Origin of the sequence: Wolbachia endosymbiont (group A) of Philonthus cognatus (genome assembly GCF_947251755.1) — a bacterium.
In the GTDB taxonomy this organism is placed as follows: domain Bacteria; phylum Pseudomonadota; class Alphaproteobacteria; order Rickettsiales; family Anaplasmataceae; genus Wolbachia; species Wolbachia pipientis.
Window position 1 is genome coordinate 634,386 of record NZ_OX366388.1, and the last position, 57,671, is coordinate 692,056.

Sequence of the window (57,671 nt, forward strand, 5' to 3'; positions counted from 1 at the left end):
ACAAAAGGTAGCGAAGGTTTTTCTTTAATTTACACAGACTTAACAGAGGCATTTTTTGTGTATCTTAGAGTTGCAATGATGAGTGCACTTTTGCTCTCTTTTCCTGTGTTTGCATGGCAATTCTATATGTTCTTAGCACCTGGGTTATATAAAAGTGAAAGGGCAGTGTTGTTGCCATACTTAATTGCAACACCGGTTTTATTTGTAACGGGAGCTACTGTAGTCTATTACTATATATTTCCTTTAGCCTGGAAGTTTTTTATCAACTTCGAACACAGTGGTAAATCCTTCGATATACCGATAGAGTTTATGCCATCAGTTAGCGAATATTTAGACCTCGTTCTCCAATTTATGTTTGCATTTGGCACTGCATTTCAAATTCCAGTCATACTCACATTAATGGTGAGAGTTGGGCTACTGACTGCACAAAGTTTGTCAAATAAACGTAGAATCGCAATAGTGGTAATTTTTATTATTGCTGCAATCTTAACTCCACCTGATGTATTAAGCCAAGTAGGGCTTGCAATACCTATGCTGATTCTATATGAATTGTCCATTCTGATATGTAGGTATATTGAAAAAAAGAAGACAAAGATTTAAACAAAGAAATCCCTCTTATCTCCTTTATATCACATTTTTAACTTACAACATTCTTATTCAGGACTTAAATATGGAAATGTTTCATAAATTGATTGTAATACTTTGTTAAGTTCAGCCTTACTTTTGATGATCAATAATACTGTATCATCACCTGCTATAGTTCCTATAATTCCTATGTTTTTGCTATTATTTAATGAATAAATAACATATTTCTGATCTAGAAAGTAAGCCAGACTGCTAGCTTGTCCTGGTTGAGTGTGTAGTACTATTAAACCAAAATCCGAAATTTGCATATTAAGTATTAATGGTAATCGATATTGGTTGATGTCAATTACTTTATACATACCAGCAACTTTGGCAATTTTAAGTTCTTTCAATTTTCTTGATAAAGTAGCCTGAGAAATGTTATACCCTCTTTTTTTGAGTAAGGTCTGTAAATCGCTCTGTTCTAAAATTTCATGATTTTGAATAATATTTAAAATATGTTCACCTAGTGTGTTGTCATGCATTATGCATTTTCCTCATATTGAATATGTAATAAGTATATTTGAAATTATATTCATTATTTCTTGACTATTCAATTTTTAATGTCTATATTCACAAGATGAATAAAATATGAATATAAATTAGTAATATGAAAAAATACATTTTAAATGCTATTATAGCGATAAGTATTCTATTAACAGGATGCAAGGAAGATAAACACGATAATATCATTAGATTTGCAATTTCTGCAGATTATCCACCTTTTGAATATTATGAAAATGGTAAATTTACTGGCTTTGACATTGAGCTTGCTCAATTAGTAGCAAAAGAGTTAGGTAAAGAAGCGATATTTAAAGATATGCAGTTTAGTACTATATTTGCAGCATTGCAAAGTAATTCTGTAGATGCTGCTATATCTACTATTGGTAGCACAGAAGAGCGTGAAAAAAATTTTGATTTTTCAAATAGTTATTATACAGGGGAATTTGGTATTCTATATCACAAAAATAAACCCATAGCCGGTATAAACAACTTAACTCACAAGAAGATAGCCGTTCAACTAGGAACTGTCATGGAAATTTGGCTAAAAGAGCATGTTCCTACAACAGCTCAAATTATTGCTATAGACAATAATAATCAAGCTGTAGAAACATTAAAGTCTGGTCATGTTGATAGCGTCCTAATTGATGAATTCCAAGGTAAAGTATTTAGCAAAAAAAATCCTGGTCTATCATGGTCAGCCATCGCTAAGTCAGATAATGGTTATTCTATTGCTGTGAATAAAGGATCTGATTTAAAGGATAAAATAAACGAGGCGTTAAAAAGTTTAGAAAGTAAAGGTGTAATACAAAAGATAGCAGAAAAATGGCTAGGAGATAACTGATGCAAGAATTAATTTCTAATTTCTTGTTTGTTGGAACAGGCCTTGCCTTTACTTTAAAATTATTGATTGGAGGACTGCTTTTAGGTATGAGTCTAGGAGGGTTATTTTCAGTACTCAGATATAATAAGATCTGTATTCCATTAATTAATGGAATTATATCTGTAATACGTGGCACCCCCCTTATATTACAGTTAAGTGTTGTTTATTTTATGACTCCAACCATTGCAGGAACTAAATTAAACATATTTAGTGCTGGCATTATAGCATTTGGTCTAAATAGCTGTGCTTATATTGCTGAGATTTTACGAGCTGGTATTGAAACTATATCAAAAAACCAGTTTGAAGCAGCTAAAACTTTACAAATACCTAGTTTCTATATGTGGAGAGATATTATATTACCACAAGTTATTAAAAATATTCTTCCTGCAATGATAAATGAGATCATTGCACTCCTTAAAGAAACGGCATTAATCTCTACTATTGGTGGTGTTGATATTATGCGCTCTGCGCAAATGCTTGCAGCAGAACAATTTACTTATTTTATACCACTTTGTCTTGCTGGGGCTTATTATTACGCTCTTGTATTACTAATTGAATATATAGGCAAAAAGATTGAACAGAAAGGTATATATGATAAAAATGCATAATGTTTGTAAATTATTTAATAATATTCCAGTACTTAATAATATTAACCTGATTATAGAACAATCTATAGTTGGTCTTGCTGGTCCTTCTGGTAGTGGTAAATCAACATTGTTACGTTGTATACAAAAACTCGAAGTTTTAGATTCTGGTAGCATTGAATGCAATGATAGTACTGGTTTTGTATTTCAGGATTTTCAACTTTTCCCACATATGACTGTCTGGGAAAATCTTACATATGCTCCCAAACTTAAAAACAAAACTCAGGATCAAAGTGATTCACTACTTGAGTCTTTGGGTATTGCCTCTAAAAAAAATGATTACCCTAGTAATCTATCCGGTGGGCAAAAACAGCGGGTTGCGCTTGCCAGAAGCTTAATGATGAATCCAAGGATTCTATTATGCGATGAGCCAACGTCTGGTTTAGATGTAGCAACAATAGTCGACGTTGTGGAACTACTACAATCAGTTAGAGATATGGGTATTACTATGATTATCGCTTCTCACAATTTGGATTTTTTAACAAAAATATCAGATCGGATTATTCTGTTAAAAAACGGAAAAATAATTGTAGATATCAATCCTAAAGAAATTGATGAACCAACAAACTATTTAAAAAATAATTATTAAAAGAGAATCACTCATATCATACTGAGAGCTATAACAGATCTTAGCATCGAAAATTACATAATGTATATTACGGATATGGCATAAAAGTCCTCTTCGGTAGAGACTTTTATATCTTTTGTTAAAGAGGAAGGGGAGGTGCCTCCGTGTGATGAGAAAGAAATCTTTTCTGGTAGTGATTCCCATATTAGACATTTTATTTTTAAAACTATTAAAGTGATACTTTAATAACTTACACAGCCTCTTCTCAATGTATACTTTAAGAAGGTAGCCGCCACGAGTTGCTAAAATACCTATACGGTAAAGATTAGCTCCCTGAATTTTTCTTAGGGTGCAATACACTTCATGTGGTGTTGCTCCTGATTCCAGTAGTTTTTCGATCTTTTCTTGACTAGTGTTTTTAATGATAAGGCCAATGTGGTGGTCAACCTGTTCTTTCATACCTTCAAGACTATATAAATGCTTATCGTAAGTTACCCATAGGTTTCTGATATAGACCATTATTGCCTTAATTTCAGGGTGATCTTGGAACTTTTCAAAAACTTTTCTTATAACATTTTCTCTGATAGGAACTAAGTCCGTAATTTTTGACCTTTTAAAACTGTAAAATTTATCGGTCATTAGCTCCATAAAATATTCTGCCGCTTCTTTTTGTGCTTGGTTGGCATAAATTTTCTTTGCTTTATACGGATTAAAAGGTTCTGAAACATAGGTGCTATGTCCTTTTAATTGGGCAGAGATACCATTCTTAAACTCCTTTACTTCCTTGTTTTTAATAACTTGCAGCAACTCACGAGAAGTAAGGCGAGTTTCATCATCAAAAGTTCTAACTGGAAGCTTGAGCTCAATTGACTTTTCTCGCGCTTTTATTCTTCTTCTAGAGTTGATTTGTACCTTGACATGTTTGCTATTGGTATTAATTACGTGAGAGCTGCCACGCACGTGAAAGTTATGGAATTTACAGTAAAAAGAAGTTTCCTTGCCTTTTTTTGCTTGACTTTCTTTTCTATTAGAAACTATACTCATACGGTAGTAGTACTTTTCGTCGAAAAAAAAATACTACAAAGTTTTTCTCGTTGTGTAAAGTGTAAGTTTACACTTTACACAATTCTCTCTAAAATTAGCAATTTTAACCCATAGTGAGGTTCCTCTACGATAGGTTTACTACAAACCTTATGCTATGTAAAGCATAATTTTACGTTTTACACGAACTTTTCTGAGAGTTAGTGATTTCAATTTAGTAATGTTGACCTTAGTTTTTCGATCTCGTCGATTGGAAGACCGGTGGATTCAGCTATTAAGTCGACAGATATGCCAGCTTTAAGTAGGTTTTCTGCCACTTCAATTTTTCCTTCAATTTTTCCTTCAATTTTTCCTTCGATTCTACTTTGCATGATGCAGGAAAAATTGTCATCCTCACGTTTCTTATCATCATAGTATATAGCACGTTCTTCCTTAGTCCAATTATATCCAACAAGCTCATTATAAGCCCTGCCAATAACCTCATCGCTCCCTACTATTTTTTGTAGATCCTCTTCACTAGTCTCATTTGCATACTTAAAAAAGTAACACCATTTTTCGAATATATTTTCTAATTGATCCTCTTTTGTTTTTGTAAACTTTGGCAATTCAATAAAGACAAATTTAAAATCTTTTAAGTAATGTCTATAGGTTTTTGTATTAAGTATGTGATGAGTGGAAACATGTTCAGACTCCTCAGGAAATAGAACGAAGTCAGTGATAGCAATGAAGATAACTTCTTTTAGGTCCTGATATTTACCACCTACGTCGGCTTGGCTAAAATAAGCTCCAGCAGCATAGTACTGTGCACGTTTTTCGAAGCCAGTAGTTCTGGCGACCTGCATCTCAACAATTGTTTGAATACCTTTAGAATCTCTGCAGAGTACATCGACAATACTCTCCTTTTGAGAGGCAATATCGGGGTTTAGAATAGGATTTAAGAACTTCACGTCCTTTATTTTAGCTTCACCAGTGAGACCTAGAATATCATTGAGAAGGTGAACAAGAATGTCTTTATTCTTCTCAGTACCAAAGATACGCTTGAACGCGTAATTGTTTTTTGGATCTAAAAACTTTGATAAAACCATAAGAAATCCACTTAAAAACCATTAATATTATACACTATTTTCCGCGATCTTTCAACTTAATATTCTCCCTGTATTTACTTGATATGGCACTGTAACCTTTCCGGTTGATCCACTACGGTTTTTTGCAACATTTATCTCTAAGTCGTTATTAGAATCAGCCTTGTAATAATTTTCTCTGTAGAGTAATAACACTAGATCAGCATCTTGTTCAATACTTCCTGATTCGCGTAGGTCTGCCAGTTGTGGTCTTTTATTTTGTCTGTCTTCTACCTTACGACTTATTTGTGATAATGCTACAATAGGAACATTAAAGTCTTTTGCTATATTTTTTAAAGTTCTACTGATTTCTGTTACTTCAAGAGTTCTATTTTCGGTTATTCTTGATCCTCTAAGTAGCTGTAAGTAGTCAATGTATATGCATTTCATTTGATATTTTCTACAAATTGATGAGATTTTTTTCTTTAGGGTATTTAAATCCATATTTCCTGAGTTATCGATAAGAATATTTAAAAAAACTATTTGATTTATTCCTTGATGTAGAAGTTCTGTATCTTGTTTCTTGATAATATTGTTTATTGTCTCATTTACTTCAATACTGATCATTCTATTGATTAACTGATTTGCTGACATTTCAAGTGAGAAAAAGCAGATATATTCTTGATTTTTCAGCAATTTTGCAGCTTGCAGAGCCATATGTAGTGCTATTGAAGTCTTGCCAATTGAAGTACGTGCTGCAAGCACTGTTAATTCTCCTTCTTTTAAGCCACCAGTTATAGTATCAAGCCTAGGTATTCCTGTTGTTATTCCTTCTATTTCATTGTTGTTTGCAAGTAGTTTATCGATGTAGCTTTTATAAGCTTCAAAATAATCAATAATTGGTTTGATGTCTTCATCAACATGTGGCATTTGGTCGACCCTGACCACTCCTTCCTGATCCATTCTCTACCTTGAACCGGAGGCTCCTCAAACTCTAAATCTTGTTTTCGTCGCCTCTCCCCTAATTATATATTATATATATAATAATATATATAATATATAATTTATAGGGGGGTAACCAAAAAAATGAACTTTCTTTGAGCTGAGCGAAGCCACCTAAGGTAGAGAATGGATCAGGAAGGAGTGGTGTATAAAAATATATACAGTCTTTATAGTTTTCTGTATAATTTACTTATGTAACTTGATAAAAAAGGAAGATTAAAATTTATTGAAAAATATATTTATTGATTATCTTCAAAGTCTTTTCGTAAATAGTCTCTCTATGTCCTAATGTAACTATGGTTACTTCATGTTTTACAGTGTTTACATGGTATACAACACGGTAATCGCCAACTCTTAGCCTTCTAAACCCTTTAAGGCTATAGTGTAAAGGTTCACCAAGATTCACAGGATCAACTTTAAGCCGCTCATTTATTGCATTTATAACCCTTAATCTTACTGTTTTCGGAAGATCTGGAAGATCTTTCTCAAGAACATTGTCTAGGAAGATAATAGTGTATTCCAATCTACATCCTCACTTCTGGTCTTTTTTGCACTTTCAATATCATATTGATCAGCAACCACAGATAATAAAAAGTCGTCCATTTCAAGTTCAATTGCTTCTCCGAGTAGTTTCTCTGCTAATTCTTGAGCAGGCTGCTTAGTAAGTTCAGATAACTTAGTAAGATTCTGCAAAATTTCTTTACTGAGAGCTATGTTAGTGCTTAAGTTTGCCATATGTTTTACCGAATTCTACCACTGTAATCATTTTACAACATTTTTCTGAATTTTTCAATAAAGAAAGTTGCTGATATGTAAAAAGAATTTTGTGCACCTGTGTTAATAAACTATTAATAATTTGGCATATACTAGAACTGGTCTTTGTTGATGTTAGGGAGAAATGACACAAAGGTTAATACTAAGCATAGTATTGCAAGATATCATCAAGAATAAGGAAGGTATGCCGGCAGCGGGATACTGGATGTATTTTTATGATAAAAGAAGTCCAACTACTTTACGCCACGCCTACTATAAAAATCAAGAAGGAAACGTTGTACCAGCACCAAATCCGCTTCAGCTTGATGAAAACGGTGCTTTACCTCATAAGTTATACTACTTTGTTGATGTTGATGATCCTGAAGATCGTTACACCGTAGAACTGAAGTGCCGTTACGGTAATGCTGTAGCTCCAGAACTCATCTTTCAGGATTTGCCATATTTTCAAGAGCAGCAGAGAGCTGATCCGGTTACTGCAGTGCTTTCTGATAACTTATTTATTGATGGTCAGTTCAATATTGGTCTGCAAATTGATGATAGAGGGCAGGGGGCTGGTTATGTTTTGCCTAACTTTTCGCAACTGCCAATTGCTGGGCTTTCATGGCAGTTTTTAAGACCTTATGCCGACTCACAGGATAGAACTGATGTAGATAGGATTTTCATCAAAGAAATCAATGAAGCTGAAAAGATCAGTGAAGGCAATCCTCGTTTTTATTTGAACGTTATTTGCGAAAAATTTAGCGAGATAGCACCACCGTTGCAAAAAATTATAGCATTTAAAAGTTCTAATGTGCTGTGGGGCGCCAATACTAGCGTTCAGCTAAAGTTCTATGCTTGGAAGAGTGGTGATGATATACCGGTTACTGTGTCGGTAATTCGCAATTTTGGTTCGAAATCATCAGCAGCGCCACAAGTTATACCAATTGATAAATATACAATTGATTCTGATACTCCAAAAGTTTACTTCACTAGTTTTGCTTTACCTGAAGTGATAATACCTCCAGATATTGGCGATGATCAAAATTTGTTGTTGCAGTTTTCACTGCCGGTAAATCAAGTATTTAGTTTTAAAGCAACGAATTTTTATTGTGCAGAAGTTTCATCGCCGGTATCGGTTATTGATTTTAAATATCCAGTGCAAAACTCTGATTTGGCAAAATCTGATTTATTATTTTCTTCATTTCCAGCAACTAAATATAGCATTGATAACAGTTACAATGGGCTAATTTTTACAATTGGTGGTTTAAAATTTGCAGATAATGTTGGTGAAATAGTTCGCTATCCAAAAGGTGCAAAAGTCAATGAAAAAGAGATAAATTTAATAAAGTGCGATGGTCGTACACTTGATTCAAGAGAGATTAGTCCAATAGGCATTGAATACAAGAGACTATACGAAAAGCTAGATTATGCTCCAGTTACATTTGATATGCTTAAAACTGAAGACGTACCAAATTGGTTTAATGCAATATCAAGTAAGTATATTAAGAAGTTTGTTGCGGATAATAAGGTTAAAGTTAAGTTTGAAGGAAAAGGAGTAGTAAATCCAAAGCCTGAAGGTGATGATATTGGTCATCTGTGGCTAGAAACTACATTTTATGCTAACCAAGCTGTTGATTACAATTTTCAATATGTTGCAGCAGCAAGTAGCATAGATCTTACCGTTTGTTGTCATTCGTTTGATATTACTACTGATTATCTAAACAGAGAGTTTATTGTGTCTAATAAATACCCACAATGGATAAAGTTTGGAGGTTCTGATACTGATTTTCCTGGTTATTTTAAGACTAAGAGTTTATCGAACTTAATTTATAGCTATACGTATGATTCTGTACCATATAAGAAGGGTATTGATGAAGTAACTAAAAAAACTAAAGCAAATTACTCTGTTAAGGAAGGATATTTTTATCTAACAATAAATCTTGATTATCGGGAATCTGAATATCCTTCTGGTCTACGTTCTCTCTTTAATCCAGTTACTTTTAGTAAGAGAGTTTATGATATAGGTTTTCCTATAATTGCATCAACTACTAGTCCGACTTTTCTCCAAAAAGCTTATTATGAGAAGGATAAGTTTCGTGATAGTAATTCGCAAAATTACTTTATGTTTTCACCATGGTTTGTAGAGTCGATGTCTCGAACATGTGGTTCATACCTTATTTCTTCCTTTGAGCCATATGAGATTCGACTTTATGCTTTCCGTGAAGGTGAATCTAGAGCCCCATTGATAAAATCATGGGGTCCTCACACTGTTTACAGACGACCACCAACGGACGAGAGAATGCCAGGAACACCTAACGTACTGTTTGCTGATAGAAATTCAGTGATAACCTATGCTATACAGCATAAAGCTTTGTTTACACAACGGTGTTTATATGTCCTCAAGTTCAAAGAAGTGAAAGCAGGAGATTGGATAGGTCTTAAAACGTACAATAATGTTAAAACTGGTAACAATTTTGATACGTTAATATGGTGGAGTATTGATGGTGAGGGGAAAGCACCAACTGATGTTACTGCTAAGGAATTCAAAGAAATCAAAGTAACAAAAAATACGACTACAGAACAGCTTGCAGACATGATTGCCAGTGATGTTAATGATAAAGGAACAACTATGTTCATTATCCCTAAGATCACTGACAAAACTTACGATTACTACATAAGGTACTAACATGAAATAAATTTAAAAATAGGAGAAAAAACATGATTGAACAAAACAGTAAAATCGATGAAATCGATATTGAAATCAGTGAAAAAAATGCTGAAATCGATCATTTTTATGAAGAAACTTTAGAAAAAACGAAAAATATCATCGATGAGGCGATAGCCAAAGGGTATACGCTTGGTGATGATGATCGTAAAGTTTTAGAGCTGGTAAAGGCTAATGAGAAATTTGCTGAAAAAGTTCTAAGTGGTGAAGACTATCAGGATCTACAAGATTTTTGTGATACGCTCACTGTAAGTAAAGTTCGTTATATTAATGAGCAGATAGCAAAAGGAAAGAACAAAACTTCTTTTGTTAAAAAACTAGCTGATATTGCAAAAGACGATCAATTAGCTCAGGAACTGCGCAATAAGCCACTGTCTAAATTTAAAGAAGAAGTTGGTGGATTGAAACAGGGACTGTATCGAAGTAATAAGGCAACTGCGATACCGACCAATTATCAATACAGCGATGTTCCGAGTGACTTCGAAGCAGAATTTAAACAAGTACAAGATTATTTCAGAACTAGGGGATATTGATGACTATTAAGACAAGTGCAACATATTACAGAACAACATTATTGTCGCAAAGGCTGATTGAAACTGTTTTGTTTTCAAGTCCACTCTTAGCTTATACTGGCCCTGGTGCTAATGATATTCCAAATCGCTATCCTGGACAGGATCATTTTTTAGTCCAGCCTCCTTTTATTCCTACAGCAGGAGGGTTAATCGATGATTTGGAATTTCTTACACATCATGATGACTTGAAAATTCACAAAGTTAAGCAAAAAACTATGAGAATTGACTATAAGAGAGTTTCTGGCTTGGCTGAAATTTTTGTCGATGACGTCAAATTTTTATTTAACCGCGATCAGTTCCCTAGCAATGTACCAACCAGTTTAACATCATTCATGGAGCGCGGTGAGCGCGTTTATCAGGAATTATTAATGCAGGTGATTAGGTCAATAAATGATTATCAATTTAAGACGATAGCATCACGTGGGTTTATCTGCGCTGGCTCTACTGAAGATAGTATGTATGACTGCATAGAAGGAGAGGTACGTACACTTATCGATTATATGATTCGTGTTAATGGTGGTGTACTTAGAACTTCAAGACTTGTAGGTTCAATGCCAAACTCTGCAATTGGAGTTTTGCGTACGAAATCAGGATTAAATTACACGCAAGCGCCGAAAAGCGATATGTTTCTTAGCGACACTAAAAACATGCTATCACCACTGACATTTGATTGTGCTGATATTTATATCGATACGTCAACTTATTTTCATAAGGCAGGTCCGGCATCTAAAGACAAGTTAACAATAAAAGAAATTGTTAAAGAGATGGATGAATATTGTTCTATGACTGTGACTTTTGGTTTTTCTGGGTCAGTAGACATAGAGGTAGATAATCGTTTCAATCCTGTCTTTAAAAAAGGAGATATCATTCAACTAGAGGGCAAAGAGTGGCTAGCACGAGATAGGGATGAAATACCATCAGGAGTGCCAATAGCATTCACTGTAATGAAGGATAGCACGAATGCTACTGTACAGGTGTCACCAGGTATCACCTATGGTGTTGATGTTCCGGAGAAAGAGTATTTAATAGGCGCTAAAGGAAAAGTTGTCGGAAATCACTGTAAAGCATTCTTCTGGTGGCAACCGGCTTCAATATTTAAGATTGGACCAGTGCCTGCACCTTCAACTAACAAATATCTTTACAAGGAAATATCTGCTCCAAATGCTGCTTTTGGACCGACAAGAAATAATGCAATGTCGTTTTTGGTAGACAGCCAATATGTACTCATGAATACCCCATATGAATATGGTGAACTAATGGCTTACATGTATTCAGATTTCTTTCCGTTTTTTGTTGGAACTTTGATATTACCACCGAAATCACCAAAACCAGAAACTTATATTAAGACGATCAAAAATCTTTCTACTGCTGATAAGAAAGACGATAAAAAAGATGATAAGAAGGATGATAAGGAAAAGAAAGATGAATGAGATAAAGACTTATGATGATAGTTTCTCCAATTTACTTGTGGAAATACAAGGAATGCTGGGGATTAACTCGCGCCGTGATGCTTCTGAGCATTACGGTACGCTCGATTTAGTTAAGAGGCTTTTTTGGGAAGCTTTTGATCAGTTGCATGAAAATTACTATTGGCTGGGCTCTGACGTTGTCCGGGAGTTTGAATTAGAGCCCGGTCAAACAGTTGGTGGTGGCTATTTGTTTGATGGTTGTAACAAGAGAAAACCAGCTTTTGATGTCAATCTAACCCACTACAAGAATTTCTATGTCATGGATTTAATAGATCACTATGGTGCATGTAACTTACGCTATACACAGTCGCTACGGATGCCATGGTTACCATCTTACATGTTACTCACACGTGATACTTGTCGTGAAATTAAAATTTTGCCGGCTGTGAAATCATCTAAAAAATATGTAATTTACTTTAAAGAGGCTGGAATTGTGTCTTGTGAGAAAACGGGAATGGACGTGCCAGTTGGTCTTGATGGATTAAAACGAGAATTTTTGAAATATTCTACAGCTTTTAAATTATCAGTACGGCTAAATACTCCGCTGCCACAGGGTTTTAATGAACAGTATCATGAAATAAGAAATAGGCTTTGTGCTGGTCACAGTGTAGGAAGTCAAAGTATTAAGGAAACTATTTGGATAGACAATGAATTCTTTTGAAATTCCACTACTTAGAGACATTAAATATGGTCACTGTATTGATGATTTTACAGTAATGAACTTTTTGGCTAGCCCTGAAGGTTTGCGGCTGCGACCACCACTGTTTCCACTTTTTGACATTCCTTTTGCAATTGGCGATGTCATCGTTGGCTTTTACTACGGTAATGACGATACAATTTATTTAGCTAAGGTGAGTGCTACTTTTTTACTGACAATTTATAAAATTGATCTACCGAAAAGTAAATATAAATCAATATTTACTTTGGCGAGTGTCTCTAGGGACGATCGTCCTTCTATGTGCAATTGTAATAACTATAAATTTTGGTTGATATCGGGCAAACTTTATAAGCTCGTAGATGATACCTTTACTGAAATTGATATCTCAAAAGGCGATATAAAGCCAAAGGATATTGTAGATTTTGAGGTTATGAACTCAACTCTCTACCTGCTAAGTGGCAGCAAAGGAGAAGTGTTCTATACTAGTGATTTTGCTGAATTTAAAAAGTGGGAAGCATTTACCATTATTTCATATGCTGGCAAAGGTGTAGGACTTGGTGTAATCAATAATAATCTCTGTATCTTTACCCAGAATGGAATGGAAGTATGGTACGGACAACCAAGCAGTGATGGATTATTTCCACTTACTAAAAGACGAGAACTAAGTTTTCCCTATAAGCTAATAAGCAAACGTACTTTAGAAAATGATGGCAATTATCTAATTGGTGCATTTCATTTAATCGATGGCAAATTTGTAGTCATTCGTTTTGATGGTCAAGAAATGAAAATACTCGATAATGCTCCTCTTTTCGATTATTTTCGACCAGAGAGAAGCAGTATCGATTTAAGTGACCATGCGGTCAGTAGCATGTTCAGTTATAACAACAATACTTATTATGTATTGTTTTTTAATTTGCCTAATGGTGATTTAAATAACAAATATTATCCGAACGTTGCTTTCTGTCTGCATTTGAATTTAGGTATTTGGACACTGCTTAAAAACCAGAATAGTTTTTCTGCCAATTATCACATCAATGTTAAGCATAAAGTTTATAATCTGCTTGTTAACGATGGTAGCTCTGATATCACAGTTTGCGAGGCTAGCGGATTATTAGAGCCAGATGTTGATAATGTTTTTACTTTTGATGGGATAATAATAACAGATTATTTTCCATCGTATAAGCCTTATGTTACCGAACAGCTAACGTTTTTATACTTCTATGAAAATACGATCAGTGAGCAGCTAAATTCCAAGGAAGGAGGCATGTTTATTGATATGTTTATTTCTTATAAGAGGGATTTTTCTGTTGAGCCGGATTATCGATTAACAATTCTTGGCACTGAACTTGAAGATAGTAGAGAAAAAATCATCAAGCTTAATTATAATCTTTTTGGCATTAATGGTGGAGTTGTACGTTTTAAGTTCGAATTTAAAAGATACAACAGTTACAAGTTTAATTTTTTATTGAAAGGTATTTATGGAAAGGAAAGAATTTAATTTAGATTTATTAGCACCTAAAGGTATTGTGGCGGAGGATAATTACGATACGTATTTTGCAGAAGCAACTAAGCGTTTGAACATTTTGTGGGCAGAATATTTAAAGAGGGGAGAAAATGGAAACAGAGAATCAAAAAAGCACGAAAGGCCTTATACGTGAGGCAATCAATAAAGAGCTGCAAAATATAATTAACTCTGCTGATAAAGAACAGAAAATGAGGCATTTAGAAAATGCTTTAATACTTAAATTAGGCTTAGGACTTTGTGGTGAGATTGATGGTGGTGAGCTGAAGCATCTAGTCTTTGCTCAGTATAAGTTAAAAAGTGATAACAACTTATCAAGAAGCCAAGAAATGGTCGATGGCATTGTTGATGAGTATAGGGGAGACTTTGAAGGTAGTGGAAGATGTTAGGGTTACTTAGTGGTCTTGGTAAAGGAGCGCTCGAGGGTAAATATGAGCAAAGACTTTTGGAGCGGAAACGCTTTGAGGAATTCCAAAAGCAATACATGGAACAGCAACTTAAAGCTCAGGAGCTGCTGCCTGGTGAAAAAGAGTACATTTCAAATGTACCAAGATATCAAAGAGCGATAGATTTAGCTCATGAGAAGCTGAGTGCTGCAGAAGGTGCTTTGCCTGATTCTAGATTTTCCAGACTGCTCCATGGTGATAAAATTAATTCAGTTATGGATCTTTTTAGAGGTAAAGATAAAGTTGATGCTCGCAATGAATTTGCCCGCTACTTAGAAGGTGAACTTTTGCCAGCAATTATGCAGATAGAGGGTTTGCCGATGAATGAATATTCAGTGAAGTCTTTCAAAGAAAAGTTTAACGTCAATAAACTCTCAGCCGAGAGTTGGAAAAAGTTTTTTGGTGAAACAAAGGAAAAACTTGATGCTCGAGCTGGGGATATTCAAAAGAAAATTAGAGGGCTAAATGAGACACAGCTTGGTCAGCTAATGCAAGATCCACAGATACAGGCAACCGTAAAGGAAGAAGCTACGAGAAAACTTGATAGTCAGATTGAAGGCTTAAGTGATGATGAACTTGATGCTTTAATTAAGTTTTCAGGTAATCCTGAGATGATTGATGAACCACCGGAGATAAAGAAAAACTTTTTTCGAGAACTGGGGTTACAGATGATAGCGGATATTCCGGCTGTTGCAATAGGAGCTGCGCTTGGGGCACCTTTAGGACCTATTGGGATGTTTATAGGAGGCAGTCTTGGAGGTTTGGTGGGAGCATATGCTGGAACTGCTGCTGAAAGAGGAATAGCAGGTGATCCAAATGCGCTCTCTAATGCGTTTACTGATACAAAAGAAGATGCAGCTTTGATTCTCGCAGCTCATGGGCTGGGTAATGTTAAAGGTGGAAAAGCAGTAACAGGTCTGTTTAAACAGGGTAGAGAACCTGTACGCAATGTAGTTAGTCGTGGTTTTGATACTGCAATAAAAGACGTACCAGATATTAAAGTAAATGATGTAGGAAAGTTCTTAAAGAGTGCTACTAAGGAAACTAGCAATCCTTTTCAAAGAATTATTGCTAAGGATTTAGCAAAGAAGTTTTCTAGTAAAGGTGGAAATTATACATCCAAAGAATTTGCTGATATATTATCAGGACTCAGAGAATCTTCTCGAAATTTAGCCAAAAAATATAATGTACCAGAAAATCAGATCAGAGATGTTGTAAGCAAACTAGAAGAAAACTTTTTACCGCTGCGTGCCAATGTCAGTAAAACAATGGGGCTACTAAGCGGTGCGAGTAGTGCCTTAGAGAAAGGGAACGTTAGAAAAGTAGCTGAAATATTTGGTGACTTACCTGAAAAGATTGCTATTGACAACGGAGTCTTTACTAAGGACCAAGTAATTAGAGGTTTTTTGTTAGAAAATGCTAACGCTATTAGAAATAAGTTTATAGCACCTGTTGCTTCAGAAAAATTGACAGAGTTTGCTAATAAAACAGGATGGTTCGGTCATTTGTCTGGAGGAGCTATGAAAGAAGTCTTAGCACAAATAGGTCTCAATGGATTTGCAGATGGGAAAATTGCCAAATTATTTGCCCAGTATTCTTTTGGTTCTGCCAAAGATCCAGTAACACGAGAACTACTATCTGCTTTGCAAGGCAAGATTATTGAAGAACAAAGTGGTTTCATTTTAGAAATGCTTAAAAAAGCAGCGATGAGTGGTGGTAAAGTGGCACTTCGTGGGCAAGTAAAAGGAAATGACTAAGCTAGAGTACTTAACAAGACTGCGAAATAGTTGGTTTGATTATTGGAGCCAAAATGTCGAGCAGGCACGGCGGCAGCATAAGTTCGTGATCATGGGGCAGCAATATACTGAAAATGAACAGCGAGAGCTGCTGAATATTGGTGCAGAACCAATAGTTTTCAACGTCACATTTGCGATGGCTGAGAAGATTTTAAACACTGTACGCGGCAAAAGGTATGACTTAGAGCTTAAAGTCAATGGCGAGAGCAAAGATCCGGAGATTATGCAATTAATGCATAATCATATCACGGATCTGATCTTTAGTCAAGATCACTATGTTGAATATAGTAAAGCATTAAAAGAAGCAATAATAGGCGGGTATTCTGCGCTTTATGTTGGTTTTGGTTACAATAATGAAGATATTGAAGATGATGAATTGACCTTTAAAATCAGGGCAATAAACGGTACTGAAAGTTTCTTCTTCGATCCACATAGTAATGAGCCGCATAAGGGTGATGGCCGTTACTGTGGTATTATTCATCGCTTATATAAAACTAGCTTGGAAAAAATGGGTTTTTCCCCTGCTAAAATTGCAAAGCTGGAATTTAAAGATAAAGATACTGTTCCTTATATTGAAGTTACTGATTTGTATTTAAAAAAAGATGGTGGCATAACTTTTTATCGCTTTACGAATGAAGAGATTCTTGAAACTAAGGAATTGTATGGTCACAGACATTTACCACTGGTATTTCATGGTGGCTGCTCTCATTATATTGATAATCATGAGGTAACAAGACCGCTGGGTGTTATGTGTCATTATGCACAGAAAACCTATAATCATTGCATAGCGATGATAAATTACGGTGCCAAATACTTTCATAACCGCTTTTTAATGCCACAAGCAAGTGTTAGCAATGATAAGGCTCAGCGTTTTGCTGATCCTCGTGAACTGTTACTGGAATATGCGCCGGTAGATGGTATGCAGCCTATTGTTATACCGCCAACTGGTTCTGACCCAAACCTCGCAATACTGATGCAACAAGCTTTGAGTCTGTTGTCGCAAATTTGGAGTGACACTACCAACATCGTGAAGGACAGCAAATATTCATCTGCTGCTGCTTTGAGGGATAAGCTCAAAGAAAATGAAGGTAGCGTCACTTCGTACTATTTTGCCCATCAAATTACGCTTAATCAAGTAGGAAATGTCCTGCTTTCCCTTTTGCCGTATCAATTAGCACAAGATGATGAAACTTTAGAAATTTTAATTAATTTTAGTAGACAAACAAATGTGAAAATTAAAATCAGTGAATCTTTAGAAAAACAACGTGAGAAGGATAATGAGCTGATGCTGAATGTCATGCAATATCTTGGTGGTAATGATCAGCAAATAAGTATTGAACTTCTGGCAGAAATGCTCCTAAATCAAGACACAGTGAGCAGTAAGATTTTACGTGATAAAGTGCTGAGTATTGGTCAGCAGCAGCAAGCACAAGCTGCACAGCAAGCACAGCAGCCAACAGAACAGGAGATTAAATTACTTGAGATTCAAACAAAAAAAGAAGCTGCAGAACTGAAAGCCAAAGTTGACTTAATAGCTGAGCAGTTAGCTGTTTTGCGGGAGCAGATGCGTAATGCTCATGAAGAAAAAATGCTAAAGGAGAAGAGCAGCAATGGAGCTTAAAATACGAAAATTTCCATGTCCAAAAAAACTCCCTGAAAATGTTTTAAGCATTGATCTTGGCAAAAGTGTCGGTTTTGCTTATGTGAAGGATAATACACTTTATTGTGGTAGCTATGTCTTAAACGTCGAAAAATGGCGGTTTAATCCACCGACATTACGTCAGATAAGTAGCGAATATAAAGGTATTATTGATGCTTTATTATATGAGAATAAAGGTATAAATTTAGTATTGTTGGAGGATAATAGCTATTTCTTTAAGCAAAGATATATTCGGGGTAGCCACATGTCATATTACAAGAAACTACAGATAATGGCAGAAAGTTTATTTTGTGTACATTGGCAAGGTGAAGTTAAACGCTATTTTGGTGGTTCATTGAAAAAGAAACATTTTGGTACAGCCCGTAAAGAAATTGTTAAGGAACGTATTAAGAAAATGCTTGATGTTTCTGGGATGAACGACCATATGACAGATGGCATAGCTGGGTTGTTTGCTAGTTTAAAAAGGGAGGAATAATGTTTGGAGATTTATTTGATTGGCTTTTTGGTAGTTCTAACGCTAATCGCCAATTTGAAAAGAATATTGGAATACAAGAAGGATTATATAATCGATACAACAAATTCATGGATAGTCTTGGAGGACTTGGAAAGGGAGGTCCAGGAGGATTTATCAATGAAATAGCGTCGCAATATCAAGGTAATCCTTACCAGCAGTTTATTAGCAATCAGATGAATACAGGACTTGGCAACCAATTAAGAGCAAGTGGTCTTGATCAATCAAGCTATGGTTTATCTAAAGTTGCAAGTTTAAACTCTGAACTTGCATCCAAAGGCTTGAATGATTTTATCGGCTCATCTTTAGGAGGACTGCAAAGTCTTATCGGGGTGCATGGTCTTGGTGCACAAATTGGTCAAAATCTAGGTGGTGGTTACACTTCTTACGGAAAATCTTTAAATGATCGTTGGGCAGCTATGAATCAAATGCTGGGTGGACTTGGTCAGGGTATAGGTAGGAATTTAGTTTAGCAACCCTAAAGTTGCTAAACACAATATGCTATTTATGTGAAGGGCATTATATGTAAAACGTTGGAAAATTCAAGACACTTGATTTTTTATGTTATATACAATATAATGTTAATATATTAATGAAGTAAAATAATGTTTTTATTCTTTATTTTCATGGTGGGTTTTTTTTGTGGCTGCTCTGAATCTATGCGGGGTGTAATTTTTTCTCTACTGTCTTTAGCAATTGTTGGAGTAATTTGGGGAGCGTTAGGTATAGGCTTTGTTATCGCGTTTAGTTTGCTTTTACAATCCAGTATATGGATACAGGGTCCAATTTATTTTTTTATACTTGTAGTAGTGATAAAAGAGAATTTATCTTTGTATGGATGGGACTTTTGGAACAAAGAGACCTAGATTTATGCCGCAAAGACTTTGGCTTCTTTGCGTTTCAAGGCATGCTACGAGTATTTAATATCAGATTAAATTTAAAGAGAGAGGATGGCAGTAAAAACTATCTGTGGATGCTCTTTAGCAGCATTAATCGCTTGGTGTTTGAAAAAGCACACAGTCAATGGTGGAATATACCACCAAGGTGTGCCAAGACAACCCTGGGTTTTATATTTCATGTAGCGTTTGCCCTCGGTAATAATCCAAGGGCAAAGTTTATGTACATCACTCATCAGAGGGATTTGATGCGTGAAAAAATCAATGAACTACATATTGTACTTGAGTCTTCATTTTACCGTCAAGTTTTTCCACATTTAAAGAGAGTTGGTCGCAGAAGTACGCGAGTAATTAGAACGAAAGAAGGTGGTTTTGTTAATGGTTTTTCAATATCAGGGCACGTCACAGGTACAGGAGCTGGGGATAGTTCTCTTGATTTTGATGAAGGTCGAAAGTATGGTGGCTGCATTATCCTTGATGATTTACATGATGCAAGCTGCGCTTATAGTCGAGTGTCGCTGATCAGTGCCTGTCAGAAGTTTGAGCAATGCATAACTTCAAGGCGTAATACTGCTGATACGCCGTTTTTAGTGATTGGTCAAAGGATCAGTGTTTATGACATATTTGGTTATTTAGAAAAAAAATCAGAGCGACAGTTTGAGAAGATCATAATCCCTGCAGTACTTGAAGATGGCACGAGTATTGATGAAAACAGACTGCCAATGCAGGAACTTAGGATCAAGGAAAAAGCGGAACCTTATGTTTATCAGTCGCAATATATGCAGGATCTACCAGAGCCAAAATGGCGAATATTTAATGAGAAATATTTTAAGAAGATTGATTTTGCTTATAAAAGAATTGGTGAAAAAGATCTGGTAGCATTTATAGATCTAAATAGCGGTTCAATAAAAACACTAGATAGAACGGCAGTGGGAGTATTTCAGCCGTTTTTTATGAAGAGTGAATTTTCATATGAACCAAAACGGTGCGGAGTATGGGTAGACTTACTGGCAGCAAAGCTCGATCCTGCTACGATTGAACATGATATCCATGAATTTTTGAGAAAGTATGAACAGAGATTACATGCCATAGTAGTGGAAGAACATGGTATAGGTTTTAAAGTTATAGCGGATTTACGAACGCTGTTACCCAGTACTTTAATTTTAGGCTCAAGAAGAACCAGATCAAAGATGGAAGTATTTCAGTCTTGTAGTCAGTTTGTAGAGCAAGGTCACATCTTTCTTGAGAAAGCGGAACAAAATTTTCATTATTTGATATTTGATGAATTTGAAAAAATACATACTGAAACTGAATACACAGATGATATAGCTGATGTTTTAAGTGAATTTATCATCTGGTTTCCTGAAAAAAATCGCCTTGGGATATCTTGCCCTGAAGATATGTATAATCATGCGGTGTTAAAGAACGACGCTGTAAATGCCGTTTCTGTTCGAGCAAAAGCCCCTTTTTCTTGTTTGAATGTGTGTGATTAGTACTGATAAGACTTTTTGTATTTGATTTTTTACATAAAATATGTAATACTTGAGTTAAGTACTTATGGAGATAATTATATGTTTAGTTTAACAGAAGGACGACAGTATTTTTATACGCTGTTATTTTATGATGAAGTTATGAATTTTATTCAAAGTTTTCATAGTAAAATAAAAAGCAAGCAATTTACACAAGATGAACTTAATAAAGTTAAGTGTTTTATCGAAGATTTTACCAGTGATTTTGCCAAAGCTTTTGATAATGAAGCGAAATACGGCGAACCACTTACGCGAGATGAAGTTAAGGGTCTTATCAAGAATTATATCAAGGATTATGTCGAAGATTTTGATAATAAAATAAAAGACGACAAGCTACTTACGCAAGATGAAATTAAAGGTCTTATCAAGGATTGTCTCAAAGATTATGTTGAAAGTTTTGATAATAAAATGGAAGATGGCGAACTACTTACACGAGGTGAAATTAAGGGTTTTATCAAGGATTATGTCAAGGATCTTGTCGAAGATTTTAATAATAAAACGAAGGTAGAAACTAAGCAAGTAACTAACAAAGCAATAATAATTGGTAGTGTTTGTGGTGTTATAGCTGGATTAGCAGTCGGTGTTGGATGTGGTGTTGCTGGTGCTCAATTATCAGTATTAGCTATAGTTGGCATTGCTGTAGCTGCTGCGCTAGCAGTTGGAATCATTGCTGGCGTTATTACATATGCAATATTAGAACCTAGTAATAAACTAGATGAACCAGACTCAAACAAAGTAGCGAGTGCTGCTCAGACAGTATAAAGTATAAGGCAAGGAAGAAGATGGCTTTCCCTTCTTCCTTGCCTTTCACCAAAATACCAATTTTCTTATTTAAGCATATATTAGGGTTATTCACGGCATTGTGAATAACTTGGTTGATAACCCAGTGGAATATATAGTTTACGCGTTATGAGTACTTTGGAGATCTATAATAAATATGATCTCCAAATACTAATATATATATAATTGAGAGCAAAAAAACTGTGGATAACTCTGAAAAAGACCAAAAAAGACATCAAAAAGAGTATGATTGGATTAGAATATTTGTAGAAAAGCTTACCCAATCGATAAATATCTTAATGTTTTAAAAAAAAAGACAAATAAAGGGTCGTGTTGGAGCTAAAGGTTAAAAATTTAAATGCTGTTAAAGTGATAATTTAATACTTAAAGAGATACTTTAACACTTTCTCTTAAGTGCTAATCTGGAGGTTCAACAAGTTGCTGTTTGAAAGGTTGGGAAATAGTTTTATTAGTATCGAAAATTACATAATGTATATTATGGAAAATAAATTACATAATATAAGAAGCAACGCTAAAAATAAAATCACATAATATAGCAAACTATAGCTAACCCAAGAAAGGTTTTCCTACGTCATACCGCCACGATATCTCAGCATAGATTCCGCTAACAAGTAGCGGAATGACGAATTTTTGTTTTTCAAACTGTCGGTAAATCTAAGTCAGTTTAGCTATATGTGTCAAGCACTGGGATGACACCCTCCTGATGGGCCAAAATCACAATGTTCGTACAGTTATGGAATGAATCGCGGTATGACGTGTTGCTTTGATCAGCTATAAAGATGATGCTGCGGAAGTTTTTAGTACTTGCTCGCAACTTTCAACAATTTAATAGCACTGGTGTTTACAACCTCTCCGCCGACACGCTTAGTGACAAAAAACCTCACATAAGGTTTATTCGTATAAGGGTCTCTTAATATTCTCATTCCTCTGTTATCTACAATCTTATAAGCTTGTTTGAAATCTGCCATCGCAATTACTGGTAGCTGATTGTTTGGCGCTGGTGGCATATCGGCAGATTGATATACTGGTATTCCCATTAAGGTATCTGGGGCTTTAAGCGACAAACTTGGTTGCCAGAGATATTGACCTGTTTGAGCTTTTAGTAGCCTAATGTCCTTCAACGTACTCCTGTTCATCAAAAATGACGCATTTTTGGAATAATATTCGTCCAGAGAGTAATACAACATCATTATTGAATCACTATCTAATTTTTCAGTTTTAACTTGCTCTATTTTATTATAACTGTTTCCATTTTCATAAGCTAAAATTCCTTTTGGTTGAAAAGTGCCCTCACCCTTAATGAAGGCTTCGCTTTCTTCCTTACTAAAAGTCTCGGCAATCTTTTCCACCAGCCAACTCTCAACATCGACAAACGCATCATCGAGTAACTTTTGTGATATTTGTGGTTGAGCATATAACTCGTAAGTTGTGACGGAAATCTTTTGGATTTTGGGCGTGTCCGTATCTTTTGCAAAATCATACTTAGACTTATTGCCACCGTCCTCATCATCTACTGTTTCACTGCTCCAACCTGCACCGGCGCGGTCAAAATCTTCTATAATGTAATCCAATGTTTCAGTAGAGATTCTTTGACTGGAGCATATTTGTCGCATTGGGGACGAATCAGTTACGCGCTTGTTTATGCGTTTTACAATATGCGGAGTAACTAGATATCCCCCGATATCACTGTCATCTCCACTGAGGGTTTTGTGTGATAAACCGCTTTCCATTCCCTTGCGGATATAATCAGAAAAATATTTATCGCTTGTGCTAAAATCTGTATTTACTTCTGGGCGTTGAGCTGCAGTTTCGATCAAGTCTAAACGCTCTTTGCAACTATCAATGGCATTATTTACCTTGCATAGCTGCTCAATTGTTGCAGAATCAGCACGCCCTTTGCTTTCAATTTCTTTTAGTTTGCGATCATTTATTAATTTAAATTGCTCCCATGATGAAGCGAGTTCATTGATACGGTGAGCGATATCGGTAAGTGACATAATAGCCTCCTTTGAAAATGAAATAAAAATGGAAATAAGGTAATAGGAATGGCATCCATAGATGTTTCCCACAGTTGTACGAATATTGCAATATGGTACATAGTAAACGATGTCATTCCAGTGCTCCCTTTCTTGTCATCCCAGTGCTTGACACTGGGATGGCTTTGTTGCATCGCTAGCTATGATGGATTAAAGATAAAAAAGATAGGGAATATCAGTAGCTTATTATTCTGGTATTTATAACAAGAACGGTCAGTGAATACCTAAATTTGAGTAAAAGAAATTTCACTACCACTCACTAATCTGGCTAAAATTCAAGAATTTCAATGCTTTAGCTATTTTCAATAGAATTAAATTTATTAATATAAATAACAAATTACTATTCTTAAATTTGATCAGATTGATTGCAAAAAAACAAGATTTTCAATAGGTTGCTTATAATCCTAACTATAGTTAGCCTTTCATAAGTAGCGATGCAACAAAGCCCACTGGGATCCAGCTTCTATGCAACTTAATTAAAAACGTTTGTTTTAGCGTAAGACAACTACCTTTAGCTCATCAGCTCAGTTATAAGCAAAATTTCTGGATTCCAGTTTCAAGCACTGGAATGACATCATCTGTTGTGCAATTTACCTTTAAAAATGAATGTTCGTACAGTTATGTGCTTGGCACTGAAATGGCATCATTTTTTATCTGTTGAAAATGTAAACCGAAAAATAGCGTGGCACTTTGTGCCACGCTTAGTACTGTAAGCTTAATCCAGTAATTGAATTAAGCGAGGTAAAATAAAAGATAATGACACTATATAATGTTCGTTCTTTTATGTCAAGCACTTTTTTGAATTTTTTTGGTGATAATTTTTATCCAGTTATTTTATTATTGTAGTATAATTTCAATGCCAGATACTATCATTATGATCACTATCTAAATTTAAATCGTAATTATCATCAAATTTATATATCCCCTCCATCTCTTCTCTATGCAATTCATGTGAATCACCTAAAGCTTTTTGATTAGAAACGTCAACACAATACTGTAACAGTGCTCTTAATGCTCCAGCACTATCTTGATCTAAATTAAAATTGCTAAAATCAAATTTCTGCATATTCTCCACATGTCCTTCTCTACATAACCTACATATCTTAGCAAAAGCCCTTTCACTTTCTCGACTCCAAGCATTAAGAAAGTAAGGATCTACTACTTTGCTAAATTGTTTCTCTATCTCTTCAAGAGAGCTCTCTGGATTAAGTTCTAATATTACTTTGAAAATCCCACTGCCATGGAATCTATAAAATTTACTAGATAAGCTATCTTTTACAAAATTAACTGCATCATCTATTGTAACACCAGAGCGAGATTCAAATATCATCTCAAATGCTCCATAACAACTATCAAGACCAAAATTAATTATTTTTTCCATAAAATCAATTACCTCTTCTAAGGAAATTTGTGGCTTATTCCTCAAGATAACTTCTAAACTCTTGACAAAATTATGCCCATGCTGATCCATAGCATGGGTTTTCCCATTTATTGTATAATGATATAGCTTCTTATTTTCTATTATATGCTTATTGCACTGGTAGATATGTAGCTTATTCAATTTGCCAGAATATTCCTCTATTTCCTTATCTGGTAATTTTGAGCGGAATTCCTTGATTACTTCGCGTATTATTCTATTGATATTACTCATGCTTATTCCTAATTAATATGTTAGTATTTTTATAAATTAAGTTATTATATTAAAATTCTTTCATGGATTTCAATATTAGCTCCGCACTACTTGTAGTTTTTGTAATGGGTCTGCCAATGACGATATAATCAGCTCCTGAATTTATTGCTTCTTTTGGCGTTGCTGTTCTTTTTTGGTCGTCATGACCTGGATCTATACGAATTCCTGGAGTAATAATTTTAAAGTCTTCACCGCACTCTCGGCGCACTTCTTGAGCTTCTAGTGCAGAACAGACTATTCCATGGAGTCCAATCTTTTTTGCAAGCTTTGCAAGCAAAATTACCTGTGATTTTGCCTCTCTTGCTACTCCAAGCTCGTTTAAATCCTCATTGCTCATACTAGTTAGCACTGTCACTCCAATCAGCTTTATTTTTGTGCCTTGCACTACACTTAGCGCTTCTTCAAGCATTTTTGTCCCACCGCTGATGTGCAGAGTTAACATTTCAACGTTCAGAACTTTTATTACTTCAACTGTTTTGGCTACAGTGTTTGGAATGTCATGCAATTTCAGATCTAAAAAAATTGGTACATTGCATTTTGCAACTTCTTGCACTCCAGAAAGACCTTGAGCAGCAAAAAATTCTAATCCCAGCTTTACCATGCCAACTTTACCATGCAGAGCATTAGCTAGAGAAATAGCCTTATTTAAGTCTTGTGTATCCAGTGCGCATATTATTGGGTTCATTATCTTGCATGATTTATCTTATAATAAGACTCATTGTTGTGTTTTGCAAATACTTTCACTCTGATTGAACTGACTGCGTTCATAAGATTCTGTCAATAGTGAATTTGGCAACTTGGTCGGGGTGGATGAGCGACTGACAAATAATGATTCATATCCAAGATCTTCCAGCGAAGAAGAAGGCGTTTCGTCTGGCAAAAGCCGTGCAATTTCTCCTTGTAACGCAGACTTTAATATTTGAATCGTATCTAATATTGCTTTTCCATCATTATTTCTTATTGGTTCTTCTATATTGTCTGTTACGCATCTTATCAACAGTTGCGCAAAATTCACTTGTTTTTCTTTCTCTTTCAAAAAATCTTCTATTTGACTGTCTCGTTCTAAAAGTGAATTTCTTAAACTTTTTACTTCATTATTACAATCTTTTCTTATCCCATCTAACTCAAAAGATTGATTTTTAATTAAACCATTTGCTTCATCTAACTCTTCAAATTTCTCTTTTAATTCTTTAGATAAATTTTTCTTTTCTTTGTTGACCTCTTTAATTTTACATTGTAGCTTATCTAAGTTTGCATGCAGCCTTTCTTGTTCTTCACGTAATTCCTCTACTTCTTTAGAAAGTTTATTTTTTTCCTTATTCAATGCCTCTACTTTTTCACTAAGTTCATGTTTTTTCTCACGTAGTGCCTTTTGTACTTCACGTAACGTTTCTATTCTATCATTCAACCCCTTATTCTCTAGCTCTAAATGTTTATTATCATCCACTTCCATCTTCAGCTTTGCAATAAATCTACTTCTTTCTTCCAACTGTTTCTTCAAACATGAGATTTCAAGTTTTAATTTCTCTTCCTGCTCATTAAGCTTACCTATTTCCTTTCTTGTTTTGTCCAATTCATTGTCTATTTCAAACGTACGATTCTTTGCTGTTTCTAATTTTTTCTCTAAAGATTTTTTTTCTTCAAGAAGAGATTCTCTCTCAGCTTCTGACTCATTTACTTTCTGATCCAATCTTTTTGCTCTCTTGTCTAAATTTTGCTTCTCTCTAGTTAATTCATGTAATTGATTCTTCACTTCTTTGTTTGCAGCTTCTTCAGCTTCTTTTTCCAGAGTTATTTTATTTTCTAACTCTTGCTCTTTCTGAGCGAATTTATTTCTCTCAACCTCTATTTTTTTATTATTACTAATTATTTTATACGAAAGTGCAAGCACCAAAATAGATAATGTAGCTAAAGCAAGAATTAGAGGAAGAGGCACATTAGAAGTTACAATAAGCGCTAAAGATGTAAGTAACGTAAGAGTAGCTAAGGAACTAGCTACAAAATAAAATGCATTAGCCTCACTAAGCAAATTGCTCATTACTTCCCTCCCACCACGGACAAAACTCCAGCAGTCTTGTATATATTTATTAAAATTCTCTTATCTGTGGAGGAATTATAGTGCTGCACCTACAACAAACTTTCCTTTTTCAGCCTGCTAGCTAAAAAATGACTTAGACCTTGTGTATCGAGTGTACCATTGTACTTATAATGTCTAGTTAGCTATTGATCGGGGTAGAACATATACTGGTATATCCAGAATCACATGAAGCATCATTCAGCTTTTTACATGGCGATCTTATTGGAGTGGATATATAAGGTGGTTTTGGTTTCGGGAACTGTTTATTAACAGACTCATTTTCACCTATTCCTTCAAGTTCTGATAAATGTTCACTGCTTATATCTGAAGAAATGGAATGACTTTGCTCGTCTTCCTGCTCAATTACTGCTTGCAGACGTTTAACTTTTCTTTCCAAATCAGAATTACGTATTCTTAATTTACTGCATTCGTCATCCAAATCTTTTTCGCTACTTTTCAACTGACTGTTATTATCGCGCAACTTTTCATTAAGTTTTTTTAACTCTCTGATCTTATCAAGATTTTTAGTTTTTTCCTCTTCTAATTCCTTGCATAGTTTTTCTTTTTGTTCTAAATCTTTAGCTAGCTGGATCGTTTCTTGCACTTTTTTACTTAACTTTTCTTTCAATCGTATTTCTCTTTTTACTACTTCCCCTAATTCAGATTTTAAACAAGAAGTTTTGTCTTTTTCTAACTGCACTGCTAATTCTCCTACTTTTTTCCTTCTCTTTTCTAAACATGTTTCCAATTCTGTTATTCTTTCTTTTAATAAAAGAGCTAAAATTCCTTCATATTTTAATTCATCTAACTGCCTTTTTAAGGAATCTATTTCTTTTTGAGGTTGAGATAATTCCTCCATTAAAGAATCCACTCTTTCATTCAATCTTACATTTTCATCATGTAACTCAAGGGCACCTATCTTACCCTCTAATTCTCGGATTTGATTACCTTTATTATTTAACTCTTTTGTAGCATCATCTAATTTTTGCTGTGCATCATCTTGTTGTTTCTTTAACTGCTCTATTTCCTTATTTAACCCTGCAATTTCGCTTTCCAAATCTTGCTTTTCTCGAGTTAATTGATCTTTTAATTCCTTCACTTCTTTATTTACAGCTTCTTTAGCTTTTTCTCCCAGAGCTATTTTACTTTCTAACTCTTGTACCCTACTCTCTGATTGTTGTTTTACGCTTTCTAACTCTTGCTCTTTTTCAGCAAATTTATTTTTCTCAACCTCTATTTTCTTATTATTACTAATTATTTTACATGAAAGTGCAAGCACCAAAATAGAAAGTATAGACAAACTCAAAGCAACAGGAAGAGCTACATTAAAGGCTGCAACTGAAGACAAGAACTTAACATAAGGGGCAACAGCAAGTGTCCCAGACGCAAGCAATACCAAAGTAGCAAGAGCACCAGCTATAAGATATGGTGCATTGGCTTTATTATATAAATCCCCCATTATTATTCTCTCACAATCAATAATGACTATGATAGCATAGATATCAAAGGAAGTGAAGCTATAAAAATCAGTATAAGTCTATATTCACTATGTATTTCCCGTCTTCAGTTTCAAGCTCAGACTGCATCCACTCTATCGTTTCCGCATTGCACACTGCCTGCAAATCATCCTGTGCGGATTGATTCAATTTATCCTCTCGTAGATCTGCTTTTATCATCAACTTTTTTATCAGATGCTTAACTGATACATTATTATCTGCCTTTATCTTTCTGATAATGTTTAATATCTGAATAACATTATCTCCCATTTCCTCTGAATATTTATCGTAGATAAGTTCTTCTTTGCTCGGCCAATTACTTTGATTGTGTACAGAATTATAACTATACAACTGGTGGTATATCTCTTCTGTAATGTAAGGCAAGAAAGGTGCAAATAACCGCAAAATAATATTCAGTACATATGCCAAACTTTGCTTTGCACTTAAGTTTGTTTCGCTGTCTACTTTATCTCCATATGCGCGCTTTTTTGCTAGTTCCAAGTAGTTATCACAAAAATCCTTCCAAAAAAATTCTTCTACTGCACTCAAAGCTTCGCAGTATTCAAACTGTAATAGGTTGTTCGTTGCTCTTTCTATAACTTTGTATAACTTAGACAATATCCACTTATCCATTGTCTCGTGAGCAGAATTTATGCTCATCACTTGATGCTTTTCCATGAACATGGAAACGAACTTGCTAGCGTTCCAAAGTTTTGTAACGAGGCGCTTGCCAATTTTGAATGTATTTTCAGAGTAGACTGTATCAACTCCAAGCCTTGAGTTCGCTGCCCAATAGCGCACTACATCAGCTCCATAAGTTTCAAGTATTACATGAGGAGTGATGATGTTACCCTTTGATTTACTCATCTTTTTCTTATCATCTGCTAAACACCAACCGCTGATCATAATGTTTTTCCAAGGTAAAGAATTTGCATGATAATGTGCCTTTAAAATAGTATAAAAAGCCCAAGTTCTTATTATCTCATGGCTCTGGCTGCGCAGATCTGCAGGAAATATCGTATCATAGCGATGATTTGGTAAGCTAAACTCACTGTTTACTGCCAGTGCACTCAGTTGAGGAGTAATTGAACTTGTGGCCCAGGTATCCATTACATCTTGATCTGGGATAATCTCTTCTTTGCTATACCCTTTTGGCAAATCTTTGAGTGGATCAATAGGTAGGGCCTTTATTTCAGCTAGAATAATTTTACCTTCTTCTCCCTTACGTTTAGAATACCACGCTGGAAATGGCACACCAAAATAGCGCTGCCTTGAGATGCACCAGTCCCAATTTAGCCCTTCTATCCACACTTCCATGCGTTTACGCATATTGCTTGGGTGCCAATTGCATTCTTTTACTTTATCTAATACTTGAGCTTTTTGCTCTAAGATCTTGATAAACCATTGATAAGTAGGCAATATCTCAAGTGGTGCACCAGACCTTTCTGCGCACTTAACAGAATGAGAAATGTTAGTGCTTTCTACCAAAAGTCCTTTTTCAGTTAGGATTTCGATTATCCGCTTTCTTGCTGCTGTAACTTTCAATCCATTTATTTCATTTAGTATATCGTCTGTCATCCGAGTAGCTGACACTGGGATCCATATTTCTTCCTTCTGACCATGTACTGAATGAAGGTTCATCCTCCCATCCTGATCGATGATAATTTTCATCGGTAGATTATGCTTTTGCTGCCAATATATGTCGAGTTCATCACCAAACGTACAGCACATAACAAGCCCGGTGCCTTTATCTATTTTAACCTTATCATCTGCTATTATTGGAACTTTCTCCTCTGTTATTGGCACTACCGCTGTTTTTCCGATCAGATGAGTGTAGCGCGTATCCTCTGGATGACAAAAAACTGCAACGCATGCTGGAAGTAGTTCAGGTCGCGTAGTTGCAATATTGATCTGCTCATTTTCTTGAGTAGAGAAAACTATCGTGTTTAAGGATGACTCAAAAACTTTATCTTCTATTTCTGCTTGCGCAATTGCTGTTTTATCAACCGGGTCCCAAAGGATGGGCTGCATTTTTCTATATGCATATCCCTTATTATATAGATCAATAAACGACATCTGTGAAAGCGTCACAGTTTCCTTGCTGATCGTGTGATATTCCAAATCCCAGTCATAACTAATGCCGACCGATTTAAATAGTTCCTTGAATTCTTGCTTTGATTTTTCAATAACCTCATGGCACATCTTTATAAATTTTTCCCTGCCAACTTCTTTTGCGCGGGTTTTATAGGTTTGCTCAACCAATCTTTCAGTGGGAAGCCCATTATCATCAAACCCAATTGGGTAAAACACATCTTTTCCCAGCATGCGCTGAAACCTTGCAATAAAGTCCGTGTGGCAATAGCTAAATATATGGCCAATATGCAATTTACCCGATATTGTCGGTGGAGGTGTGTCTATAGTGAAAGTGTTATCCTTTTCACCATTCCATTTATAAACTTTACTGCCTTCCCATAATATGTTGCATTTGTCTTCAACTTCTTTAAAGCCGTATTTTTCTTTTAACATAAATATTTCTCAATTTTAAACCTTAAGCTAGCAACGTTATACCGCCGCGGTATCTCTAGATCCCGCTAACAAGCAGCGGAATGACGATGGTCGGTAAACCTAAATTACTTTAGCTATAGCACAATTAAGTAAATACGGCAATTTTACGCCAAAATTTTTTGTTTACGAACATAAATTTTCTATGCTATGATAAAAATATTACTTGACCTTAGGTTCTAAGGGTATTATGTAATGTTAATTATATATATTGAGGTTTAATATGTTGAACTCAAATGAAAATCAAAATTCTTCACCTGGAGCAACTTCACCAACTGATATAACATCTGATCAAGAAGGAACTATAAATAAAAACTCTATTGAATCAGGAACAGAGCAGTCGTTACAAGGTTCTTCAGTTGGTAATCAAGATTCTTTAAATGATTATGTTGATGCGAGTAGCACGCCTGTGTCTGAAGGGATTAATGATACAATGCAGGTTGCCGATGATAATGAGGTTACGTCGGGCAATAAAGGTAATCGAAGTGTTGTTTCTAGTGATAGCACGCCGTTAAGTGAAGGTTCTGTTAATGAGCAAGAAGATGTTACTGAGTCAAAAAAAAGAAGAAGATCAGCAAGTAGAAGACTACAACAGAGTAAAGAGCTTGTTAACAGCTTAGAGCAACAGTTAAAAGAGAAAGACGATGAAATAACAGCATTAAAAGCTCAACAAAATACACAAGAAGTTGCGAACTTACAGCAACAGTTAAAAGAGAAAGACGATGAAATAACAGCATTAAAAGCTCAACAAAATACACAAGAAGTTGCGAACTTACAGCAACAGTTAAAAGAGAAAGACGATGAAATAACAGCATTAAAAGCTCAACAAAATACACAAGAAGTTGCGAACTTACAGCAACAGTTACAAGCTAAAGACGATGAAATAAAAGATTTACAAGAACAGCTAAACAACCAACCAGATGCTACTCTGTTAAAAGCTAAAGACGATGAAATAAAAGATTTACAAGAACAGCTAAACAACCGACCAAGTGCTACTCTGTTAAAAGCTAAAGACGATGAAATAAAAGATTTACAAGAACAGCTAAACAACCAACCAAGTGCTGCTCAGTTACAAGCTAAAGATGAGGAAATAACACAATTAAAAGCTCAAGTTCAGCAGTTGCAAGCTAAAAATGCTGAAGTTGTGGAGTTAAATAAACAATTAGAAGAGAGTAAAAGTCTTGTTGATAAATTACAGAAGGAAAAACAAACATTAGAAGATAAAAGCAAAACAACTGAGCAACCAAAACAAGGCAATGGAGCGAAGTACACCGCTACTGTTGGTATGGGTCTTGCTGCTGGACTGATAGCATTTACTGCACTTGAACGTACAGTTAAGTTAGAGATGTTAGTAATGATTGGTATAGCAGTAGCATCTGCACTCGTAGCCGGTGGTATTACATATGCAGTATTACCTAGTACTCAAGTAGATGGGGCAAAAGCACAAGAAGTAAGTGGGGGAAAAAACAAGGTAGCTTAACACAGTTTGTTGAGCTGAGACGTACGTGTCAAGTAAAACACTTGACGCGAACTTCAGTTTTTGTATTCCTTCATTAGCATAATATAATTTTGTGCTGATTGTGTAATATGTTTAATTTCTTCATTCGACATTTTTTTGAAGAATTTTGCTGGCCTGCCAGCCCATATTTCCCCACTTTTTATCACTTTTCCGTGTGTTACCAGTGAGCCAGCAGCTACCATAGCTTCAGGCTCCACAACTGCATGGTCCATCACGGTAGAGCCCATACCAATAAACGCCTTATCATGCACCGTGCATGCGTGCAACACACAAAAATGTCCCACTGTTACCATGCTGCCAATAATTGTGTCACCACCTGGGTTTCTATCCACATGAATTACCGTTCCATCTTGAATATTTGTTCCATTACCTATTTTTATTGATCCAACGTCCCCTCTGACCACACAATTAAACCAGATGCTTGCATCTCTTCCTATTTCAACCTTACCTATGATATGCGAACCACCTGCGATGAAAGCACTTTCGTCTATTTTTGGTTCATAATCTTTGTATTTTAAAATGTGGTACATATTAAGCCCAAAGTCTTATGCATATGTTAATCAAAATAAGGTAAGCAGTAAATACATACTTAGATTTCAAACTACTTGGGTGACAGATGTTCTTGACTTACGTGCTTTGTACTGCTAAGATTTTTATTTTCAGCCCTATCTATAATGTCAGTAGCGGTATTAAGTATATTTCAAATAATATTGGTTGTTGTGTTAGTAATTTTAGTGCTCTTGCAGCCGCCTGGAAGTAGTTCGTTAAGTGGTTTTAGTAATACACAACAGGGGGTCAATTCGATGATTCCAGTGAAATCTTCTGAAAACCCGCTCAGCAGAATAACGGCTGTTGTTGCTGGATTGTTTATTATAAACACATTGCTATTGTCAGGATTATATTCAAAAGACGTACATAAAAAATCGATTGCAGAGAAAATTATATTAGAAAAAAAGCAAGAAAGTGAATCTACTTCTGTTCCATTTGAAAATTAATGAAGGAAGCTAAATTTATCTTTGTCACAGGTGGAGTTGTGTCATCGCTTGGTAAAGGCTTAGTTGCTTCGAGTGTTGGTGCGCTTCTTCAAGCTCACGGTTTTAAGATCCGTATCAGAAAACTTGACCCGTATCTCAACATTGATCCTGGGACAATGAACCCAACTCAGCACGGAGAGGTATTTGTTACCGAAGATGGTGCTGAAACTGATTTGGATCTTGGGCATTATGAGCGTTTTACTGGAATTAAAGCAACAAAAGATGACAATATAACAACTGGTAAGATATATCATGAGTTATTGAAGAAAGAGAGGCGTGGTGATTATCTGGGCAAAACTGTGCAAGTCATTCCTCATGTGACAGATTTGATCAAATCGTTCATTTTTAATGGTACGGAAGGTTTAGATTTTGTAATATGTGAAATAGGCGGAACTGTAGGTGACATTGAAAGCCAACCATTTTTGGAGGCTATACGTCAAGTTAACTACACATTAGGAAAACAAAGAGTTATCCTTATTCACTTAACTTTAATACCATATCTTACTGCAGCGCAAGAATTAAAGACAAAACCAACGCAGCATTCAGTTCGAGAGTTAAATTCCGCGGGGTTACAACCAGATATTATATTATGCCGCAGTGAGAAAGAAATTTTCGATAATCAAAGAGAGAAAATAGCTAAGCTTTGCAATGTTTCTTTATCCAATGTGATACCTGCCCCTGATGTGAGTCATATATATGAGTTACCGGTGTTGTATAGCCAATGTGGGCTTGATACGCAAATTTTGGAGCACTTTCATTTAAGTAAGCCAAAACCAAGCTTGACTGAATGGGATCAAATAGTGCATTCCATAAGGCACCCAACACAGGAAGTTACTGTATCTATAGTGGGAAAATACACCGAATTCCCTGATGCGTATAAATCACTAGTTGAAGCATTAAATCATGGTGCGATTAGTAATAAAGTCAAAGTAAGGATAAATTGGGTTAACTCAAGAGAGAAGGAAGAAAAACCTATAAATGAAAAACTTATAGGAGAGAAATTACAGAATTCTCATGCAATCCTTGTTCCAGGGGGGTTTGGTGATGACGGAGTAGAGGGTAAAATATTAGCAATAAATTATGCCCGTACAAATAATATCCCATTTTTCGGAATTTGCCTTGGTATGCAGCTTGCAATTATTGAATTTGCTCGTAATGTTGTTAAGCTTGAAGATGTACACTCTGAAGAATTTCGTAACTGTAAACATCCAATCGTTAAGTTAGCTGGCGATCAAGATGACGATCTTGGTGGAACCATGAGACTTGGGGCATACAAATGTAATATAAATGCAAACTCTAAAATGATGGATGCATATAGTAACACTACTATTTCAGAAAGACACAGGCATAGATACATAATCAATTCAGATTATAAAGATGATTTGGAAAAAAATGGGCTGCTATGCAGTGGCATATCAGAAGATGGAACGTGCATAGAGGCAGTGGAGTTAGAGAGTCATCCGTGGTTTATTGGTGTGCAGTTTCATCCAGAATTTCAATCAAAGCCGTTTTCTCCTCATCCTCTTTTCGTGTCGTTCGTTAAAGCAGCAATTGATAAGAAATAAGTGCCTAGTGTTTAAGTATCAATATATGGAGCTTGCCATAGAGCAAGCCAAACTCGCTCAAAAAAATGATGAGGTGCCCATAGGTGCTGTAATAGTGAGTGGAGACAATATCATTTCTTCTGCACACAATATATCCAGCGATCCAACTGCACATGCAGAGATGTTAGCGATCAGACAAGCATTTTCAACTCCCACGCTTTGTGATGCTGATATGTACGTAACATTAGAACCATGTCCGATGTGTGCTCAAGCCATTTCCTTTGCCAGAATTAAACGATTGTACTTTGGAGCTTATAATCCAAAAGGTGGAGGAATTGAAAATGGTGCTAAGATATTTCAATTTTGCAGCCATATACCTGAAGTTTATGGTGGGATATTAGAAACAGAATGCTCTTTTTTGTTAAAGGATTTTTTTGAGAAATTGAGAACATAGTTTAAGTCTATCAATTGTCATTTGCTTGCTTATCTCTGAAACTATCTTCACTTTTTTCCATATAGCCGCCTCTAGTCTAACTGTGCAGATCGATTTGCTGCCACGTGCGTAATAAGTACAACATTAGAGTTGCTAGATAAATTATTATTAGTACCAGCTTCAGCGGCCAAATAACGACCATCTTCAGTACATGTGAGTATATAATTTAATAGTGTTGCGGCTGCTTCCCTATCATTCAGTTTTGGGTCCAAACAATAATCTATCAATTTACTAATTGACTGTTTATTTGTAACTCGACCCTCAAACTCCCTGAGAGATCCTACTCTCTCTCCTAAGTTTATAACGAATTGCTGCGTTTCTTCAGGTGTAAGTTTACCTACTCTGTAATCTAACTCATTTGCGGTTCTTGCACGTTCTACTTCTTCGTGTCCATAGCAGCCTAATAGGTTACTTATTGCCTGTACCATACCATTTAGACTATTTGCAAGTTCTACTCCTAATATCCTATACAATGACTCTTGTACCGATGTCGTATAAACTTCATCAATCACTTCTTTCAGGCAGACCAGAGTATAGATTATAAATTTTCTTTCTTCTCTTGATTCTGATAGGCTCTTTAAAATATCAGTAAGAGTTGGTACTATAACATTCCGCACAACTTCTTGATTTCTTGTTAAGTTTGGTACTGTATTTTTTAATACCTTAGCCCACTGCTTATCTTCAGGCAATTTTCTTTCACTTATGGCAGTTAAAATTGTACTTCCAAGAGTTGGATCAGTTATTGCCTGAAAAATAGCATATGATACTTCCAATGATAAATGGTAAACAAGCGATAATAGATGTAAATTGGAAATAGGAATGCTGGAGCGTATCTTTAGAACATCTTTAACAGCAGCATAGAATTTCTTTAAAGTACTAGAATCTCTAGCACCTTGAAGTTCTTCAAAATTACTTAACTTATTAATGAAATTTTCTTGTATATTTTGAAATCTTGCTTCAATTAATTCCTTTTTGGATGTCATTTTTTTAGCTACACTTTCAGTCTTTTCCTTTACTTCCAGGTATAGTGCACCTGCTTCTGCTCCTCTTTCTGCTATAGTTGATAACCCGCTAAACAAATCATTAGCTGCTTCTTCTAGACTTATGTTAAATACAGCATTATTAACAATTACCTCGTGTTTGCGTTCCCCTTTTACTTTTTTATATAATACAAACAGAGACATAGATGCTATTGCAGTCAAAAAGAAGGTCACAGCTACTATTACTAACACTAGCGGAGACATTTTAATTAGAGTAAACGTGGCTGCAGCTCCCATACCAAGCGAAAACATCGCTACACATCCAACCGCTACTTGGAAATACAACTTACAGTTTTTCTTATTATTTGAAATGTTTGCGTTATTTGGAATGTCTGCTCTGTTTCGTAAAAGAAACCCGATACCTTCTATATCTCGATTCTGAAGAGCTTGTATCAGTAGAGATCTGCACCATTCTTAAGAAAATCATAAAAAGTAGCGTTAGCTGTATAGGTTTCATCACATTCAATTAAGCGCTGCTTAATAAAATTGACAACAGCGTAGTGTAGTGAGCTATTTCCATTATTATCTGGTATATTAACGTTAACTCTTTGTTTTATGAGATATTTTGCATGGCCCAACTTATCTTGAATAATTGCATTTAGTAATAACGTTCTTCCTTCAGCATCTTGAGAATTTACTCCTTCATGTGCTCCCCTTTCAAGCAATAGCACAGCATTTTCAACATCACCTTTTTCAGCTGCAACACTCAGTAGGGCTTGATCACCTTTATTAACATTAATGTTAGCACCATTTTTTAGCAACCAATCTATAACCTCTTCCTTTTCGCATCTGTCCTCAATCTCTAATGCTTTTGTAAGCACATCAAAGCAGTAGTTATGGTCAGAAACAAGTTTATTTAAATCTAATTCCCCTATATTAAGGTTGCGTGAGTATAAAAACTTTTCACTATGTTGTGCTCCATATTTTTGCAGCAAGCTATACATTTCACTGCCATATTGAGCATAATCCAAAGCAGTACAACCATCATTATCCTTAGCATTTACTTCTATTTTTTGATATAACATAGACAATGGCAAAAACCTTGCTACCAGGTACTGAGACACTTCTTTTTCATTAGCTTCTAAAAACAACTCAACAACTTTTCTATTTTCATTCCTAACAGATCTATGCAGTACAGTACGATCGCTAGCATCTATAGTATCAATCCTACTGCCATTGCTTATTAATGAACTTATAACTTTTGATGAGCATTTTTTTTCTATAGCAACGTCTAGAATAGTTTTGCCATTTTTTGTAGCATTTATATCTAAATCTTCCTTGATAAGCTGCTTAATTCTGTTTTCCCTATCGGTGCTGTTTTTTATTCTCAACACATCTTCAAAGTACTCAAAATTAGACCACGCATCACACAATGCTTCATTTTCTACTGATTTTTGTATTCTTTCTGAGTAAGCAATATCTGAATGAACAGCATTTCCTGCTTGTTCACGTACTATATTAATTCTATTATTATTTTCTGTATCTGTTGTCATATACCCTCTATAAAGCCTAACTTATATCATACTATATTTGTGACGCTTGTAAAGACTTAAATTTACAGTTGGAAATACTGTTTTTTTAGACGAATAGAATAAGAAATTAGTGTTATGCATAAAAAAGTTTATCATGGCATGTGTTTTTGATCGTTCTAATTTTTCCGCAATAAAATTTTCTCATTTAGCGAGATTAGCGCATTTTTCACACCTTTTTTCAACTTAGGAGAATACACACTTAAGAGAAAACTAAGACCAATCAAATTTCTTATCTTGCGGTTTTATTTGCAATATTGCTACCACACTGATCAACAAGCAGAAGACTATATAAAGCCCAGCAGCAAGGTTTGTTTGAGGAAATGTTACAGTCAACCAAATACAAACCATAGGAGTAAATCCTCCATGTAACGCATAAGAGATATTGCGTGATAAGCTCACACCACTAAATCTAACATTGGTAGGAAAGAGTTCAGATGCAACTATTCCTATGGGAACTATACCCCTTTCTATTATAGAGAGAACCATTACGCTCAACGCAATCACAAGATAATTTTTATAGTAATATGCAATAGATAACGCAGGACAACACAGTGCCATTGTAATTGCTATAAATAAGATTGCAGTGCGCTCTTTTCCAACTTTATCAGCCAACATTCCAAACGCTATTGAAGATATCGGCATTAATACACTGGTTATAATCAATACAATTTCGTTGATATATGTTGTTACATAAACATCCACTGATGCTCTTTCCTTTGCGAGAGTTCGAAGAAATATGGTAAATCCAACAGCAACATTAACAGGTACAGATATTAAAATAGCAAGTATAAGAGCTCTCTTGTGGCGTTTTATAAGCTCTATTATTGGCAAATCAGGTAAATTTCTTTGTTTTCGATTTTTTTCATATGCTGGAGTTTCTCCCAATGTGTATATGCTATACGCGCTAATTAATCCTAAAATAGCTGAGAAAATAAATGGCAATCTCCAACCCCAGGTACAAAAATCAGTAGTTTTTTTGCAGATAATCACTATCACCGCAGAAAGCAAGACGCCAATGGAGCGACCAAAACCCATCATTCCAAAATACATCCCTAAGTTCTCTTTCCTACTGGATAAATGCTCTATAAGATAAACAGAACTTCCTTGTTCACCACCAAGTGCAATTCCTTGTGTTATATGGATTGCAAGAAGCAATATAGTAGAAATTATACCTACTTGATTGTGACTTGGAATAAATGCAATGAGACTTGATGGTATCGATATTAGCAAGATAGTAATTATTAATGCTATCCTCCTTCCATACCTGTCACCAACGTGACCAAATATGAATGCACCAAGTGGCCTTACAATTGCACCTAGCCCTACAATTCCAAATAATTGCAGTATGTTACTGTAGACATCTTTTGCAAAACAAAACTCTCTGCTGATTATGTTAATCAAATCAATAAAAAGCATGTAGTCATACCATATTGCGATTCTGCAGAGTATGGTTGATATCAACACCCTTGTTTGCACTAAATTCAATTCGTAAATGTTTGCTTATTCTATTCTGGCTGCTTTTTGGGATTTTACAACCTAAACATATGGAGTTGACTTTTTTATTATGGTGTGTGATAATTGCAGTGTTATTAAGTTTAGTGGTAAAGTTATAATGAATATAGCTTATTTAGCAGCACTTATAGCAGCAGCTATAATAAAAATAGCAGCAGTAATACTTTGTGCTATAATGTGTATAAGCATTTTCTTTATATTATTTAAGGGAAAAAGAACACTTAGATTCAAAAGGATTTCTATCTCTTCTGAAAACAGTAGGTGTAATTTCTATAATACTATCAATTATATCTCTCCCACTTATTATATTAAGCCTTACTACTCCGTCACCTCTGGTAGTAGGTATAGTAGGTGGTATCGTTGGTGCTATTTCCATAATACCATTAATAGTAGCTTACATTTTGCTTGTGGCTATATCGGATATCTTTATTACCAAGTCTTTATAAATTTGAGCTAATGTTACTGTCTTCATTTCTTCTTGGTTGTAATATTGCTGAAAGTTATCTATTTCCATAGGTATAACATATAATCTGATTTTATAAGATATTCTACCGGGATTAAAATATCGTAAATCTTAGGCGTTATAAACAAAATTTACAGGAAAAATAAGATGATACTACTCAAAAAGGCAAACAAGACGGTATTTTTCTGGCATAAGTTAGCGTTCAGCTTTACCTTTCCTTGCAAGACATTTTAGAGCTATTATGTCTTACTTCTTGAAGATACAAGTTAGCGTTTTTAACCCGAATTCTGGATTGGAGATTAAAAAAAACAAGAATATCAATAGCTTATTGTTTTAGCATTTACGATAAAGCAGTAAGCATTTTAAGACTAGTTACTAATTTAGTAAAATTCAAGACTTTCAATAATTTACCTAAAATCTAATCCAGAATTCGGGTTAATAATAAAATCTTGTTTTTTGAAAATGAATTTGGTAAACTTTAAAGATGTATGTGACAATATGGGGATATATTGTTTTTAGTATTTAATAAGTTAAAGTACGTACTTGATAATTTTTCGGAACGCTCTAATCAAGCTAAAATAGGTAGGCTAGATAAAATTATTCTTAGTTTAAAATTGGTATAAGGTATTAAGATGAAAAAAATTGAAATTTCAGAATTACTAAAAAGAATTTCAATCTGTTTACTATGCGTGGCAACTATTATCTCTATCGCTTTTTTGTTTGCCTATATGCATACAACGTTGCTCAGTAAAGGGTATGAGTTAGCTGCACATTATGTTAGTGAAGCTATGCCTTTTGTGTTACTTGTCGTTTTCTTTTTTATTGCTTGGTTTATATATGATCAAATATTCAGCAAACTAAAGGAAGTAGAGCTGCCTATATCGATAGAATTAGCTGATTCAGATGATAAAAGAATAACATTTGCTGATGCTATAATTGATGACTCCTTAAAACAACGGTTGCAGATGATTTGCTGTGACCAAATGACAGAAGAAATGCGCAAGCTGTTTGGAAATAAAAGTATTAATTCACTAAGAGGTTACATATTACATGGCCCTCCTGGAAATGGTAAAACACTTATCGCTCGTGCAATTGCAGGTGAATCAAATATGAATTTCATAAGCATCTCAGGTCCTGAACTTATTGGAGTATATATTGGTCATGGTGCACATGCTGTACGCGAGCTTTTTAAAATAGCAAAAAAATATTCTCCTTGTATAGTCTTTATAGATGAAATAGATGCAGTTGCTCAAAAAAGAAGTACCGCTAATAACTCAGCTTACCATTGTCGAGAGAGTTTAACACAGTTGTTAACTGAAATAGATGGATTTAAGAGCAGAAAAGATATAATAGTAATTGGTGCAACTAACCTTATCGGTGGTATAGATCCAGCACTTATTAGACCTGGACGTTTAGGTCAGAAGGTTTATGTCCCTAATCCAAACATAGAGGTGAGACAAAGGATATTGGAACTTTATATGCGAGGTACAAAAACTGATGAAAAGCTAAACCTCCAAGACATTGCAGACAAGACTGAAGGCTATTCTGGGGCTGAATTAGAGCAATTAGTGAATGAAGCAAAAATTAGCGCTGGTGCGCAAAGACGGCTTATAGTGAGTGAGGAAGATTTCAGTTACGCGCTTCACAGGTTAAGTCCAGAACAAGAAAGAGATAGAATAAGGTTAGTTTCAAACGTGAAGACACAGACAGAAGTATCTTATTCTATTTAGAGTATAAAACTATCATAAATTTTTCTGTTATTTCCAAATAAATTGCTATTAATTTAACAACATACATTACTAAAAGCTTAAATAATCCAGCCATTTCCAGCAACAAAAAACAGCAAGCGTGAGAAGATTTTTTTTTGGAATGAGTTGGTCATGATGTTTGTAAAACTTAATTTGTACACTTTACTTACCCCCAGTAATTCTGATATAGTTACTTTAGTTAAAGTCTATAAAAGTTTATAAATGGCAACCTTAAGTGTAAGAGAAGCTTTATGCACAGCAATTAAAGAAGAAATGCAAAACGACTCTGATGTGCTTATCATGGGTGAAGAAGTTGCAGAGTATGATGGTGCTTATAAAGTAACGAAAGGATTACTGAAAGAGTTTGGAGAAAACAGAGTAGTTGATACGCCTATTACCGAACATGGATTTGCTGGCCTTGCTGTTGGAGCGGCATTTGCTGGATTAAAGCCAATAGTTGAGTTTATGACTTTTAATTTTTCTATGCAAGCTATTGACCAAATTGTGAATTCCGCAGCAAAAACAAATTATATGTCAGGCGGACAACTTGGATGCCCTATAGTATTTCGTGGACCAAATGGCGCTGCAGCAAGAGTTGCTGCACAACATTCTCAATGCTTTGCAGCTTGGTATTCGCATATACCGGGGTTAAAAGTAATAGCACCCTATTTTGCCTCCGATTGCAGAGGTCTGCTTAAAGCTGCAATTCGTGACCCTAATCCGGTAATATTTCTAGAAAACGAAATAGCTTATGGACATGAGCATGAAGTTTCTGACTCTGAGCTATCAAACAAAGATTATCTACTTGAGATAGGCAAAGCTGCTGTTATACGGGAAGGAAAGGATGTAACTATCACTGCTTTTTCATTAAAATTAATGGATGCCTTAAATGCAGCAGATTTACTTTCGAGTGAAGGTATAGAAGCTGAAGTTATTGACCTCAGAACCTTAAGACCACTTGACACTCAAACTGTTATTAACTCTATTCAGAAGACTAATAGGTTAGTTAGTGTAGAAGAAGGATGGCCATTTGCAGGAATAGGAGCAGAGCTGTCAGCCGTTGTTATGGAACAAGGATTTGACTACCTTGATGCTCCAGTTGTACGTGTAACTGGCAAGGACATCCCCTTACCTTACGCTGCAAATCTAGAAAAAAAAGCATTACCGCAAGTGGAAGATATAGTTGAAGCCGTGCATCAGGTCTGTTTTAGAAAAAAATAGTTCTTTTTTGTGTCTCCTGTTCCGCATTGGTCCATCAAAGAAGTATTTCCAGTGCCGCCTATACCACCCATTACTTTTATGACGATAGTTTTAGCACCGAAAAATACAGCACAAAATATACCGAGTGCAAAAAGAGCTGGCCATGGCATTCTACCAAATATCGCAAGCAAAGCTGCACCTATTATCACTACGGTCATAAGCGGTCCGCCTATTCCCCAAACGTAGCCAATAATGTTACATATTACTTGAGCAGTTGTATCAGTATTAGTGTCAGCGGCAGCACTCCCAACATGAGAAAAAGAAATAAATAATACTATAAAAAGAATATTAAAAACTTTCCTAGGGTTCATCTCTATACCTTAAATTTAGATATTGCAATTATACCTAAAATACTATAATTTTTAGTAAAACTAGCATAAAGATTGAATAACAAACAGTGCCACAAAAGTAGTTGACACACAACTGCACAAATATTGTAATATAGACATAGTAAACGATATTATTCCAGTGCTTGACGCTGAAATCCAGACTTTAATTGTTATATTTATAAATAAGTCTGGTAAGAATAAACGTTCATCTCAAATGCAGTATTTTTGTTGAAATAGCTCAACTGGATCCCAGTGGGCTTTGTTGCATCGCTAGCTATGATGGATTAAAGATAAAAAAGATAGGGAATATCAGTAGCTTATTATTCTGGTATTTATAACAAGAACGGTCAGTGAATACCTAAATTTGAGTAAAAGAAATTTCACTACCACTCACTAATCTGGCTAAAATTCAAGAATTTCAATGCTTTAGCTATTTTCAATAGAATTAAATTTATTAATATAAATAACAAATTACTATTCTTAAATTTGATCAGATTGATTGCAAAAAAACAAGATTTTCAATAGGTTGCTTATAATCCTAACTATAGTTAGCCTTTCATAAGTAGCGATGCAACAAAGCCATCCCAGTGTCAAGCACTGGGATGACAGCAGTCCTACGTCATACCGCCGCGGTATCTCAGCCGCTAACAAGTAGCGGGATGACGGTTGTCGTTTAGCCATAAACATTAAGAAATTTACCAAATAAAAAAAAGGCAAAAGAAGCCCCGTGGTTGGCTAATTACTTACATTATACTTTCAAGTATGGCGTTTTTTTATTCTAAATGCTTAATAACCGCGATTCAGTTGCTTTTAAACCGCAACTAATCTAAATTAGAAACATTAAGAAATTTACTAAACAGAAAAAAAGGCAAAAGAAACCCTAGGGTAGCTAGTTATTCACTATCCATTTTTTAAGTTGGCGTTTTTTTATGTTTTAAACGCTTTATAAGCGCGTTTCAGCTTATGTAGGTAGAAGTTTGATAAAGACATAAGGTGCACATAGTGCAAAAAATTAAACATGAGACGCCAGATACGTGAGTTTTTTTGTCATTTAATCTGTACAGAGAAGATAAATAAATAGCTTCACTTTCATGATAAGGGGGCTGGCAGAGTTTGTCAAGTAAGTTTTTTCGTTTCTAACGGTTGTTGCCAAAAACTATACAAGAAGTCTTTTAAGATCAATCACTTATCTTCAAGGCTTGAATAAAAGCATTCTGTGGAATATTTACGTTCCCTATAGAATGTAACCTTTTTTTACCTTTCTTTTGCTTTTCAAGTAGTTTCATTCTTCGCGTTACATCTCCACCATAGAGTTTAGCTGTTACATCTTTTCTGTATGGGTTAATCGTTTCTCTGGCAATAATTTTTCCGCCCACTGCCGCTTGAATCGCGATTTTATATTGCTGACGTGGTATTAAATCCTTCAAGCGTGCACATATTTCACGCCCCCTTTTTTCTGCCCTACTTTTGTGAACGATACAAGCCAGTGCATCTACGGGCTCTCCATTAATTAAAAAGCTTAATTTATCTATTTGGCTTACCAGATAGCTGGAAATTTCCCAATCCAAACTTGCATATCCTTTGGAAATTGATTTTAATCGATCATAAAAGTCAAAAACAACTTCAGACAGTGGTAATTTATATCTTAACAATGCTGTTGTTGTGTTACCAATGTAAGATAAATCCTCCTGTTCTCCCCTCCTTTCTTCACATAGAGATAGAATCTCTCCCAAGTATTGGTCAGGGACCATTATGGTTGCGGTAATCCATGGTTCTTCCACAATTTCAATTTTCGTTGGATCTGGCATATCACTTGGGTTATGAATATTTAAAACTTCACCACTTCGTGTTGTAACCCTATATATAACACTCGGTGCAGTTGCTGTTAGGTCTAAATCAAATTCTCTCTCGAGCCTTTCTTGAATAACTTCAAGATGCAACATTCCCAAAAAACCACAACGAAATCCATAGCCTAGTGCATTTGAAGTTTCAGCTTCGAAGGTAAAACTTGCATCATTTAAATGTAACTTTTCTAGAGCTTCTCTTAGATATTTAAAATCATCCGTTTTATGAGGAAAAATGCTACAAAACACCACAGGATGCACTTCTTTAAATCCAGGAAGTGCTTCACTACAAGGTCTCTTTTCCTCAGTGATAGTGTCCCCTACCTTGCAGTCTGCTACTTCCTTCATTGAAGCAGTTATAAAACCAACTTCACCCGCTGAAAGCTCACTCGTCATAACTTTTTTAGGGGTGAAAATACCAATATTGTCCACTTGATATGTAGCATTATTAGACATCATAACAATTCTCATGCCTTTTTTTAGCACTCCATTTTTAACTCGCACTAAAATTACTACTCCTAAGTAAGTGTCATACCAACTATCAACCAAAATTGCTTGCAATGGAGCATTTACATCACCTTGAGGAGCTGGAAGTTTTGCTACTATTGCTTCCAGTACATCTTTTATTCCAAGTCCAGTTTTTGCTGATATTAAAACTGACTCACTTGCATCAATACCGATTATTTCCTCAACCTGGAGTTTTACCCCTTCTGGATCTGCAGCAGGAAGATCAACTTTATTGAGCACAACTATTATTTCATGGTTGTTGTCAATAGCTTTATATACATTTGCAAGGGTTTGTGCTTCAACGCCCTGGCTACTATCTACCACTAAAAGTGAACCTTCACATGCGGCTAAGCTTCGACTTACCTCGTAAGAAAAGTCAACGTGACCTGGGGTGTCCATGAGATTTAGGCAATATTGATTACCGTCGTTTGCCGTATAATTGAGTTTTACCGTCTGTGCCTTAATTGTAATCCCACGTTCGCGTTCTATATCCATTGAATCGAGTATTTGATTGGTCATTTCTCTTGCTTCAAGGCCGTTACATTCCTCTATTAAACGGTCAGCAAGCGTTGACTTACCGTGGTCTATATGCGCTATTATTGCAAAATTTCTTATGTTGTTCATTTATGGCTATTTTACTTAAGTAGAACCATTTTACATTTTAAGTGTTGTGAGGGCAATCCTTTATTAAGAGACTATTTACTCCTTCAACATAGACGACACTTTTTTCGAGCAGGAAATCACTTTATTAACCATATAGTTTTCATGATTATTATCTATTTTAGGCAACTCATATAGATAATTTACCATCATCCCGGCTGACTGACTAATACCCTTTTCAGAAGTATCCGCCATCCAGTTTAATTGTTTTATCGATGCACCATTGCTTAAATGAAAATGCGCCACCGGGTCATAAGCATCGCCACTATTGTTCTTAACTTTTAGTAAATAATATGCACATAGTTTAAGCATGCATTGTTTAGTTTCATTTGTACATTCAACATTAGTTTTTAATTGCTCTGCACTTTCTAAAATTTCTGCACTAGATTGTTTTATATTTAGTTTGCCCAATAAAGTGACATCTTGGTTTAGATTGTTTTTTAGCCATTTCGTAAAGCCAGGTATTGGAGAAAGAGTTGCATATGTTTTTATACTTTTAAACTCCTGTGATAGCTTTTCTACAACCCTTTTGATCAAAAAATTACCAAGGCTGATTCCAGATAACCCTGCTTGAGTGTTTGATATTGAATAGAATATAGCAGTGCTTGCATTACTCGGATCATTTGAAGGTACTGACTCATCTAAAAGGTGTTGAATGCTATCTGCAATCTTATCCACCAATGCAACCTCTACAAAAATTAGAGGTTCGTTTGGTATCTTGTAATGAAAAAAAGCAAAACAGAGACGATCAGAATCTAGTCTGTTTTTTAGGTCGCCCCAAGAGGAAATTTTATGCACAGCTTCATATTTTATAAGTTTTTCTAGCAATGATGCAGGTGAATCCCAAGTGATTTGACGAAGATCGAGTAGATCAACATCAACCCAAGTATAGAGTATATTTTTTAATTCGCTCTCTAGTGGATTCAAGCTTCTATATTGGTTCTTTAGCTTAAGCACATCAGAACGCATATCAACAATAAACTTAAGGCCTTCTGGTAAAGAAATAAATTGCTTCAATATTTTAGAACGTGGTGATTCAAGAATTTTTATTAAATCCTGTTCAAATTTATAGTTTAACTCGGGATCTTGGTTTTTCTTATACTCTCTAATTTTCTCATCTATTTCCGCTTTATTCGGATTAAATTTTTCTGCCAGGGTTTGTAGAAATTTTATTTTACCTTTCTCTGATAAGCTTAAGTACAAGTTACCAAGAGATACAGCGTTTTTACGTGCTGAAACCTCCCCTCCCTTTGGATTTAAGCACTCGTTCATCTTCAAGACTAAACTATCGATATCGCGACTGTTGCTTAAATCAGGACTGATGTTACCAATCCACGATCTTACAGCATCTGCCACTCCACCTAGTATTTTAAAAAAGCTTCTTACCGCTTTTTTGTCTTCAACTTTCACTATATCAGTTTTTACCAATGATTCTTTTGTCATAGATTCCCTTTATTATACATGGCTAATGCAAGTCAGGGTCATACCGCCGCGGTATCCCGCTAACAAGCAGCGGGATGACGAATTTATCGTTTGTCAAATCGTCGGTAAACCCAAGTTATTTTAGCTACATATAGCTTAAGTTAAAGGAAAATTTTAGCTACATAGCAGGCACTATTACTAGATTATTAATAATTCAGTAATACAATAGACTTCTTGCACTACCTCCCAAGCCACAACTGTCATTCAGTAGAAACAAAAAAACTTGCTTGACAAACTCCGCCAGCCCTCTTATCATGGAAGTGAAGCTATTTTATTTAACTTCGCAATCTCTGCAGCAGATTAAAATGACAAGAAAAGTTGTATTTGGCGTACTATTGTTTAATTTTTTGCACTATGTGCACCTTATGTCTTTATCAAATTTCTAGGTTTTTACCTACATAAGCTGAAACGCGCTTATAAAGCGTTCAAGACATCACCCAACGTCAAATTTTAAAATAGAGAGTGTAATAACTAGCTACCACGGGTTTTCTTTGCCTTTTTTTTCTGCTTAGTAAATTCCTTAAACATTTAAACTAAGGTTAGTTGCTTTTAAAAGCAGCTAAATTGCAGTGTTTAAGACTTAAAAAACGCCAATACTGAAAATAGACAATGACTAGGGCTTCTTTTGCCTTTTTTTTTATTTGGTAAATTTCTTAAACATTTATGGCTAAACGACAACCGTCATCCCGCTACGTGTTAGCGGGATCTATTGCCGAGATACCGCGAATGAATCGCGGTATGACGGTTCGCGGCGGTATGACGTAGGACTGCTGTCATTCCAGTGTTTAACACTGGAATGACACGTCATAAAGGAACCAGTGTCAGCTACTTGGATGATACCTTTTTTCTACTTAGTTTGGGTTATGCAAGAAGTCTATTTACTTCTTAACTTGACGCACATGATGTCTTGCAGCATCATCTACTGCTTCTAAATAAACCATCACCAAACATATACCACTGTGTACTTCTATATATGCCTCATTGCTCAGGCTTCGATTAAAGCAAGAATTCTTTCCTGGAAAGGCAAGGTTGCTAAGATGCAGTTCCCATTTTAATCCTTTGGTTGATATTTGAGCTCTCGGTATACCAAGTAAAGATATTTTAGTATTTTTTGGCAAAGAAAAAAAATGGGTAATACCTTTTCGTAAAGTGTAACCTACCATGGGAGGTGAAGGTGTGTAAAAGATACTGCCCGTACTTAGAAAAATGTTAATATTCTGTAGTATGTGATCAATTGCTCCTCCAGTAATACCCGTTACTATTGATGGCAATAACTTTACTGTTTTTAAGTGAGCCATTGCTTTAGAAAAGTCGCAATAATCTTGATCAGGTAGATATATCGTATTCAAATTAGCACGTAAATCCAGATTTACGCTATCCAAATCTCCTACTACAAGATCAGGTTTTACGCCAATTGATAGAAGCTTGTTTGCTCCTCCATCTACAGCAATAATAGGTATATCTCGTTTAAAAAACGATGAGCTCGGTATTTTTCCATTTAGCACTACAATAGAACGATATTGTTGTTGTGTACTGCAGTGCAGCACATGATCATGGTGCAGGTTTTGCATCGTAGTAACATTTTTGAATAATTGATATTATGCTAATCACTAATCCAGCAATATTGCTAAGCACCACAAAAATTGAGCTCTGGTAAAGACCATAGCCAATCCAAGACAATGAACAAATAAGATAGTTTACTAACATTAACATCGATACATCACGAGTAACTTTAGTGATATATGCTTTATATACTTGAGGTGATAATCCAATTAGAGATGCAATTAACGCAATGAAGCCGAAGCATTCTTCAATATTTATATACATACATTTTCCTACGCTTGCTTTAACAATATCAGGTTCAAAGGGTTGTACTTTATGTACTCTCAGCTTTTCTAGAGCACCCCTAATGCGTGTAATTTATAACATCATTTAGTCTATTAATCAAGAAATTAATAGTGACTTGCATTTATGAAACCCAATCGGCTTCTATGCTAATTATTATCTAAACTAATCGTCGGTTGTGCATCTTGCTCAGAGATTAGGGCAACCAACAAATTATTTATCAATTGAACCTTTTGCTTGCCATCTAATTGTAAGCTTTTGTTTTTTTCAAAATGAGCTATTACTTCCTCGACAATTCCTATTGCATTTTGCACTATATGCCTTCTTGCCGAAGTGATAGCATGTGCTTGTTGACGCCTTAACATTGCTTGTGCAATCTCGGACGAATACGCCAAATGCGATATTCTTGCTTCTGTAATCTCAATTCCTGCAATATCTAATCTTTGTTGTAACATTGACCGCAATTCATCTGAAATTTTATCAGAATTTTTACGTAAAGATTCCTCATCGCTTTCGCTATCATACGGATAATTGCTCGCCAATTCTCTAATTACCGAGTCACTTTGTACAAAAACAAATTCGTGATAGTTGTTAACATTATAATACGCCTTTGCAGGACTGCTCACTCTCCAAACAATTACTGCAGAAATCTCTATTGGACTTCCATTTGCATCATTAACTTTTATTTTTTCTGTGTTAATATTCTGAAATTTTAGGGAAACTATATATTTGCTTGAAAAGGGAAGCGTTACACATATTCCAGACTTAAAATAAGTTCCAATATAATGACCAAAAAATTCTATCACTCTTGCTTCATTAGGGTCATTAATAAAAAATCCTTGAAGAAAAGTCAAAATTGAAACGGCAGCAACTCCAAGTGCAATTGTGCTGTCATATGCCAAAAAAAGCAGCGATAAAATTAATCCTAGCGCTATTAGTACAGGAAAAAACCGGAGTTGACTTAAATTTCTATCGTTTATCGTATTCTTATCCATATTGTCTTTAAACTTCTTTTTCACTTGAACCCTCTCTGTTGATCGTTTTATTTATCTTATTTACAAATAGTTTAAACTCTCTTAATTCATGATCAGGCAATTTTACTTCAGTTTTATGCGCTATCGTAAGCGGATCGATGTGTTTGCCGTTATATATAACTTCGTAATGTAAATGAGGTCCTGTTGCAACACCAGTGCTACCAACATAAGCGATGATCTGCCCCTGCTTTACTTTAGAGCCTAACTTTATATCGCCACTAAATCTACTTATATGCGCGTAACAGGTTGAATATTCATTTTTGTGTTTTATTTTGATGTAATTTCCATAGCCACCATTCTTTCCTATATATTCTATCACACCCTCTGCAGCAGCGTATATGGGAGTGCCAAGTTTAGCTGCATAATCCACTCCTTTGTGAAAAGCAATTTTACCGCGAACAGGATGCTTTCTATTGCCAAATTTTGAGGATATGCGATAATCTCCATTTAAAGGATTTGCAAAAATTTCGCCATTTTTTAAGCTTATTCCTTCTTTATTAAAATACCTTTCTTTGCCGTCTTGCGATTTATAATGATATAAACTAATAGCTTTCTTGTTTATTGTCAGTGAAGCATATAAAATTTTTTCTTCAGTCTTCTGATTATTAGGCAATCTCTCAAAAAGAACTTCCAATTTACTCTTCGGCACAATGTCTTTTTTAAAATCAACACCGAAATCTTTATATATGTTGATCAATTTCACCACTGTATTTGGCGCCAACCCTTGCTCAATTCCCGTGGCAAAAAAGGAAGATTTTATGGTACTGGATATTAAAAAAGTCTCTTTACTGTTATCTGGAGTCTTAAGGGCGTGTATATTAAATATTGGTAAAATATAAAACAGTATAAATATAAACAGCTTCATCATTTAAACAGCATCAACAAAAGTAAAATTACCTTCCACATACTGTACATCGTCGTTATCTTCTAGTTCTTCAACCAATGCAGATAATTTATCAATCAACTCTTTATCGCTAATTTCAATCAGATCTTTTGGCTGCCATGAAAGACGAGCAAGTTCTGGTTCTCCGAATTTTGCATAAAAGGCATCGCGTACTTTACCAAAATCTTTTATTTCACAAGTTATAACGTGTAATCCTTCTTTGTCATTTTCCTCAACATTCAATACTTCTAATTCGATTCCATGACTGAATAAATCGTCAAAATTCATACCCTCTGCTTTATAGACGATTAAGCCTACATGATCGAAAAGGTAACTAACACTTCCTGTTTCTCCTAAATTTCCACCTTTACGAGAAAAGATATAACGTACCTCAGAAGCAGTTCGGTTGCGGTTATTAGTCAAGGCATGGACAATGAGTGCAGTGCCAGAAGGCCCATGACCTTCATATTGTATTTCTTCGTAATTTTCTCCAGCAACGTTACCAGTTGCATTTTTTATTGCTGTTTCTATTTTATCTTTTGGTAGATTTTCCTTGCGTGCAGCAAATATAGCAGAGCGAAGGCGCGGGTTGAGTTCGGGTAGCCCTTGCTTTGCAGCAACTGCTATTTCTCTAATCATCTTCGTAAATTTTTGAGAGCGCTTTGCATCCTGAGCGCCTTTCCGATGTTTTATATTTGAAAATTGTGAATGACCAGCCATATTCAAATAGTTAAAAACCTAATTATATATCAAAGCATAGAAAAAGCTAAAGCAAATTTTCAAGCCTCTGGCTTGGCATCTTGCAGGTTTTCTGCTAATAACATACTTTCATACTGCTCAGCTTCTAAGTCAAGGCCAATAGCTGAATGGGCTGCTATTAAATAGTTAATAGATTTAGAAAAATATTTAGAATCCTTATAGCTTGCCATATTCTGGAAACGCTTAATTGCTGCTAAATATTCACCACGCCTCAGGTAAAATTTACCGATAGAATACTCTTTTGTTGATATATGTTCTGTGATTAATTTTGCTCTTTCCTTTATCTCGTCTACATATTCGCTGCCTGGAAAGAGATTAATGTACTCTGTAGCCAGCTCTAAAGTTTTATATGCAGTTTGCTGTCCAAGTTGCACTTTATTAATTTGCATGTAATAAGATAATACTCTTAAGTAGTATACATATGGTAAATCTTCACCATTTGAATAAACATATATATAATCAGCCATATCACTTGCAGCACTGCTATAGTTACCCATATTATAGTGAGAGACCCCAGATAATAATTTTGCTTTCATTGCCCAATAAGAAAAAGGATACAAATCCTCTATCTTATGAAATGCCCTAATAGCTTGTTTATATTTTTTCTGGTCAAAAAGTTCAACTGCTTCTTCATATAGTTCAGTTTCAGTTTTTTCAAGATCATCCGCATACGATTGTGTAAAGGAGCAAATTAGGAAAATAAAGCACGTGATTAAAGTCTTATACATAAGATTTTTTTCGATCAAAATAAAGTATAGACCTAAATATTACTTAAATAAATAAATTTCTTAGGCAATAGCCGGTCCTTCTTCTTTATAACTACGGTCAGAACTACCTGCATTTCTTGATTCACCTCGTCCTTCCACTTTTGGATCTTTCAGCGTCTTACTGTAGGAATGTATAGTTAAGACCTGTACAGCCATAAAAATTGCAATACCTATCAAGCCTAAAGTAGGTCCAACAGCAGGATTTAAGGACGATGCTAATGCTATTAACATTATCCTTCTTATTAAAAATACAGAAGAACCAGCAAGCGCCAATCCGGCTACAGATATATTGCTAATTTTCTTGCTAGATTTCTCATCAAGATCAGACTTTTCTGTTTCCTTTTTCTTATTTTTTTCATGCTTATCAATATAAGAAACAATAGTTGCAAGAAAAGCAATTGCATTGGCAAGAAATAAAATTGCATCCTCTGCTGCTTCAAGTGAAGATGTTTCACCCATTATCATACCTACAATAACCAGTGCAGTTGTTATAGCCTCAATATAGATCAAACACTGACCTATATCAGAAATATTGTGCTCTTTTTCCTTTACTTCCTCTCCATTTTCAATAATCTCCAACTCTCGTTCTTTTTGTGCTATCTTCCTATTATTGTAAATTAAATATAGCGTACAAATAAGAGATAAGACTGTAAAAGGTAATATAGTGTGGCTTAGCGCGCCACTTATCACGCCAAGTAATACCTGATCGCTATATGTTTTTTCCAGTTCAATCGCCATCAGCAATGTAAATGGGACCATTGTTGCCAATGATGCACATTTTCTATATAGCTCTCTTTTTTTTAGTGCTAATAGTTCTTGTTCTAGCCTTTCTCTTTTGACTTCTTTATCAACTGTTGGCCAAAAATCCCAAAAAAACTCTTCTAATGGTTCAAAATCTCTTTTTTTCTTATTCTTTCCTGGAACCTTTTTAGTAGAAGAAAATTTGCCACTAGGTATTTTCATAATATTAACCTAATTAGTTGTAAGTTAATACAATTATACACCTTTTTGCTTTCTGAGTCAATATCACTAAGATATTAACTACTCTTGTCTATTAACTATTTCCTAGGAGATTTAACCAATCTGTTTGATGCCAGCTAGGATATAATTATAGCCTGACCACACAGTTATAATAGCTGCAACCCATAAACAAATCGCACCTGTATATTGAATCATATAATAATCGTTCATTATTAGCGCTACTACAGCAACCATCTGTAGAAATGTTTTAATTTTTCCAGCTTTGCTTACAGGTAGACTAACATTTGTAGCTATCAGAAACTCCCGTAAACCCGAAACTAATATCTCCCGACAGATGATAATAATCGACGGTACTATTGTAAAATCATTTATCTTTTGCTTATAAATTAGCATAATTATCGTTGAAACCACTATTAATTTATCAGCAATTGGATCAAATAGCTTGCCAAACTTTGATTGGACTTTCCACGCACGCGCCAGGTAACCATCAAAAAAATCCGTAATGCATGCAAATATAAAGATTGATATTGTTATCAGGCCTGCATATTTATTTTCTATATAAAAACTTAATATTATTGCTGGTATTGCAAGTGCACGAGAAATCGTAAGCAAATTAGGCAAGTTCTTCTTAAGCATGTAATACCATTTTACGTAGTAGGTAAACTTATACAGAAGTACAACAGAGTTCACAAGCTAATAGTTTACAATTGAACATTTATAAAAACTCCATATACTTAAAAAATACAAGCTTAAAATATAAGGATGTAATGATGAACGATGATTTAGATAGTACCACAAAACAAGAAGCACTTAAGTATCACAGTAGAGGTGGTAACCCTGGTAAAATTTCAATTATGCCAACAAAACCTTTATCTACCCAGTATGATTTGTCACTTGCTTATTCCCCTGGCGTTGCAGCTCCGTGTCTTGAAATAGCTAAAAATCCTGAGGTTGTTTATGATTATACGGCAAAAAGCAACTGTGTTGCTGTCATTTCAAATGGCACTGCAGTGCTTGGACTTGGTAATATCGGTCCTCTTGCTTCAAAACCGGTCATGGAAGGCAAAGCTGTTTTATTTAAGCGTTTTGCTGATATTGATGCAGTTGATATAGAAGTTGATACAGAAAATATAGAAGATTTTATCAATGCAGTAAGGTATCTTGGGCCAAGTTGGGGAGGAATAAATTTAGAAGATATAAGATCTCCTGATTGTTTTATAATAGAGAAACGCCTGAATGAACTGATGGATATTCCAGTGTTCCATGATGACCAGCATGGAACTGCGGTGGTTGTTGCAGCTGGCATAGAAAATGCTCTTGATATTGTCGGAAAGAAATTAGAGGACGTTAAGATCATTATGAATGGTGCTGGAGCAGCCGGTGTTGCATGTTTAGAAATACTAAAGTCCATGGGTGCTAAAAATATAGTGCTGTGTGATAAGCAAGGAGTAATATACAAAGGTAGAAACGAAGACATGAATGAGTGGAAGGAAAAGTATGCAATTGATACTTCCGAACGTTCTCTACTTGATACAATAAAAGGCGCTGATGTATTCATCGGACTATCTGCAAAAGATGTGTTAAATGAAGAGATGTTAAAGAGTATGGGCAAAGACCCGATTATTTTCGCTCTCGCCAACCCTGATCCAGAAGTAAGGCCTGAGTTTGCAAAATCTGTGAGGCCAGATGCAATAATCGCAACTGGTAGATCAGATTACAATAACCAAGTTAATAATGTCATGGGGTTTCCTTATATATTTAGAGGAGCACTTGATGTGCGTGCAACAACAATAAATGATGAAATGAAAATTGCAGCTGCAGATGCAATAGCAAAGCTTGCCCGTGAGCCAGTACCAGGTGAGATATCTGCAGTCTATGGCGGTCGTAAAATGGGCTATGGACGTGAATATATAATACCTACTCCATTTGACCCAAGATTAATTTCTATAGTAGCTCCTGCTGTTGCAAAAGCCGCAGTTGATTCAGGTGTTGCAAGAAAGGCAATACAAGATTGGAGTAAATATGAAAATCAATTAAAATCTCGTCTTTCTAATGTTCTCAGCACGCTGAATTTACTATCTTCACATATGTAATTTATTGGATAAAGTTAAAAGTGATAAACCAATCCAAACTCTAAGCCATATAAGCCAAACCTATTGGTAATGGTTGCAGTTGTTGATTCAACACGTGCAGTTTCATCAACTTTACTTCCTCCACCGGCAGGAATATATCCTTCACCAGCTAGTATCTTTATTCCTGGTACAATATCTTTAAATTGGTTATCAAGGATACCAAAATAGCGTAAACCAGCAAATGCTTGAGTTTGTGCTGTAAGTTGGTGATTGATACCAAGTTTTGCTTGGTAAGCCAAGGCATATCTGGTTTTTCCTAGAAATTTAACCCTAGTTACACCTGCACCAATACCAACATATGGGGTGAATGGCATTTTTGCTATATTAAAATCACGATATACATTGACCATTCCAGCTAAGTTATTAAAACCTTCATTTTTCATCTTAAATGCAGCTCTGAACTCTGCTTCAACACTACAATTTTCTTGAATGTGAATATCAACCTTTCCACTTCTCCAAGGTGAATTGCATTCCGCTCCAGTAGACGCATCATTGTGACGACGAAGTTCAATATATCTTGCTTTTTTCTTATCTGAATAATCTTCATCATATAAGTTAGTCTGAGAATATAAGCCTTCAAACTCAACTCTCATATTTTTGAATAAATACCCTATTGCAGCACTACCGGCAAACCCTGGAACATATTTAGGACTGTACCCAGCTTCAATTCGCTCCTTCTTATTAAAACTAAAAACCCCCTCTGTTATATTGTCACCTGCATCTTCTTTTCCTTCTAGAGAACCTATTGCATTGAAGAATGCTCCAAAATAGTTAGCTTTG

The 57,671-nt window shown here is 35.2% G+C and carries 55 protein-coding genes and 1 riboswitch (2 of these 56 cut by a window edge); of the genes, 25 read left to right on the top strand and 30 right to left on the bottom strand.

The features are described 5' to 3' along the window. Positions 1-600, top strand: the 3' portion of a protein-coding gene (gene tatC / locus OPR21_RS03095; protein ID WP_006279807.1) for a twin-arginine translocase subunit TatC. Its footprint begins 162 nt before the window's first position; the window shows 600 of its 762 coding nt (coding positions 163-762); its start codon lies off the left edge, out of view; the stop codon is at positions 598-600. A gap of 53 nt (positions 601-653) precedes the next feature. Here tatC and OPR21_RS03100 read toward each other — a convergent pair whose 3' ends face one another. Further along, positions 654-1,109 carry an arginine repressor gene (locus OPR21_RS03100; RefSeq protein ID WP_064125001.1) on the bottom strand — a complete coding sequence of 152 codons (456 nt, stop codon included), beginning with the start codon at positions 1,107-1,109 and terminating at the stop codon, positions 654-656. A 125-nt stretch (positions 1,110-1,234) separates the two neighbouring features. On the opposite strand from OPR21_RS03100, the gene OPR21_RS03105 reads away from it, so the two are divergent. Genes OPR21_RS03105 through OPR21_RS03115 form a run of 3 tightly spaced genes read left to right on the top strand, consistent with a single transcriptional unit; the run spans position 1,235 to position 3,241 of the window. Further along, complete coding sequence (locus OPR21_RS03105; protein ID WP_077188142.1) at positions 1,235-1,969, top strand: substrate-binding periplasmic protein; 735 nt, start codon at positions 1,235-1,237, stop codon at positions 1,967-1,969. Next, positions 1,969-2,616 (top strand): amino acid ABC transporter permease, encoded by a 648-nt coding sequence (locus tag OPR21_RS03110; protein ID WP_077188143.1) that lies wholly within the window; start codon positions 1,969-1,971, stop codon positions 2,614-2,616. The genes OPR21_RS03105 and OPR21_RS03110 overlap by 1 nt, the downstream gene beginning before the upstream one ends. Continuing rightward, positions 2,600-3,241 carry an amino acid ABC transporter ATP-binding protein gene (locus tag OPR21_RS03115; RefSeq protein WP_077188144.1) on the top strand — a complete coding sequence of 214 codons (642 nt, stop codon included), beginning with the start codon at positions 2,600-2,602 and terminating at the stop codon, positions 3,239-3,241. The genes OPR21_RS03110 and OPR21_RS03115 overlap by 17 nt, the downstream gene beginning before the upstream one ends. On the opposite strand, the gene OPR21_RS03120 is transcribed toward OPR21_RS03115, so the two are convergent. The 5 genes from OPR21_RS03120 to OPR21_RS03140 all read right to left on the bottom strand — a co-directional run bounded on the left by OPR21_RS03120 (position 3,224) and on the right by OPR21_RS03140 (position 7,059). Further along, entirely contained in the window at positions 3,224-4,264 is a 1,041-nt protein-coding gene (locus OPR21_RS03120; protein ID WP_265030176.1) for a hypothetical protein, read from the bottom strand. The genes OPR21_RS03115 and OPR21_RS03120 overlap by 18 nt on opposite strands. Positions 4,265-4,470: 206 nt before the next feature. Next, positions 4,471-5,346, bottom strand: coding sequence for an Rpn family recombination-promoting nuclease/putative transposase (locus OPR21_RS03125; RefSeq protein ID WP_265030177.1), 876 nt, complete (start codon positions 5,344-5,346; stop codon positions 4,471-4,473). A gap of 51 nt (positions 5,347-5,397) precedes the next feature. After that, a complete protein-coding gene (locus OPR21_RS03130) occupies positions 5,398-6,285 on the bottom strand; it encodes a replicative DNA helicase (protein WP_265030178.1) in 888 nt (295 codons plus the stop codon). Between the two features lie 262 nt (positions 6,286-6,547). Further along, complete coding sequence (locus OPR21_RS03135) at positions 6,548-6,847, bottom strand: type II toxin-antitoxin system RelE family toxin (protein WP_265030179.1); 300 nt, start codon at positions 6,845-6,847, stop codon at positions 6,548-6,550. Continuing rightward, positions 6,823-7,059: a hypothetical protein gene (locus OPR21_RS03140; RefSeq protein ID WP_265030180.1), complete on the bottom strand. Its 237-nt coding sequence runs from the start codon at positions 7,057-7,059 to the stop codon at positions 6,823-6,825. The genes OPR21_RS03135 and OPR21_RS03140 overlap by 25 nt, the downstream gene beginning before the upstream one ends. Positions 7,060-7,222: 163 nt before the next feature. On the opposite strand from OPR21_RS03140, the gene OPR21_RS03145 reads away from it, so the two are divergent. The 13 genes from OPR21_RS03145 to OPR21_RS03205 all read left to right on the top strand — a co-directional run bounded on the left by OPR21_RS03145 (position 7,223) and on the right by OPR21_RS03205 (position 21,623). Then, positions 7,223-9,763 carry a hypothetical protein gene (locus tag OPR21_RS03145; protein ID WP_265030181.1) on the top strand — a complete coding sequence of 847 codons (2,541 nt, stop codon included), beginning with the start codon at positions 7,223-7,225 and terminating at the stop codon, positions 9,761-9,763. A 32-nt stretch (positions 9,764-9,795) separates the two neighbouring features. Continuing rightward, positions 9,796-10,335: a hypothetical protein gene (locus OPR21_RS03150; RefSeq protein ID WP_265030182.1), complete on the top strand. Its 540-nt coding sequence runs from the start codon at positions 9,796-9,798 to the stop codon at positions 10,333-10,335. After that, on the top strand, positions 10,335-11,804 hold the full coding sequence (locus OPR21_RS03155; protein ID WP_265030183.1) for a hypothetical protein: 1,470 nt from the start codon (positions 10,335-10,337) through the stop codon (positions 11,802-11,804). The genes OPR21_RS03150 and OPR21_RS03155 overlap by 1 nt, the downstream gene beginning before the upstream one ends. Continuing rightward, a complete protein-coding gene (locus OPR21_RS03160) occupies positions 11,797-12,504 on the top strand; it encodes a hypothetical protein (protein WP_265030184.1) in 708 nt (235 codons plus the stop codon). Before OPR21_RS03155 ends, OPR21_RS03160 begins: the two co-directional genes overlap by 8 nt. Continuing rightward, positions 12,491-13,999, top strand: coding sequence for a hypothetical protein (locus OPR21_RS03165; RefSeq protein ID WP_265030185.1), 1,509 nt, complete (start codon positions 12,491-12,493; stop codon positions 13,997-13,999). Before OPR21_RS03160 ends, OPR21_RS03165 begins: the two co-directional genes overlap by 14 nt. Beyond that, a complete protein-coding gene (locus OPR21_RS03170) occupies positions 13,980-14,159 on the top strand; it encodes a hypothetical protein (RefSeq protein WP_265030186.1) in 180 nt (59 codons plus the stop codon). Before OPR21_RS03165 ends, OPR21_RS03170 begins: the two co-directional genes overlap by 20 nt. Next, positions 14,116-14,412, top strand: a complete 297-nt coding sequence (locus OPR21_RS03175) for a hypothetical protein (RefSeq protein ID WP_265030187.1) — start codon at positions 14,116-14,118, stop codon at positions 14,410-14,412. Before OPR21_RS03170 ends, OPR21_RS03175 begins: the two co-directional genes overlap by 44 nt. Further along, positions 14,406-16,226, top strand: a complete 1,821-nt coding sequence (locus tag OPR21_RS03180) for a hypothetical protein (RefSeq protein WP_265030188.1) — start codon at positions 14,406-14,408, stop codon at positions 16,224-16,226. Before OPR21_RS03175 ends, OPR21_RS03180 begins: the two co-directional genes overlap by 7 nt. Beyond that, positions 16,219-17,886, top strand: a complete 1,668-nt coding sequence (locus tag OPR21_RS03185; protein ID WP_265030189.1) for a portal protein — start codon at positions 16,219-16,221, stop codon at positions 17,884-17,886. The genes OPR21_RS03180 and OPR21_RS03185 overlap by 8 nt, the downstream gene beginning before the upstream one ends. After that, on the top strand, positions 17,876-18,400 hold the full coding sequence (locus OPR21_RS03190) for a hypothetical protein (RefSeq protein WP_265030190.1): 525 nt from the start codon (positions 17,876-17,878) through the stop codon (positions 18,398-18,400). Before OPR21_RS03185 ends, OPR21_RS03190 begins: the two co-directional genes overlap by 11 nt. Beyond that, on the top strand, positions 18,400-18,909 hold the full coding sequence (locus OPR21_RS03195) for a hypothetical protein (RefSeq protein ID WP_265030191.1): 510 nt from the start codon (positions 18,400-18,402) through the stop codon (positions 18,907-18,909). Before OPR21_RS03190 ends, OPR21_RS03195 begins: the two co-directional genes overlap by 1 nt. A 527-nt stretch (positions 18,910-19,436) precedes the next feature. Further along, positions 19,437-20,825 carry a hypothetical protein gene (locus OPR21_RS03200; RefSeq protein ID WP_265030192.1) on the top strand — a complete coding sequence of 463 codons (1,389 nt, stop codon included), beginning with the start codon at positions 19,437-19,439 and terminating at the stop codon, positions 20,823-20,825. 78 nt (positions 20,826-20,903) lie between these two features. Next, positions 20,904-21,623, top strand: a complete 720-nt coding sequence (locus OPR21_RS03205) for a hypothetical protein (RefSeq protein ID WP_265030193.1) — start codon at positions 20,904-20,906, stop codon at positions 21,621-21,623. Positions 21,624-22,459: 836 nt separating this feature from the next. On the opposite strand, the gene OPR21_RS03210 is transcribed toward OPR21_RS03205, so the two are convergent. Next, entirely contained in the window at positions 22,460-23,659 is a 1,200-nt protein-coding gene (locus tag OPR21_RS03210; protein WP_236514794.1) for a phage major capsid protein, read from the bottom strand. Between the two features lie 48 nt (positions 23,660-23,707). Between OPR21_RS03210 and OPR21_RS03215 the strand changes: the two genes are divergently transcribed. After that, positions 23,708-23,902 (top strand): hypothetical protein, encoded by a 195-nt coding sequence (locus tag OPR21_RS03215; protein WP_182309424.1) that lies wholly within the window; start codon positions 23,708-23,710, stop codon positions 23,900-23,902. Between the two features lie 649 nt (positions 23,903-24,551). Here OPR21_RS03215 and OPR21_RS03220 read toward each other — a convergent pair. From OPR21_RS03220 to OPR21_RS03240, 5 genes are all read right to left on the bottom strand, one after another. After that, positions 24,552-25,349 (bottom strand): hypothetical protein, encoded by a 798-nt coding sequence (locus OPR21_RS03220; protein ID WP_265030194.1) that lies wholly within the window; start codon positions 25,347-25,349, stop codon positions 24,552-24,554. Positions 25,350-25,398: 49 nt separating this feature from the next. Further along, positions 25,399-26,073 (bottom strand): orotidine-5'-phosphate decarboxylase, encoded by a 675-nt coding sequence (gene pyrF, locus OPR21_RS03225; RefSeq protein WP_265030195.1) that lies wholly within the window; start codon positions 26,071-26,073, stop codon positions 25,399-25,401. Between the two features lie 30 nt (positions 26,074-26,103). Further along, positions 26,104-27,426 carry a coiled-coil domain-containing protein gene (locus OPR21_RS03230; RefSeq protein ID WP_077188148.1) on the bottom strand — a complete coding sequence of 441 codons (1,323 nt, stop codon included), beginning with the start codon at positions 27,424-27,426 and terminating at the stop codon, positions 26,104-26,106. Positions 27,427-27,604: 178 nt separating this feature from the next. Further along, entirely contained in the window at positions 27,605-28,924 is a 1,320-nt protein-coding gene (locus tag OPR21_RS03235) for a coiled-coil domain-containing protein (protein ID WP_265030196.1), read from the bottom strand. A 67-nt stretch (positions 28,925-28,991) separates the two neighbouring features. Further along, positions 28,992-31,487: a valine--tRNA ligase gene (locus OPR21_RS03240; RefSeq protein ID WP_265030197.1), complete on the bottom strand. Its 2,496-nt coding sequence runs from the start codon at positions 31,485-31,487 to the stop codon at positions 28,992-28,994. A 259-nt stretch (positions 31,488-31,746) separates the two neighbouring features. On the opposite strand from OPR21_RS03240, the gene OPR21_RS03245 reads away from it, so the two are divergent. Next, positions 31,747-33,003 (top strand): coiled-coil domain-containing protein, encoded by a 1,257-nt coding sequence (locus tag OPR21_RS03245; RefSeq protein ID WP_265030198.1) that lies wholly within the window; start codon positions 31,747-31,749, stop codon positions 33,001-33,003. A gap of 53 nt (positions 33,004-33,056) precedes the next feature. On the opposite strand, the gene OPR21_RS03250 is transcribed toward OPR21_RS03245, so the two are convergent. Further along, on the bottom strand, positions 33,057-33,572 hold the full coding sequence (locus OPR21_RS03250) for a gamma carbonic anhydrase family protein (protein ID WP_155968499.1): 516 nt from the start codon (positions 33,570-33,572) through the stop codon (positions 33,057-33,059). Positions 33,573-33,716: 144 nt separating this feature from the next. Between OPR21_RS03250 and secG the strand changes: the two genes are divergently transcribed. Genes secG through OPR21_RS03265 form a run of 3 tightly spaced genes read left to right on the top strand, consistent with a single transcriptional unit; the run spans position 33,717 to position 36,074 of the window. Next, positions 33,717-34,037: a preprotein translocase subunit SecG gene (gene secG, locus OPR21_RS03255; RefSeq protein WP_320157060.1), complete on the top strand. Its 321-nt coding sequence runs from the start codon at positions 33,717-33,719 to the stop codon at positions 34,035-34,037. Continuing rightward, the gene (locus OPR21_RS03260) at positions 34,037-35,641 is read left to right on the top strand and encodes a CTP synthase (protein WP_155968501.1); all 1,605 of its coding nucleotides are present in this window, start codon (positions 34,037-34,039) and stop codon (positions 35,639-35,641) included. Before secG ends, OPR21_RS03260 begins: the two co-directional genes overlap by 1 nt. A 25-nt stretch (positions 35,642-35,666) precedes the next feature. Then, entirely contained in the window at positions 35,667-36,074 is a 408-nt protein-coding gene (locus OPR21_RS03265) for a nucleoside deaminase (protein ID WP_209472967.1), read from the top strand. 71 nt (positions 36,075-36,145) lie between these two features. Here OPR21_RS03265 and OPR21_RS03270 read toward each other — a convergent pair whose 3' ends face one another. The 4 genes from OPR21_RS03270 to OPR21_RS03285 form a co-directional block, all read right to left on the bottom strand. Beyond that, positions 36,146-37,297, bottom strand: a complete 1,152-nt coding sequence (locus OPR21_RS03270; protein WP_265030200.1) for a hypothetical protein — start codon at positions 37,295-37,297, stop codon at positions 36,146-36,148. 248 nt (positions 37,298-37,545) lie between these two features. Then, entirely contained in the window at positions 37,546-38,646 is a 1,101-nt protein-coding gene (locus tag OPR21_RS03275; protein WP_265030201.1) for an ankyrin repeat domain-containing protein, read from the bottom strand. Positions 38,647-38,895: 249 nt separating this feature from the next. Beyond that, complete coding sequence (locus OPR21_RS03280) at positions 38,896-40,101, bottom strand: MFS transporter (RefSeq protein WP_406829260.1); 1,206 nt, start codon at positions 40,099-40,101, stop codon at positions 38,896-38,898. 295 nt (positions 40,102-40,396) lie between these two features. Continuing rightward, entirely contained in the window at positions 40,397-40,573 is a 177-nt protein-coding gene (locus OPR21_RS03285; RefSeq protein WP_174930852.1) for a hypothetical protein, read from the bottom strand. A gap of 719 nt (positions 40,574-41,292) precedes the next feature. Here OPR21_RS03285 and OPR21_RS03290 point away from each other — a divergent pair. Both OPR21_RS03290 and OPR21_RS03295 read left to right on the top strand, forming a co-directional pair. Then, the gene (locus OPR21_RS03290; RefSeq protein ID WP_265030203.1) at positions 41,293-42,390 is read left to right on the top strand and encodes an ATP-binding protein; all 1,098 of its coding nucleotides are present in this window, start codon (positions 41,293-41,295) and stop codon (positions 42,388-42,390) included. A 240-nt stretch (positions 42,391-42,630) separates the two neighbouring features. After that, the gene (locus OPR21_RS03295; RefSeq protein WP_265030204.1) at positions 42,631-43,629 is read left to right on the top strand and encodes a pyruvate dehydrogenase complex E1 component subunit beta; all 999 of its coding nucleotides are present in this window, start codon (positions 42,631-42,633) and stop codon (positions 43,627-43,629) included. Here OPR21_RS03295 and OPR21_RS03300 read toward each other — a convergent pair. From OPR21_RS03300 to pgsA, 12 genes are all read right to left on the bottom strand, one after another. Further along, positions 43,605-43,979 carry a TrbC/VirB2 family protein gene (locus OPR21_RS03300; protein WP_006279664.1) on the bottom strand — a complete coding sequence of 125 codons (375 nt, stop codon included), beginning with the start codon at positions 43,977-43,979 and terminating at the stop codon, positions 43,605-43,607. The two genes, OPR21_RS03295 and OPR21_RS03300, sit on opposite strands and share 25 nt — an antisense overlap. A gap of 498 nt (positions 43,980-44,477) precedes the next feature. Further along, positions 44,478-44,678: a hypothetical protein gene (locus tag OPR21_RS03305; protein ID WP_265030205.1), complete on the bottom strand. Its 201-nt coding sequence runs from the start codon at positions 44,676-44,678 to the stop codon at positions 44,478-44,480. Between the two features lie 497 nt (positions 44,679-45,175). Further along, positions 45,176-46,972, bottom strand: coding sequence for a translation elongation factor 4 (lepA, locus tag OPR21_RS03310; protein WP_265030206.1), 1,797 nt, complete (start codon positions 46,970-46,972; stop codon positions 45,176-45,178). A gap of 75 nt (positions 46,973-47,047) precedes the next feature. Further along, positions 47,048-48,451 (bottom strand): malonyl-CoA decarboxylase, encoded by a 1,404-nt coding sequence (locus tag OPR21_RS03315; protein ID WP_265030207.1) that lies wholly within the window; start codon positions 48,449-48,451, stop codon positions 47,048-47,050. 917 nt (positions 48,452-49,368) lie between these two features. After that, on the bottom strand, positions 49,369-50,061 hold the full coding sequence (locus tag OPR21_RS03320; RefSeq protein WP_006280001.1) for a thiamine diphosphokinase: 693 nt from the start codon (positions 50,059-50,061) through the stop codon (positions 49,369-49,371). After that, entirely contained in the window at positions 50,042-50,317 is a 276-nt protein-coding gene (locus tag OPR21_RS03325) for a SemiSWEET family sugar transporter (RefSeq protein WP_006280002.1), read from the bottom strand. Before OPR21_RS03325 ends, OPR21_RS03320 begins: the two co-directional genes overlap by 20 nt. After that, a riboswitch (TPP riboswitch) is annotated at positions 50,306-50,408 on the bottom strand. (Overlaps the previous gene by 12 nt.) 76 nt (positions 50,409-50,484) lie before the next feature. Beyond that, the gene (locus OPR21_RS03330; protein WP_077188091.1) at positions 50,485-51,330 is read right to left on the bottom strand and encodes an SPFH domain-containing protein; all 846 of its coding nucleotides are present in this window, start codon (positions 51,328-51,330) and stop codon (positions 50,485-50,487) included. Between the two features lie 7 nt (positions 51,331-51,337). Beyond that, entirely contained in the window at positions 51,338-52,234 is an 897-nt protein-coding gene (locus OPR21_RS03335) for a M23 family metallopeptidase (protein WP_006280004.1), read from the bottom strand. A gap of 3 nt (positions 52,235-52,237) precedes the next feature. After that, positions 52,238-52,972 carry a YebC/PmpR family DNA-binding transcriptional regulator gene (locus OPR21_RS03340; protein WP_265030208.1) on the bottom strand — a complete coding sequence of 245 codons (735 nt, stop codon included), beginning with the start codon at positions 52,970-52,972 and terminating at the stop codon, positions 52,238-52,240. A gap of 59 nt (positions 52,973-53,031) precedes the next feature. Further along, positions 53,032-53,739, bottom strand: coding sequence for an outer membrane protein assembly factor BamD (locus OPR21_RS03345; protein ID WP_265030209.1), 708 nt, complete (start codon positions 53,737-53,739; stop codon positions 53,032-53,034). A 60-nt stretch (positions 53,740-53,799) separates the two neighbouring features. Then, positions 53,800-54,741: a hypothetical protein gene (locus tag OPR21_RS03350; RefSeq protein WP_265030210.1), complete on the bottom strand. Its 942-nt coding sequence runs from the start codon at positions 54,739-54,741 to the stop codon at positions 53,800-53,802. A gap of 111 nt (positions 54,742-54,852) precedes the next feature. Then, on the bottom strand, positions 54,853-55,395 hold the full coding sequence (gene pgsA, locus OPR21_RS03355) for a CDP-diacylglycerol--glycerol-3-phosphate 3-phosphatidyltransferase (RefSeq protein ID WP_265030211.1): 543 nt from the start codon (positions 55,393-55,395) through the stop codon (positions 54,853-54,855). A 134-nt stretch (positions 55,396-55,529) separates the two neighbouring features. Between pgsA and OPR21_RS03360 the strand changes: the two genes are divergently transcribed. Then, positions 55,530-56,852, top strand: coding sequence for a malic enzyme-like NAD(P)-binding protein (locus OPR21_RS03360; RefSeq protein WP_264723455.1), 1,323 nt, complete (start codon positions 55,530-55,532; stop codon positions 56,850-56,852). A gap of 14 nt (positions 56,853-56,866) precedes the next feature. Here the strand turns inward: OPR21_RS03360 and OPR21_RS03365 are convergent, their stop codons facing one another. Next, positions 56,867-57,671, bottom strand: the 3' portion of a protein-coding gene (locus tag OPR21_RS03365) for a P44/Msp2 family outer membrane protein (RefSeq protein ID WP_265030212.1). Its footprint extends 104 nt past the window's final position; only the last 805 of its 909 coding nucleotides appear in the window; its start codon lies off the right edge, out of view — the gene reads right to left on this strand; its stop codon occupies positions 56,867-56,869.

Excerpts from the sequence above, each read along its gene's own strand:
- OPR21_RS03275 (WP_265030201.1), bottom strand. The coding sequence starts at position 38,646 with ATGACAACAGATACAGAAAATAATAATAGAATTAATATAGTACGTGAA.
- OPR21_RS03195 (WP_265030191.1), top strand. The coding sequence starts at position 18,400 with ATGTTTGGAGATTTATTTGATTGGCTTTTTGGTAGTTCTAACGCTAAT.
- OPR21_RS03250 (WP_155968499.1), bottom strand. The coding sequence starts at position 33,572 with ATGTACCACATTTTAAAATACAAAGATTATGAACCAAAAATAGACGAA.
- OPR21_RS03340 (WP_265030208.1), bottom strand. The coding sequence starts at position 52,972 with ATGGCTGGTCATTCACAATTTTCAAATATAAAACATCGGAAAGGCGCT.
- OPR21_RS03165 (WP_265030185.1), top strand. The coding sequence starts at position 12,491 with ATGAATTCTTTTGAAATTCCACTACTTAGAGACATTAAATATGGTCAC.
- OPR21_RS03210 (WP_236514794.1), bottom strand. The coding sequence starts at position 23,659 with ATGTCACTTACCGATATCGCTCACCGTATCAATGAACTCGCTTCATCA.
- OPR21_RS03175 (WP_265030187.1), top strand. The coding sequence starts at position 14,116 with ATGGAAACAGAGAATCAAAAAAGCACGAAAGGCCTTATACGTGAGGCA.
- OPR21_RS03360 (WP_264723455.1), top strand. The coding sequence starts at position 55,530 with ATGAACGATGATTTAGATAGTACCACAAAACAAGAAGCACTTAAGTAT.
- OPR21_RS03240 (WP_265030197.1), bottom strand. The coding sequence starts at position 31,487 with ATGTTAAAAGAAAAATACGGCTTTAAAGAAGTTGAAGACAAATGCAAC.
- OPR21_RS03150 (WP_265030182.1), top strand. The coding sequence starts at position 9,796 with ATGATTGAACAAAACAGTAAAATCGATGAAATCGATATTGAAATCAGT.
- OPR21_RS03160 (WP_265030184.1), top strand. The coding sequence starts at position 11,797 with ATGAATGAGATAAAGACTTATGATGATAGTTTCTCCAATTTACTTGTG.
- OPR21_RS03280 (WP_406829260.1), bottom strand. The coding sequence starts at position 40,101 with ATGCTTTTTATTGATTTGATTAACATAATCAGCAGAGAGTTTTGTTTT.
- OPR21_RS03270 (WP_265030200.1), bottom strand. The coding sequence starts at position 37,297 with ATGTCTCTGTTTGTATTATATAAAAAAGTAAAAGGGGAACGCAAACAC.
- OPR21_RS03140 (WP_265030180.1), bottom strand. The coding sequence starts at position 7,059 with ATGGCAAACTTAAGCACTAACATAGCTCTCAGTAAAGAAATTTTGCAG.
- OPR21_RS03180 (WP_265030188.1), top strand. The coding sequence starts at position 14,406 with ATGTTAGGGTTACTTAGTGGTCTTGGTAAAGGAGCGCTCGAGGGTAAA.
- OPR21_RS03265 (WP_209472967.1), top strand. The coding sequence starts at position 35,667 with ATGGAGCTTGCCATAGAGCAAGCCAAACTCGCTCAAAAAAATGATGAG.
- OPR21_RS03325 (WP_006280002.1), bottom strand. The coding sequence starts at position 50,317 with ATGTATATAAATATTGAAGAATGCTTCGGCTTCATTGCGTTAATTGCA.
- OPR21_RS03185 (WP_265030189.1), top strand. The coding sequence starts at position 16,219 with ATGACTAAGCTAGAGTACTTAACAAGACTGCGAAATAGTTGGTTTGAT.
- OPR21_RS03330 (WP_077188091.1), bottom strand. The coding sequence starts at position 51,330 with ATGGATAAGAATACGATAAACGATAGAAATTTAAGTCAACTCCGGTTT.
- pyrF (WP_265030195.1), bottom strand. The coding sequence starts at position 26,073 with ATGAACCCAATAATATGCGCACTGGATACACAAGACTTAAATAAGGCT.
- secG (WP_320157060.1), top strand. The coding sequence starts at position 33,717 with ATGTCAGTAGCGGTATTAAGTATATTTCAAATAATATTGGTTGTTGTG.
- OPR21_RS03320 (WP_006280001.1), bottom strand. The coding sequence starts at position 50,061 with ATGCAAAACCTGCACCATGATCATGTGCTGCACTGCAGTACACAACAA.
- OPR21_RS03345 (WP_265030209.1), bottom strand. The coding sequence starts at position 53,739 with ATGTATAAGACTTTAATCACGTGCTTTATTTTCCTAATTTGCTCCTTT.
- OPR21_RS03120 (WP_265030176.1), bottom strand. The coding sequence starts at position 4,264 with ATGAGTATAGTTTCTAATAGAAAAGAAAGTCAAGCAAAAAAAGGCAAG.
- OPR21_RS03230 (WP_077188148.1), bottom strand. The coding sequence starts at position 27,426 with ATGAGCAATTTGCTTAGTGAGGCTAATGCATTTTATTTTGTAGCTAGT.
- OPR21_RS03245 (WP_265030198.1), top strand. The coding sequence starts at position 31,747 with ATGTTGAACTCAAATGAAAATCAAAATTCTTCACCTGGAGCAACTTCA.
- OPR21_RS03145 (WP_265030181.1), top strand. The coding sequence starts at position 7,223 with ATGACACAAAGGTTAATACTAAGCATAGTATTGCAAGATATCATCAAG.
- OPR21_RS03205 (WP_265030193.1), top strand. The coding sequence starts at position 20,904 with ATGTTTAGTTTAACAGAAGGACGACAGTATTTTTATACGCTGTTATTT.
- OPR21_RS03100 (WP_064125001.1), bottom strand. The coding sequence starts at position 1,109 with ATGCATGACAACACACTAGGTGAACATATTTTAAATATTATTCAAAAT.
- lepA (WP_265030206.1), bottom strand. The coding sequence starts at position 46,972 with ATGAACAACATAAGAAATTTTGCAATAATAGCGCATATAGACCACGGT.
- OPR21_RS03190 (WP_265030190.1), top strand. The coding sequence starts at position 17,876 with ATGGAGCTTAAAATACGAAAATTTCCATGTCCAAAAAAACTCCCTGAA.
- OPR21_RS03315 (WP_265030207.1), bottom strand. The coding sequence starts at position 48,451 with ATGACAAAAGAATCATTGGTAAAAACTGATATAGTGAAAGTTGAAGAC.
- OPR21_RS03215 (WP_182309424.1), top strand. The coding sequence starts at position 23,708 with ATGGCATCCATAGATGTTTCCCACAGTTGTACGAATATTGCAATATGG.
- OPR21_RS03105 (WP_077188142.1), top strand. The coding sequence starts at position 1,235 with ATGAAAAAATACATTTTAAATGCTATTATAGCGATAAGTATTCTATTA.
- pgsA (WP_265030211.1), bottom strand. The coding sequence starts at position 55,395 with ATGCTTAAGAAGAACTTGCCTAATTTGCTTACGATTTCTCGTGCACTT.
- OPR21_RS03170 (WP_265030186.1), top strand. The coding sequence starts at position 13,980 with ATGGAAAGGAAAGAATTTAATTTAGATTTATTAGCACCTAAAGGTATT.
- OPR21_RS03125 (WP_265030177.1), bottom strand. The coding sequence starts at position 5,346 with ATGGTTTTATCAAAGTTTTTAGATCCAAAAAACAATTACGCGTTCAAG.
- OPR21_RS03220 (WP_265030194.1), bottom strand. The coding sequence starts at position 25,349 with ATGAGTAATATCAATAGAATAATACGCGAAGTAATCAAGGAATTCCGC.
- OPR21_RS03285 (WP_174930852.1), bottom strand. The coding sequence starts at position 40,573 with ATGGAAATAGCACCAACGATACCACCTACTATACCTACTACCAGAGGT.
- OPR21_RS03155 (WP_265030183.1), top strand. The coding sequence starts at position 10,335 with ATGACTATTAAGACAAGTGCAACATATTACAGAACAACATTATTGTCG.
- OPR21_RS03335 (WP_006280004.1), bottom strand. The coding sequence starts at position 52,234 with ATGAAGCTGTTTATATTTATACTGTTTTATATTTTACCAATATTTAAT.
- OPR21_RS03130 (WP_265030178.1), bottom strand. The coding sequence starts at position 6,285 with ATGGATCAGGAAGGAGTGGTCAGGGTCGACCAAATGCCACATGTTGAT.
- OPR21_RS03260 (WP_155968501.1), top strand. The coding sequence starts at position 34,037 with ATGAAGGAAGCTAAATTTATCTTTGTCACAGGTGGAGTTGTGTCATCG.
- OPR21_RS03295 (WP_265030204.1), top strand. The coding sequence starts at position 42,631 with ATGGCAACCTTAAGTGTAAGAGAAGCTTTATGCACAGCAATTAAAGAA.
- OPR21_RS03110 (WP_077188143.1), top strand. The coding sequence starts at position 1,969 with ATGCAAGAATTAATTTCTAATTTCTTGTTTGTTGGAACAGGCCTTGCC.
- OPR21_RS03305 (WP_265030205.1), bottom strand. The coding sequence starts at position 44,678 with ATGGCTAAACGACAACCGTCATCCCGCTACTTGTTAGCGGCTGAGATA.
- OPR21_RS03300 (WP_006279664.1), bottom strand. The coding sequence starts at position 43,979 with ATGAACCCTAGGAAAGTTTTTAATATTCTTTTTATAGTATTATTTATT.
- OPR21_RS03350 (WP_265030210.1), bottom strand. The coding sequence starts at position 54,741 with ATGAAAATACCTAGTGGCAAATTTTCTTCTACTAAAAAGGTTCCAGGA.
- OPR21_RS03290 (WP_265030203.1), top strand. The coding sequence starts at position 41,293 with ATGAAAAAAATTGAAATTTCAGAATTACTAAAAAGAATTTCAATCTGT.
- OPR21_RS03235 (WP_265030196.1), bottom strand. The coding sequence starts at position 28,924 with ATGGGGGATTTATATAATAAAGCCAATGCACCATATCTTATAGCTGGT.
- OPR21_RS03115 (WP_077188144.1), top strand. The coding sequence starts at position 2,600 with ATGATAAAAATGCATAATGTTTGTAAATTATTTAATAATATTCCAGTA.